A 55,397-nucleotide genomic window follows, 5' to 3' on the forward strand; every position below is an offset into this window, starting at 1 on the left:
GGACGACGTCCGCCACCGCCGGGGCGGCCGCCCGGGCGCGCCGCAGGTAGGGCTCGGTGCCGCGCCCGGCCGCCGCCACGACGAGGACGTCGTCCTCGCGGGCCACCGCCACCGGCCCGCTCATCCAGACCGGCGTGCGCAGCCCGGTGCCGCCACCACCCGTGACGCCCGTGCCGCCCGTGTCGTCACCCGTTCCGCCGAGGCCGGTCACGGCCACCCGGCCGTCGGCGGCCCGGAAGCTCACCCGCACCTCGGCCGTGGTCGGGACCTCGTCGAAGCCGCCGTAGGTCCAGGTGGCGTCGACCGCCGCCGACCAGGTGCCGTCGGCGGTGACCCCGTCCTCCTCGTCGACGTAGCGCAGCGTGACGTCGTCGAGCCGGATCGCACGGGCCGCGTCGACCAGGTCACCGAGCCGGGCCGCCGCCGCGGCGTCGTCCGGCAGGGCCAGGGCGGTCGCGGCCGACCGGTCGCCGTCCTCGAGGGCGCGCGCCAGGTTCTGCAGGGCTTGCGCGGCCCCGGCCGGCTCCACGACGGCCGGTGCGGCCGTCGGTGCGGAGGCCCGGTACGGGGCGTCCTCGTCGGTGTCGCCGTCGACCAGGCCCCAGAGGACCAGACCGCCGGCGAGGAGCACGGACAGCGAAAGACCGGCCACCCACCATCGGGGGCGGCCGGTCCTCGCGGCGTGCTCGGTCAGCGGATCAGCCGGGCCGGACCGCGCCGACGTAGGGCATCTCGTTGAGCGGGGAGATCTTGACGCCCGCGCCGGGGTTGGCGGCGTGGACGATCATGCCGTTGCCGATGTACATGCCGACGTGGCTGATCGGGCTGTAGTAGAAGACCAGGTCGCCCGCCTGCAGGTCGGACACCGCGACCTTCGCGCCGGAGGAGTACTGAGCGCTCGAGGAGTGCGGCAGGCCGACGCCGGCCTGGGCCCAGGCCATCATGGTCAGGCCGGAGCAGTCGAAGGCGCTGGGGCCCGCGGCGCCGTAGACGTAGGAGTCGCCGACCTGGGCCATCGCGTAGTTCACGGCGGCGGTGGCGCGGCCGGAGACCGGGACGTCGGAGGGGACGCGGTCGCTGCCGCGGGAGAGGATCGCCTCGCGCTCCTCCTCCTTGAGGCGGTCGAGGAGCGCCTCGGCGTCGGCGAGCTTGTCGTCGACGACCTCCTTGTCGGCGGCCAGGTCGGCCTCGATCTCGGCGACCTGGTCGACGCGCTTCTGCACGGCGTCGCGGCGGATGTCGAGCGCCTCGAGGCCGGTGGCGTAGTCGTCGAACACGCCGTCCTGGAGGTCCTGGTAGGACGACATCGTCGAGAGCCGGTCGAGGAAGGCGCCGGCGTCGCCGGCGGTCACGACCTCGGTCACGGCACCGAGGTCGTCGCCGCCCCCGGTGTACTGGCGCAGGATGCTCTCGCGGGCGTCGGTGCGGACGCCGTCGAGCGACGTCTGCGCGGCGCGCTGGTCGGCCTTGAGCGAGTCGAGGTCGTCCTGGAGCTCGTCGAGCTCGATCTTGGCGTCGTGGTACCTCTCCTGGGCCTGCTCGGCCTCGTGGAAGAGGGTGTCGACGCGCGACTGCACGTCGTCGATGTCGGGCTCGGCCTGGGCGGGCGAGCTGGTGACGAGGCCGGCGGTCGCGACGAGCGCGAGTCCGGAGACCATGGCGCTGAGGCGCACCCGGCGGGGGTTGGTCACTACGCGGCGTTTCCTTTGCAGTCGTACGCCTACCGGGTGAGCTGACGGATTCGGGCACGACCTGCCCTACCCCTGCTCCTCGGTCGGTCCCGTGGGACCGGCCGCCTCGCAGAGGATTCACCCCAGAAGAGTTGGTTCCCCGGCTCCCCTGGCACACGACGGGCGTGTGCGGCGGGGACTCAGCGTGGCATCCGCGCGGGACCTGGTGGACCCACTTCCACGAACGCCTGAGCGAACACCGTAGACCGGCGCTCGCGGGCCCGCCAAACTTCCGCCCACATGGTGGCGTGGCGTGTCACACAGGTCACACCAGTCACAGGATCGGCGGGTTCGGAGCCGTTCAGGCGGACTCGACCTCGGGCCCGCTCACCGGCCGGACCAGGCGCAGCGGGGGCACCAGACCACCGCCGGCCAGGATGTCGAGCGCGCGTCGCTCGTCGTCGTCGATGGTCAGCTCGGCGAGCTCGGGCGGGGGCCCGAGCAGCACCGTGACCACGCAGTCGTGGCACGCCAGCCCGCGGACCACGCAGGAGTCACAGTCGATTCGTGTCGTCATGGGGAGGACGGTGGCAGGACGTGGGGACAGTTCTGCCCGGGCGGTCGCCGACCCGTGTGTCGACCGGGGATTGTCGGTGGCCCCACCTAGCGTGCGGAGGCATGAGCACGACCATGCCGACCCCGACGGGTCGAGCCGACCCGCGGTGGGAGGCGCAGCGCAGCTTCGACGAGCTGGGCCGCTCCCTGGCCGGGATCACGTTCTGCGTGGTCGACCTCGAGACGACCGGCGGGTCGGCGCAGGCCGGGTCGCGGATCACCGAGGTCGGCGCGGTCAAGGTCCGCGGCGGCGAGGTGCTCGGCGAGTTCCAGACCCTGGTCAACCCGCACACCGAGATCCCGGCGTTCATCGCCGTGCTCACCGGCATCAGCAACTCGATGGTCTCCGACGCCCCGCCGATCGAGTCCGTGCTGCCGGCGTTCCTGGAGTTCGCCGCCGGGTGCGTGCTGGTGGCCCACAACGCGCCGTTCGACGTCGGCTTCCTCAAGCACTTCGCCGCGGAGCAGGGTCGGCCGTGGCCGGCCTTCGAGGTGGTCGACACCGCCGTGCTGGCCCGCCGGGTGATCACCCGCGAGGACGCACCCAACTGCAAGCTCTCCTCGCTGGCCAAGGCGTTCCGCTCCACCACGACCCCCAACCACCGCGCGCTGTCCGACGCCCGCGCGACCGTCGACGTCCTGCACGGGCTGATGGAGCGGGTCGGCGCCCTCGGGGTGCAGACCCTCGAGGAGCTGCAGACGTTCTCCTCGCGCGTGACCTCCTCCCAGCGCAGGAAGCGACACCTGGCCGACGGGCTGCCGCACTCCCCCGGCGTCTACCTGTTCAAGGACGACGCCGACCGGATCCTCTACGTCGGCACCTCCCGCGACGTCCGCACCCGTGTCCGGTCCTACTTCACCGCCTCCGAGACCCGGTCGCGGATGGGCGAGATGGTGCGGCTGGCCTCCCACGTGACCGCGATCGAGTGCGCGACCCCGCTCGAGGCCGAGGTCCGCGAGCTGCGGCTGATCGCCCAGCACAAGCCGTCCTACAACCGGCGCTCGCGCCATCCCGAGAAGGTCACCTTCGTCAAGCTCACCCGGGAGCCGTGGCCGCGCCTGTCGCTGGTCACCAGGGTGCTCGACGACGAGGCCGACTACCTGGGGCCGTTCGGCTCCCGGGGGGCGGCCGAGCGCTGCCTGGCGGCGCTGCACGACACCTTCCCGGTCCGGCAGTGCTCCGGCCGGCTGGCCCGCCGTCCCTCGCGCACGGCGTGCGTGCTGGCCGAGATGGGCCGGTGCCTGTCGCCCTGCGACGGCAGCGTCGACGAGCACACCTACGCAGCCGTCGTCCGCCGGCTGCGCGAGACGCTGCTGCAGCGCCCCGACGACGTCGTCGAGGCGGTCAACGCCAAGATGGCCGCGCTGGCCGCCGAGGAGCGCTTCGAGGAGGCCGGCGTCCACCGCGACCGGTTGGCCGCCTTCGTGCGGGCCGCGGCGCGCACCCAGCGGCTCACCTCGCTGACCCACTGCCCGCAGGTGGTCGCCACCCGCCGCGAGGACGACGGCCGGTGGGCCGTGCACGTCGTCCGCTACGGCCGGCTCGCCGCCGCCGGCGTCATCCCCGCCGGCGCCGACGCCCACTCCTACGTCGCCCAGCTCTGCGCGGGCGCCGAGACCGTGCTCGCGCCGTCCGGCACCCCGGGGCCGACGCCGGCCGCGACGGCCGCCGAGACCGAGCGGGTGCTGAGGTGGCTCGAGGCGCCCGGGCTGCGCCTGGTCGACGTCGACGGCGAGTGGACCTGCCCGGTCTCCGGTGCCACCCGGCACCTGGCCCGCCACGTCGTCGAGCCGGCGCCGTTCGAGCGGGGCTGAGGTGGCCGCGCACTAGGGTGGGCCCGTGATCACCGCCATCGTGTTCGTGAAGGCCGAGGTCGACCGGATCCCGGAGGTCGCCGAGGCGATCGCCTCCCTCGAGGGGGTCACCGAGGTGTACTCGGTGACGGGTCAGATCGACCTCATCGTGATGGTGCGGGTGCGCCACCACGACGACGTCGCCGCGGTCGTCGCCGACCGGGTCAACAAGGTCTCCGGCGTCCGGGAGACCGAGACCCACATCGCGTTCCGCGCCTACTCCCGCCACGACCTCGAGTCGGCGTTCTCCCTCGGGCTGGACTGACCGAGCACGAGGTCGGGCGGGCCACCGGTGATCGAGCGAGTGCGCCCGGCCGAGGGACGAGGTCGGGACCGCGCGTGTCGGGACGCTGGACCAGCCACTAGCCTGCCGCGATGAGCTGGCTGGACATCCTGGGCTGGGGCGGCAGCGCCCTGCTCGTCTTCTCGTTGCTGCAGGCGCGGGTGCTGCGCTTCCGCGCGCTCAACCTCGTCGCCTGCGTGATCCTGGTGGCCTTCAACGCGCTGCTCGAGGTCTGGCCGATGGTCGGCATGAACGCGGTGCTGTCCCTCATCAACATCTGGTTCCTGGTCAAGCTCCAGCGCGAGCGGCACGACGACGCGGCGTTCCAGGTCGTCGAGGTCGGCCGCGACGACGCCTACCTGCGCCACCTGCTCACCCTGCACCGCGACGACATCACCCGGTTCCAGCCCGACTTCGTCCCCGCGACGGCGGCCGAGCGCGACCACGCCTTCGTCGTCCTGCGGGGCGACGAGGCGGTCGGCGTCGTCCTGCTCGACGCCGACGGCGACGTGGCCCGGGTCCGGCTCGACTACGTGACGCCCCGCTACCGCGACTTCACCCCGGGCGAGTTCGTCTGGCGCGACAGCGGGGTCCTGGCGACGCTCGGCTTCCGCCACGTGACGTCCCCGCCGGGCATGGTCGGCGCCTACTACGACCGGGTCGGCTTCCGTCGCGACGGCCAGGAGTACGTGCTCGACCTCTGAGGGGCCTGGTCCGACGGCGCGACGGAACCCGGCGGTAGCGCCCGGGCCGTCCGCGGTCAGGACGCCGCGGCCACCCAGCGCTCGAGGGTCGCCCGGGCGGCGCCGGTGTCGATCGCGGCGGCGGCGCGCACCATGCCGGCGGCCAGCGCGTCGTCGACCGCGGCACCCGACGCCTCGTGCACGGCCAGCGCGGCGCCGGCGTTGAGGACGACGGCGTCGCGCACCGGGCCGGGGTCGCCGGCCAGGAGGCGGCGCACGACCTCCGCGTTGTGGGCGGCGTCGCCGCCGCGCAGGTCGGCGGTCGTGGCCGGGGCGAGACCGTGGGCGGCCGGGTCGACGGTCGCGGTGGTGACCTCACCTCCGGTGACCACCCAGACCTGGGACGTCGTGGTGGTGGTGAGCTCGTCGAGGCCGTCGTCGCCGCGCACCACCCACGCGTCGGCGCCACGGCGCGCGAAGACGCCGGCCATCACCGGCGCCATCCGCAGGTCGGCGCAGCCGATCGCCGAGGCGGCCGGGCGGGCCGGGTTGGCCAGCGGGCCGAGGTAGTTGAACGTCGTGGCGATGCCGAGCTCGCGGCGCGGCGCGGCGGTGTGCCGCATCGCCGGGTTGAACGCGGCCGCGAAGCAGAACGTGATGCCGGCCTCCGCGGCGACCGCGGCCACGCGGTCGGGGGGCAGGTCGAGCCGGATGCCGAGCGCCTCCAGCACGTCGGCGCTGCCCGACAGCGAGGACGCCGACCGGTTGCCGTGCTTGACGACCGTCGCGCCGGCGCCCGCGGCGACGATCGCGGCCATCGTGGAGATGTTGACCGACATCGAGCGGTCACCGCCGGTGCCGACGACGTCGAGCAGGCGGCCCTCGACCGAGATCGGGACCCGGCGCGCGTACATGGCGTCGGCCAGCCCGGCGAGCTCCTCGCTCGTCTCGCCCTTGGCGCGCAGCGCGACGGCGAAGCCGGCCACCTGGGCCGGCGTCGCCTCACCGGCGAGGATCTCCCCCATCGCCCACCCGGTCTGCTCGGCCGACAGGTCGCGGCCGGCGACGAGGTCGGTGAGCAGGTCGGGCCAGGTCACGGCGTCGCAGGGACGCGGGAGCGCAGCAGGCCGATCACGGACACGGCGAGCTGGATCGGGTCGATCGGGTGCGGGACGGCGGCGTCGGCGCGCGACCACGTGGCCAGCCACGCGTCCTGCGGGCGGCCGGTGAGCACCAGCAGCGGCGGGCACCGGAAGATCTCGTCCTTGAGCTGCTTGGCGATGCCCATCCCGCCCGCGGGAGCGGCCTCGCCGTCGAGGATCGCGAGGCCGACGTGGCCGGCGTCCATGTTCTGGATGACGACCGGCTCCGTGGCCACCTCGATGTACTCGAGCTCGGGGAGGTCCGGGTGCGGACGCCGTCCGAGCGCGAGGATCACCTGCTGGCGGGTGTTCGCGTCGTCGCTGTAGACGAGCACCTTCAGACGGGGTGCGGGGCGCGTGTCGTCGGTCACGCACCCATCGTAGTGCCGGACCCGGCGGGCGCTCGGGCGGGACTCAGTCGGGGTGCTCCCCGGCCGCCGAGCGCGCGGCGGAGGCTCGCTCGCGGGCCTCGACCAGGTCGAGCCTGCGGTCCTCGCGCTTGGCCTCCTGCATCGAGGAGCGCACCCACTGCACGAACAGCACGCCGAAGAAGGACAGCCCGATGAGGTCGCCCGAGCCCCACAGGATCCCGCCGGCGAGCTCCTGGTCGGCGTACGGGTCGGGCAGCCAGGACCCCATCGGGCCGGAGGCCAGGCGCGGGTACCAGTCGCCGCCGATCAGGGAGGACTGCCCCATGATCGTCACCCCGAGGAACGCGTGGAACGGCAGCGTCAGCACCGTCAGCAGCACCCGGAACGGGTAGCCGACCCGGCCCGGGACCGGGTCGAGGCCCATCAGCGGCCAGAAGAACAGCGCCCCCACGAGCACCAGGTGGACGTGCATCATCTCGTGCACCCACACCGACTCCAGTGACGCCCGGTACCACCCGGAGAAGTACAGCGCCCACGGGGAGACGACGTAGAGGGTGAAGGTCAGCGGCGGGAACGACAGCACCTTGGCGACCCGCGAGTGCAGCACGACGAGCAGCCAGCGCCGTGGGGCGGCCGGGAGCGTGCGCAGCGCGAGTGTCACCGGGGCCCCGAGGGCCAGCGCCAGCGGCACCACCATCGACAGCACCATGTGCTGGACCATGTGCACGCTGAGCAGGGTGGTGTCGTAGGCCCCCAGCCCGGACGAGGTCGCGACGTAGAACGCACCGAGCCCGATGCCCACGAACGCGATCGTGCGCCCCACCGGCCAGCGGTCGCCCCGCCGGCGCAGCGTGGTCACCCCGAGCAGGTACAGACCACCGGCCCAGACGGTGACGACGAGCGGCAGCGGCGCCAGCGACCACTCGGTGAAGAGCGTGCCCAGGGTGAACCGGGGCAGCACCTCGGAGGCGTTCAGCACGGCGCTGAGTCCGGCCACGGACGACGTTTCCCACACGCCTCACAGGGTAGGTGGAGCGCCCACCCGAGGGGGGTGGTGGCCCCGAGCGAGCGGGGAGCCATAATGCTCTTGTGGCGACCACAGCAACCATCCCCGCATCCCGGCTGCACGGGCATCACGACCGCCCGTCCATGGTCGCGGTCGGCACGATCATCTGGCTCTCGAGCGAGCTGATGTTCTTCGCGGCCCTGTTCGCGTCGTACTTCACGATCCGCTCGGTGAGCGGCCCGTTGTGGGCCGAGAACACCGAGGCGCTCAACGTGCCGTTCGCCTCGGCGAACACCACGATCCTGGTGCTCTCCTCGCTCACCTGCCAGCTCGGCGTCTTCGCCGCCGAGCGCGGCCAGGTCGGGCGCTCCGGCTCGCTGCTCAAGATCAGCGGCTGGGGCCTGCGCGAGTGGTTCGTGCTCACCTACGTGATGGGCGCGATCTTCATCGGCGGACAGGCACTGGAGTACGCCGAGCTGATCCACGAGGGCATCACCATCCCGGACTCCGCGTACGGGACGATGTTCTACCTCACCACCGGGTTCCACGGGATCCACGTGACCGGCGGGTTGATTGCCTTCCTGCTGGTGCTGGGCCGCACCTACCTGGCCCGCAAGTTCACCCATGAGCAAGCCGTCAGCGCCATCGTGGTGTCGTACTACTGGCACTTCGTCGACGTGGTCTGGATCGGGCTCTTCGCCACGATCTACCTCATCAAGTAGCCGCAACCCGACCCACATCGACGACCTAGGAAAGAGAATCGTGCGCTTCCTGAACCGCTCCGCCGGTCGCCTCTCCCGGCACCGCAGGGGGCCGCTCGCCGGCCTGGCGGTGCTGCTGCTCGGCCTCCTGCTCACCGGAGGGCTGTACTCCACCCTCTCCCCCGGCGCCCAGGCCGACGAGACCAGCACCAGCGCCGAGGACGTCCAGGCCGGTCGCGAGCTCTTCCTCGTCGGCTGCGCCTTCTGCCACGGCCAGAACGGCGAGGGCGTGCTGACCCAGAGCGGCACCCAGTACGGACCGCCGCTCACCGACGTCGGCGCCGCCTCGGTCGACTTCCAGGTCGGCACCGGCCGGATGCCGATGGCCCAGCCCGGTCAGCAGGCCGTCCGCAAGCCGCCGGTCTACAACGAGGACGAGATCCGCCAGCTCGCCGCCTACGTCGACTCGCTCGGCACCGGCCCGGCCATCCCGGACGCCTCGGCCTACTCGCTGCCCGACGACCTGACCGAGGAGGAGCGCCAGGAGGCGATCTCCCGCGGCGGCCAGATCTTCCTGACCAACTGCACCGCCTGCCACAACTTCGACGGCTCCGGCGGCGCGATGCCCCGCGGCGGGTTCGCGCCCACCCTGCGCGGCGTCGAGGCCAAGCACATCTACGAGGCCCTGCTCACCGGCCCGCAGTCGATGCCGTCGTTCTCCGACGGCAACCTGACGCCCGACGAGAAGCGCGACGTCATCGCCTACCTCAAGACGACCGAGGAGAAGCCCGGTTACGCCGGGTTCTCCCTCGGCAGCCTCGGCCCGGTGAGCGAGGGCGTGGCGGCCTGGCTGATCGGCATCGGCGGCCTCGTCGGCGCCGCGATCTGGATCGCCGCGCACACCACGCGCACCGACCGCAAGAAGCCCACCGACCACACCCGCGTCAACCTGCCCTCGGGCGCGCCGGGCCCCGACCAGACGGGAGCAGCCTCGTGACCGACCTGAACAAGCACGACGGGTCCGACGAGCCCGAGGAGAACGGCACCGAGGGCGTCGACCGCACGCCCGCCGTCCCGGAGGAGCCGATCCCCAACCCGGGTCTGCACCCGCACACCTGGCGTCCCACCGACGTCGACGAGAAGGCCTCGATGCGGGCCGAGCGGCAGGTGGCGACCATGTTCGTCCTGTCGGCCGCCTGCACCGTCGCCTTCGTCGTCTCCTACTTCACCCTCGACGTCGGCACCAACTGGACGACGTTCGGCGGGCTCGGCGCGTCGACGCTGTTCCTCGGCGTCTTCCTCGGACTGGCGCTGATGCTCATCGGCGTCGGCATCATCCAGTGGGCCCGCAAGCTGATGGCCGACCAGGAGATCGTCGAGATGCGCCACCCGGCGCGCTCCTCCGACGCCGACCGCGAGGCCACCGTCGCCGCCCTCACCATGGGCATCGAGGAGTCGGGCATCGGCAAGCACAAGCTCGTGCGCCGCTCCCTGCTGCTCTCCGTCGGCTTCCTGGGCGTGCCGGCCGTCGTCATGCTGCGCGACCTCGGCCCGCTGCCCAAGGACGTCGCCAACGCCGCCGAGGGCACCGGCCTGCAGCACACGCTGTGGGGCGTCAAGCCCGGTGTCCGCGTCGTCCGCGACGTCGTCGGCACCCCGATCCGGGCCTCCGACCTCCAGATCGGTGACCTGGTCAACGCCGTCCCCGACGGACTCTTCGACCTCCACGGAACCGAGCTCCAGGCCGCCAAGGCCAAGGGCGCGGTCATCGTGGTCAAGCTCGCCCCCGACGAGATCAAGTCCCAGCAGGGTGACCAGTGGGACGTCGGCGGCGTCCTGTGCTACTCGAAGATCTGCAGCCACGTCGGCTGCCCGATCTCCCTCTATGAGCGCACCACGCACCACGTGTTGTGCCCCTGCCACCAGTCGACGTTCGATCTCGCCGACTCGGCCAAGGTGGTCTTCGGACCCGCAGGACGACCCCTGCCTCAGCTCGCACTGGACGTCGACGACGAGGGCTTCCTCGTCGCTCAGCACGACTTCCTCGAGCCGGTGGGACCGAGCTACTGGGAGCGTGAGCGATGAGCATCGACACCAGCAAGGTCGCCGACAGCAACACCACGACGCCGGCCTCGGCCAAGGCGCCCTCGCGAGCCGGTGCGGTCGCGACCTGGGCCGACGACCGTCTCGGTCTCGGCACCTCGATGAAGAAGCAGCTGCGCAAGGTCTTCCCGGACCACTGGTCGTTCATGCTGGGCGAGATCGCCCTGTGGAGCTTCGTGGTCCTGCTGCTGTCGGGAGTCTTCCTGACGCTGTGGTTCGACCCGAGCATGGCCGAGGCCGAGTACCAGGGCTCCTACGACCCGCTCCGCGGCGTGGAGATGTCGAAGGCCATGATCTCGACCGTCGAGCTCTCCTTCGACGTCCGCGGCGGTCTGCTGATGCGGCAGATGCACCACTGGGCCGCGCACCTGTTCATCGCCTCGATGCTGATCCACATGATGCGGGTCTACTTCACCGGCGCCTACCGCAAGCCGCGTGAGCTCAACTGGGTCATCGGCTGCCTGCTGATCCTGCTCGGCAGCCTCGAGGGCTTCACCGGCTACTCGCTGCCCGACGACCTGCTCTCCGGCACCGGCGTCCGCGCCGCCGACGGGTTCCTCAAGGCCACCCCGGTGGTCGGCAGCTACATGTCGTTCTTCCTCTTCGGCGGGGAGTTCCCCGGCGACGCGATCATCCCGCGCCTCTACATCATCCACGTGCTGCTGATCCCCGGCCTGCTCCTGGGCCTGATCGCCGCCCACATGCTGCTGCTCGTCTACCACAAGCACACCCAGTGGCCCGGTCCCGGCCGCACGGAGGAGAACGTCGTCGGTTTCCCGATGCTCCCCGTGTACGCCGCCAAGGCCGGCGGGTTCTTCTTCATCGTCTTCGGCACCGTCGCCCTGCTCGGCGGCCTGCTGTCGATCAACCCGGTGTGGAAGTTCGGTCCCTACGACCCGACCAAGGTCACGGCCGGCTCGCAGCCCGACTGGTACATGGGCTGGCCCGACGGCCTGCTGCGCATCATCCCCGGCTGGGAGTCGGTCATCGGTGGCTACACGATCTCGTGGAACGTCATGCTGCCGATCCTGATCGTGCCGCCGCTGATGCTCGTGATCCTGATCGCGCTGCCCTTCATCGAGTCGTGGATCACCAAGGACGAGCGCGAGCACCACCTGCTGGAGCGTCCCCGCAACCGTCCGACGCAGACCGCCGTCATGGTGTCGCTGATGACCTTCTACGGCCTCGCCTGGGCCGCGGGTGGCAACGACATCATCGCGATCAAGCTGCACCTGTCGATCAACCAGATCACCTACTTCATGCGGGTGATGATCTTCCTCGGACCGCTGATCGCGTTCATCATCACGCGGCGCTGGTGCATCTCGCTGCAGCGCCACGACGAGCAGACGCTGCTGCACGGCTACGAGACCGGCATCATCATGCGCTCGCCCGAGGGCGGGTACTCCGAGCGGCACCTGCCGATCAGCAACGACGCCGCCTACCGCCTCACCGCGCGTGACCGCGACGAGGTCTACACGGTCGGCAGCAAGGTAGACGAGAACGGCGTCGCAGCTCCCGGCGGCAAGCTCGACGGGCTGCGCGGCAAGCTGTCCACGCTGATGTACGCCGACAACGTGCAGAAGCCGACGGCGGCCGAGCTCGCGGAGGCTCACCACCACGCCGAGCACCAGCACGAGCTCACCGCGGCGCTCGACGGCCGGGCGGCCGACGGGCACCAGTTCGACGGCCACCACACCGTCGACGGCGAGAGCCTGCGTGGCGACCACTGACCCAGCGGTCCCGAACCACCTCGAGGCCGAGGGCGACCCCACCAGGGTGGCCCTCGGCCTCGGCCGTTTTCCCCCTCCCCCACCCCCACGCTGACCCGTCGCTGATCAGCGACGGGTCGATCCGGTTTTCGCGCTGACCCGTCAGTGATCAGCGACGGGTCGATCTGGTTCGCGCGCTGACCCGTCAGTGATCAGCGACGGGTCAGCGTCATCGGGTGACGTAGGACGGTCGCGTGGACAGGAGCCGCTCCCACGCGAGCCGCAGGCGACGGTCGAAGTCGCGGCGCCGACCGACCACGTGGTGCTCGCGGGCGACGACGAGGGTCCAGCGCTCGGCCTGACGTGCCCACCTCAGCCGCGCGGCGTCGGCGTCGGCCCGGCCGGGGCCGTGGAACTCCTCGCCGAAGTACTCCGCCCCGAAGCGCTCGTCCGGCAGACCCATGTCGACGTGGTACCAGGCGCCGTCCGGCGCGCGGACCGGGACCTGGCACTCGGGGACGGGCAGCCCGGCGTCGAAGAGCCACTGCGCGCGCGCCACCGACTCGAACTGCGAGTCCGACCGTGGGTCGGCCAGGGGCACCACCACCCGCGCCTGCACGATGCCGCGGAAGCCCTTGAACCGCTCGAGCTCGACGTTGACGACGTCGACGGGGCACAGCCGTGTCAGGGCGTCCACGGCCGCCAGGGCCTGGTACCGGTGCAGCAACCGCGCGAGGTCACAGGCCGTTCGCAGCGGCGTGGTGACCCGGACGCCGTCGACCTCGCGGACGTCGCGCTCGACCAGCGCGCGTTCCCCGCTCGACACGAGCTGGTTGCGCAGCCTTCGCCCCGGCGGCGCGAACACGCTGACCCGCGGCACGGCCAGGTGGTCACCCGGGGCGAGCGCGCGGTCACCGACCCACACCCAGGCCGCCGTCCGGTCGGTGACGACGCAGTCGGTAGGGACGACGAGCCGGAGGATCGACAGCCGCAGCTCGAGCGAGTCGTCCAGGTGCGCGCAGCGGTAGACGCCGGGGGCCGGCCGCACCAGGAAACCGTCGGCCACCAACGCGCGACACCGGTTGTTGGAGACACCCAGCCCGGCCGCCTCGGCGACGGTGAAGGGGCGGTCCGGCGGCAGGCTCGCTCGGATCGCCTGCTGCTGGGAGGCGCTCAGGGGCCGGGTCATGGCGACCATGGTGCGCCGCGGCGTCCGTAACGCGCCCCGCTCCTCCACAACCCCACCGACCCGTCAGTGATCAGCGACGGGTCAGCGGTAAAACCCCGTCGACCCGTCAGTGATCAGCGACGGGTCAGCGTCAGGCGAGGGCGGAGCCGGCTTGGTAGTCCTTGAAGGACTTGTTCCAGTCGCCGTAGCCGTTGTCGAAGGTCATCTCGCGGTCGGTGCCGGTGTACTCGACGACGTCGCCGCGGCGGCTCATCGCGTACAGCCAGCCGGCGTCGGAGGTGCTCATGCCGGTGCAGCCGTGGGAGACGTTGGCCTGGCCCTGGGAGCCGACCGACCACGGGGCGGCGTGGATGAACTCGCCGGAGTTGGTGACCCGCATCGCCCACTGCACGTTGTCGATGTCGTAGGCCTCGGAGCTGCCCTGCGGGATCCCGACGGTCTCGGAGTTCATCCGCTTCGACTCGAACTTCTCCATGATCACCTTGGTGCCGGAGCGGGTGGTGAAGCCCGGCTTGCCGGTGGTGATCGGAAGGGTGCGGAGCAGCTTGCCGTTGGAGAAGACCTTCATCTGGTGGGTCTTCGCGTCGACCTGGTAGATGTGCGCGTCGCCGACCTCGAAGGCGACCTCGCGGTTCTCCTGGCCGTAGATGCCGTTGCCGGCGTCGACGCCGTTCACGTCGACGTCGACGGTCACCTCGGTGCCCGGCGACCAGTAGGACTTGGGGCGCCAGTGCGCCTCGGTGTCGCTGAGCCAGTACCAGGAGCCGACCTGCGCGGGCTTGGAGTCGACGACCATGTGCTCCTCGAAGGCCGCCTTGTCGGTGACCGGCAGGTCGAAGCTGACGATGACCGGCATGCCGACGCCGACGGTCTCGCCCTGCAGCGGGGCGACCGAGGGGAAGGTCTGCTCGTCGAGGGAGAGGTCGACGGTGGTGAAGCCGAGGCGGGTGCGCTCGGTGGCGTCGCCCTCCCCGGCGCGGGTGTTCACGGTGTAGGCGGTGCCCGGCTCGAGCCGGTCGGACGCCGTCCAGGAGGCGCCGTCGTCGGCGAGCGTGCCGGCAACCTCACCGGCGTCGGAGGTGACCGTGACCTCGTCGAGGCGCCCGCCCTCGGCGGTCACCTCGACCAGGGTGGAGACGGGGACGTCGGTCGCACCGCGCTCGACGTTGATCGAGACGGTGGGGACGCCGGCGCTCTCGCTCGGGTCGCCAGTGGCGGCAGCGCCCTGGGCGGGGTCACCGGCGGGGTCGCCCGCGGCGGCACCGCCGGCGCCCGCGGCGGGGCCGGGCTCGCCGGAGCCGCCGTCGTCGGAGCTGCAGGCGGCCAGGGACAGCGCCAGGACCGCAGCGAGGGCGGAGGCGGACACGCGGGCCGAGAGACGCACGGACATCAGGGGTACTCCCAGGGGTTGAGCGAGCGCTACCAGGGTTCGGCAGCGTCGTTCACGCTGCCGTACCAGGGTAACCGGGGCCCGGGCACGTCCCCGATTCCCCGGCGCGTCGACCCGGGTGACTCGTGTGACCCGTGGGTCAGTGGGCGTGGACGCCGCGGTAGTACTCGAACACCAGGCCGCACAGGGCCACGGAGCCGAGCACGCCGCCGATGATGAAGAGCCACCAGGCGCCGGCGGCGACGCCGAACACCATGACGCCGAGCGTCAGGCCGCACCACAGCGGCCACCACGAGTACGGCGGGAAGAAGCCGAGCTCGCCCGCGCCGTCGGCGATCTCGCCGTCCTTGCGGTCCTCGGGCCGGGGCTCCATCTTCTTGGCGTGGAAGCCGAGGTAGAGCGTGACCATGGCCGCGAGCAGGGTGGTCATGACCAGGGCCGAGGTGCCGGTCCAGTCGCCGCCGTGCTCGCTGCCGTCGGTGACGAACCAGTAGGCGGGCGTCACGAGCACCAGGAAGATGGTCGTGATGCCGAAGATCCAGGCTTCCGCCTTCATCGGGTGGTCTCCTCGCCCGGGGTGTCGGTGCCGTCACCGTGGTGGTCGCCGGTGGCGCGGTCGGTGCGGTGGTCGTCCTTGCCGAGCCGGCCGTTGACGAGGTCCTCGCGGCCCTCCATGTCGGGGGCGTCGGCGAACTTGCCGTCACGCGCCGAGGCGTTCTCGTCGAGCTCGATGGCGGCGACCTCGGGGTGGTGCAGGTCGAAGGCCGGCGACTCCGAGCGGATGCGCGGGATGGAGTGGAAGTTGTGGCGCGGCGGCGGGCAGCTGGTGGCCCACTCGAGCGAGCGGCCCCAGCCCCACGGGTCGTCGACCTCGACCATCGGCGCCTTGCGGGAGACGTAGACGTTGTAGAGGAACGGCAGCGTGGAGGCGCCGAGCAGGAAGGCACCGACCGTGGAGATCTGGTTGAGGGTCTCCCAGCCGTCGCTCTCGAGGTAGTCGGCGTAGCGGCGCGGCATGCCCTCGACACCCAGCCAGTGCTGGACGAGGAAGGTGGTGTGGAAGCCCACGAAGAGCAGCCAGAAGTGGACCTTGCCGAGCCGCTCGTCGAGCATCCGGCCGGTCATCTTCGGCCACCAGAAGTAGAAGCCGGCGAACATCGCGAACACCACGGTGCCGAAGACGACGTAGTGGAAGTGCGCGACCACGAAGTAGGAGTCGGAGACGTGGAAGTCGAGCGGCGGGCTGGCCAGGATGATGCCGGTGAGGCCACCGAACAGGAACGTGGTGAGGAAGCCGATCGACCACAGCATCGGGGTGTCGAAGGATATGGATCCGCCCCACATCGTGCCGATCCAGTTGAAGAACTTCACTCCTGTCGGCACCGCGATCAGGAACGTCATGCCCGAGAAGAAGGGCAGGTTCACCGCACCGGTGACGAACATGTGGTGGGCCCACACCGCGACCGACAGGATCGCGATGCCGAGCGTCGCCCCGACCAGGCCGACGTAGCCGAAGAGCGGCTTGCGACTGAAGACCGGGAGGATCTCGGTCACGATGCCGAAGAACGGCAGCGCGATGATGTAGACCTCGGGGTGGCCGAAGAACCAGAACAGGTGCTGCCACAGGATCGCGCCGCCGTGGGCGGTGTCGAAGACGTGGGCGCCGAGCTGCCGGTCGGCCTCGAGCGAGAGCAGCGCGCCGGCGAGCACCGGGAACGCGATGAGCACGAGCAGGCTGGTCACCAGCGTGTTCCAGACGAACAGCGGCATCCGGAACATCGTCATGCCGGGTGCGCGCATGCAGATGATCGTGGTGATGAAGTTGACCGCGCCGAGGATGGTGCCGAGGCCGGCCATCCACAGGCCCATGATCCAGAGGTCGCCGCCGACGCCCGGCGAGCGGACGGCGTCCGAGAGGGGCGTGTAGGCGAACCAGCCGAAGTCGGCCGCGCCGGCGGGGGTCAGGAACCCGGAGGCGGCGATGAGGCCGCCGAAGAGGAACAGCCAGTAGCTGAACATGTTCATGCGCGGGAACGCCACGTCGGGCGAGCCGATCTGCAGCGGCATGATCACGTTGGCGAAGCCGAAGAACAGCGGGGTCGCGAAGAGCAGCAGCATGATCGTGCCGTGCATCGTGAAGAGCTGGTTGTACAGCTCGTCGTTGACGACCTGGCTGCCCGGGAACGCGAGCTCGGACCGGATGAGCATCGCCATCAGGCCGCCCACGAGGAACCAGGCGAACGAGGTGACGAGGTACATCTTGCCGATCAGCTTGTGATCGGTCGTGGTCATCATCTTGACCAGCTGCTCGCCCAGGCGCTTGCGCTCCGGGGTCACGGTGCCCGTGGTGGGGGCGGCGGTCGTGGTCACTGGCAGTACCTCTCGTCCTGCAGCTCGTCGCCGGAGACTTCCTCGTCGGGCTCGATGCCCACCTGCGTGTCGGCGTTCTCACCGCCACAGATCGGCTCGGCCGAGGTGAACCCGGCGTCGTACTGGCCGCGGAGGTACTCCTGGTACTCCTCGTCCGAGACGACGTCGACGGTGAAGAGCATGCGCGAGTGGTAGACGCCGCACAGCTCGTAGCACTTGCCGGCGTAGGTGCCGGTCTTCTTGGGGGTGACCTGGAAGTGGTTGTCCTGGCCCGGCATGACGTCCATCTTGATGAGGAAGCCGGGGACACCGAAGTCGTGGATCACGTCGGGGCTGCGCAGCTCGAACCGCGTGGTCTTGTCGACCGGGATGACGAGCTTGGGGATGTCGTTGCCGGTGCCGGACTCGTAGACGTTGACGGCCTCGCCGCCCTCGCCGTCGACGGCGTCGGGGTAGTTGAACGTCCACGACCACTGCTGGCCGACGACGACCACGGTGTTCTGGACCGGGACGTCCTCGTCGTTCAGCACGATGTTCTGGGTCTTGATCGTGTGGTCGAAGAAGACGATGACCATGATGATCGGGAAGATCGTGTAGAAGATCTCGAGCGGCAGGTTGTAGCGCGTCTGGACCGGGACCTCGTCGGCGTGACGCCGGCGGTAGCGCCAGATGACGTAGAAGATCAGGCCCCAGACGAACCCGCCGGTCAGGAGCGCGGCGATCCAGGCGCCCTGCCACAGCGCGAGGGTGGACTCACCCTCGACGGTGACCGGGTCGGGCATGGCCAGGCGCTCGAGCTCGGAGTCGGTGCCGCAGCCGGCGAGGACGACGAGCGCGAGGCCGAGCAGGACGGCGAGACCGACACGGCGGCCACGTCGGGGAGCCGGCGCAGTGCGCTCGGCGAGTTGCAGACCCACGAACGAGCCTTCCTCTCAGCCATCAATCGGACGTTCACGAACAGGTCTGCACAGTATCGCGCGGAGTCCGTCCTCGACGCCCCCGGGTGGGTGGTTGGATCGTGCTCGTGGCGGAACGTGAGGCAGCACCCCGGTCGCAGCCCGGGTCGGACGGCGTCGCCGCGGGCGGCGCCCACCTCGACGCGGCGTCCAGCGAGCCGCTCCACCCGGCGGCGCGGACGACGCTCCTGGCCGCGCTCGACGCCGGGTACGCCGACCCGCGCCGGCTGCACCACCCCGGCCGCAACGCGCGGCTGCTGCTCGACAACGCCCGCGCGGTGGTGGCCGAGTGCCTGGGGGTGCGGGCCGACGAGGTGACCTTCACCGGGTCGGGCACCGAGGCGGTGCACCGCGGCCTGCTCGGGCTGGCCGCCGCGGACGCCGGTCGCGGGCGCCGGGTGGTGCTCCCGGAGGTCGAGCACGCCGCCGTCCGGCACGCCGCCCAGTGGTGGGGCGAGCCGGTCCTGGTCGGCGTCGACCACGAGGCCCGGGTCGACCGCGACGCCCTCGCCGCGGCCCTCGCCGAGGGCCCGGCCGCCGCCGTCGCCCTGCAGAGCGCGAACCACGAGGTCGGCACGCTGCAGCCGGTCGACGAGGTCGAGCTGCCGCCGGGCACCCAGCTGTTCGTCGACGCGTGCTCCTCGATGGGTCGCGTGCCGCTCCCCCGCACCTGGCAGGCCCTGGCCGGCTCGGCGCACAAGTGGGGCGGTCCGGCCGGGGTCGGCGTCCTGCTCGTGCGCCACGGCGCCCGGTGGACCTCGCCCTTCCCGCCCGACGACCGCTCCGACCACCGCGCCAGCGGTTTCGAGAACGTGCCGGCCGCCCTGGCCGCCGCCGCGGCGCTCCAGGCCGTCGTGGCCGTGCGTGACGACCTCGGGGCCCGCCAGCACGCGTGGGTCGCCCGCATCCGGGCCGCGGCGGCCGCGATCGACGACGTCGACGTCGTGGGCGACCCCGAGGTGCGGCTCCCCCACCTGACGACGTTCTCGGTGCTCTACGTCAACGGCGAGCAGCTGGTGACCGAGCTCGACCGCCGCGGCTTCGGCGTCGCGAGCGGGTCGGCGTGCACCGCCTCGACCCTCGAGCCCTCGCACGTGCTGGCGGCCATGGGTGCCCTCACCCACGGCAACGTCCGGGTGTCCCTGACGCGGGGCACCACCGACGCCGAGGTCGAGGCGTTCTGCGCCGCCCTCCCCGAGGTCGTGGCGGGGCTCCGAGATGGCTCCTGACCCCGTGCCCGAGCCCGCGCCCGAGCCCGCGCCCGAGCCCGCGCCCGAGCCCGCAGCACTGCCCGCGCCCGACCTGGAGATCGACTGCCGCGGCCTGATGTGCCCGCAGCCGATCATCGACCTGGCCCGCCGGGTCGGCGACGTCCCGGTCGGCGGGGTGGTGGCAGTCGTGGCGACCGACGCGGCGGCGCGCCACGACGTCCCGGCGTGGTGCCGGATGCGCGGTCAGGAGTACCTCGGCCAGGACACCGCCGAGGACGGCGTCCCGCGCTACGTGGTCCGGCGCACGACCTAGCGCCCCGGCGGACTCAGCCGAGGTGCGCGGCGACCTCGGCGGCGGCCTGGGCGCCGTAGGACAGCTCGAGACGGGCCACGAACTCGGCCGGCGTGAAGGAGTACTCCTGCGTGCCGATCGTCTCGACGACGTAGGCGGCCAGGACGCAGCCGACCTGGGCGGCGCGCTCGAGGCCGAGCTCCCACTCGAGCGCGGCCAGGAAGCCGGCGCGGAAGGCGTCGCCGACGCCGGTCGGCTCGACCGCGACCACGCCGGAGGCGGCGGGGACCACGATCGGCTCCTCGCCGGTGCGGACGACGCGCACGCCGTCCTTGCCGAGCGTGGTGACCTGGGTGCCGACCCGGTCGAGCACCTCCGCGGCGCTCCAGCCGGTCTTCTGCTCGATCATGTGCGACTCGTACTCGTTGGAGAACAGCAGCGTCGCGCCGTCGATGAGCTGGCGGATCATCGCGCCGTCGCCGAAGGCCAGCTGCTGGCTCGGGTCCGCGATGAACGGGTAGCCGCGCTGGCGGCACTCGTCGGTGTGCCGCAGCATGCCGGCCGGGTCGTCGGCACCGACCAGGACGTAGTCGGGGGCCCCGACGCGGGCCACGATCGGGGCCAGCTCGATGAGGCGGGCCTCGCTCATCGCACCGGGGTAGAACGACGCGATCTGGGCGCCGGTCGGGTCGGTGGTGCACACGAAGCGCGCGGTGTGCCTGCTGTCGGAGATCCGGACGGCGGAGCAGTCGACGCCGTGGCGCTCGAGCCAGGAGCGGTAGTCGGCGAAGTCGTCGCCGGCCGCGCCGACGAGCACCGGACGCAGCCCGAGGCTGCCGAGACCGAAGGTCATGTTGGCCGCCACACCCCCGCGCCGGATCTCGAGGTCGTCGACCAGGAAGGACAGCGAGATCTTGTCGAGCTGCTCGACCACGAGCGAGTCGGCGAACTTGCCACCGAAGGACATCAGGTGGTCGGTGGCGATGGAGCCGGCGATGAGGAGAGGCACGTGGGGTAACACTACCCAGCGGTACGCGTTTCGGTACCAATCAGTAGGCCCTAGCGTCGAGCCATGGCCTCGACCTCGCACTCCCACGACGACCTCGGGACCCCCGCCGAGATGCACGCCGACTGCCGGGCGACCGGCGACCGGCTGGGCCTCCGGCGTGCCGCCGAGCTGGCCTCGCGACCGGCGCCGAGCCTGCACTTCGACGAGCAGCCCGGCGAGCGGCCGAAGCCCCGCATCGAGATCTCGGAGGCGGCGGCCCGGCTCGCCGCCGCGCTGTACGGCCGCTGAATCCCAGCCGTACCGGCCGCCGCTCCACGGACGACGAGAGCCCCCCGACAAGGTCGGGGGGCTCTCGTGCGGGCGGGCCCGGGGTGGGCCCTGCTGTCAGTGGAAGGAGTCCCCGCAGGCGCAGGAACCCGTCGCGTTCGGGTTGTCGATGGTGAAGCCCTGCTTCTCGATCGAGTCGACGAAGTCGATCTCGGCGCCGTTGAGGTAGGGAACGCTCATCCGGTCGACGACCACGGAGACGCCGTCGAAGTCGGTGACGACGTCACCGTCGAGGGTGCGCTCGTCGAAGAAGAGCTGGTACCGCAGGCCGCTGCAGCCACCGGGCTGCACGCTGATCCGGAGGGCGAGGTCGTCGCGACCCTCCTGGGCGAGGAGGCTCTGCACCTTGGCAGCGGCCACCGGGCTCAGGTTGATCTGGTCGGTGCGGCGCTCGGTCGTGGTGGTCTCGAGCTGCTCGGTCATGTCGATGACTCCCGTGAGGTTGGCCTGGAAAGGTGGGGCGGTGGTGCCTGGGTCGATCTCCTGGTCAATGGTCGCACACCGAGGGTTATTCCTGGGCCGGCCCTACACCGGGCGCGACCAGGTCCGGGCCACCCGGGCGGCGACGTCCGCGAGGGCTCCGGCGGGGTCGGCGAAGGCGCGCTCCTCCCCCACCAGCTCCACCAACGAGTAGGCCGACTCGACCCCGAGCGCGCGCATCTCGCGGGAGCCGACCAGCACCTGCCCGGCGATGGCGACGCACGGGCGCAGCGCCTCCGCGGCGACCTCGGCGACGCCGTAGGGCACCTTGCCCGACCGGCTGGAGAAGTCGAAGGCCCCCTCGCCGGTGATCACCAGGTCGGCCTGACGGGCCCGCTCGGCCAGCCGGACGGCGTCCGCCACCAGCCGGATCCCCGGCTCGCGCCGCGCGCCCAGGCAGAGCAGCGCGAAGCCGAGCCCGCCGGCCGCCCCGGCCCCCTTGTCGAGCGAGGTGCGCCGGTTCGTGGCGGCCGCGAAGCCCTCGAGCCAGCCGTCGACCTCCGCGATCCGGTCCTCGCCGAGCCCCTTCTGCGGGCCGAAGGTCTTGGTGGCGCCGAAGAGGCCGGTGAGCGGGATGTCGACGTCGGAGGCGAGCACGAGCGAGGCCCCCGGGCTCGGCAGCCTGACCTCGGTGACCCCGGCCAGGCCCGCGACGCCCGCGTCGAGGGGCCGGTCGGCCTGCGCGCCCAGCGCGGCGAGGAGGCCGGCGCCGCCGTCGTTGGTGCCGGACCCGCCGAGCCCGACCACGACCGTGGTCGCCCCGGACCCGATCGCGGCGCGCACCAGCTCGCCGACACCGAAGGTCGAGGCCTCCTCGGCGCGCTCGCCGCCGGTCAGGTGCAGGCCGCAGGCCTGGGCGCTCTCGACGTAGGCGGTGTCGCCGACGCGCAGCACGGTCGCGGGCACCGGCTCGCCGAGCGGGCCGCGCACCGTGGCGACGTCGAGCCGGCCGCCGAGCGCGGCGTGCAGGACGTCGACGAACCCGGGCCCGCCGTCGGCCATCGGAGCGAGGTCGAGCTCGTCGTCGGGCGCCCGGCGGCGCCAGCCCGCGGCGATCGCCTCGGCCGCCTCCACGGCGGTCAGGGTGCCGGCGAACTTGTCGGGTGCCACGAGGACGCGCATGCGGCCATAGTGCCCACCCCCCGCGCCGGTCCCTACGGTGGTGCCGTGAGTGGTGTGCTGATCCGGCCGATGCGGGCCGACGACGTCCCGACCGCCGAGCGGCTCTCGGACGAGGCGTTCCTCGAGCTCGACCGCCGCGTGTTCCGGCGTGACCAGCCCGACCCGGAGCCGCGCCGTCCCGACCACAGCGCCGGGTGGGTCGAGCGGACCCGGCACCTGCTCGGGACCGACGCCGCCGGGTGTTGGGTCGCCGAGGAGGACGGCGCGATGCTCGGCTTCGCCACCAGCCTCCGGCGCGAGGGCACCTGGGTCCTGGCGACCTACGCCGTGCGCCCCGGCCAGCAGGGCCGCGGGCTGGGCAAGCAGGTCCTGGACGCGGCGCTCACCCACAGCCAGGGGTGCCTGCGCGGGATGCTCTCGGCCTCCGACGACCCCCGGGCCGTGCGCCGCTACCTGCTGGCCGGCTTCACGATGCACCCGCAGATGAGCCTGTCCGGCGCCGTCGACCGCACCGCGATCCCACCGGACGCCGGCGCGAAGGTGCGCGAGGCGACCGCCGCCGACACCGACCTGATGGACTCCGTCGACCGGCACTGCCGCGGCGCGGCCCACGGACCGGACCACCCGCTGATGCAGCGGATCTTCCGCGCGGTCGTGAGCGACTCCACGACCGGGTCGGGCTACGCCTACCTCAACCCGCGCGGTGCGGTGGCGCTGCTCGCGGCCACGAACCGCCGCACCGCGCAGCGGCTGCTGTGGTCGGCGATCGCCGAGGGGCCGGGCGAGCAGACCATCGGCCACGTCACCGCCGCGAACGCCTGGGCGGTCGAGATCGGCACCGCCGTCCGGCTCGGGCTGCGGACCTCGGGCTACCTCGCGCTGCGCGGGATGCGGCCGCCGACGACGTACCTGCACAACGGCGCGTTGCTCTAGATCCTAGGATTGAGCCATGACGACCGTCGACCTGCCGCTCCTGCCCCTCGGCCGGGGCGTCGACCGCGCCTCCGAGCGCGGGGTGGAGTGCCCCGGCGACCTGCCGCAGGCCTCCGACCCCGACCTGGTGGCGCGCGCCCTGGCGGCCAAGGAGGCGCTCGGCGAGCGGGTCTTCGTCCTGGGTCACCACTACCAGCGCGACGAGGTCATCCAGTTCGCCGACGTCACCGGCGACTCCTTCAAGCTCGCCCGCGACGCCGCGGCCCGCCCGGAGGCGGAGTTCATCGTCTTCTGCGGCGTGCACTTCATGGCCGAGTCGGCCGACATCCTCACCGGCCCCGGGCAGCAGGTCGTGCTCCCCGACCTGGCGGCCGGCTGCTCGATGGCCGACATGGCCCGGCTCCCCCAGGTCGAGGCGGCCTGGCAGGCGATGGCCGACGCCGGGCTCCAGGACGTCGTGGTCCCGGTGACCTACATGAACTCCAGCGCCGACATCAAGGCGTTCTGCGGCCGCAACGGCGGCGTCGTGTGCACCTCGTCGAACGCCGAGGTCGCCCTCGAGTGGGCCTTCGAGCAGCGCGGCCCGGACACCAAGGTGCTCTTCCTGCCCGACCAGCACCTCGGCCGCAACACCGCGGTGCTGAAGATGGGCTACACCCTCGACGACTGCGTCGTCTGGAACCCGCACCTGCCCGGCGGCGGGGTCAGCGTCGAGGCGCTGCGCGAGGCGAAGGTCATCTTGTGGAAGGGCCACTGCTCGGTGCACGGCCGCTTCTCGACCAAGGTCGTCGACGAGCTGCGCGCCACCCTGCCCGACGTGCAGATCCTGGTGCACCCGGAGTGCCCGCACGACGTCGTCCTGTCGGCCGACCTGGTCGGCTCCACGGAGTTCATCATCAAGACGATCGAGGCGGCGCCACCCGGCTCGGTGTGGGCGATCGGCACCGAGCTCAACCTGGTGCAGCGCCTGGCGCGGGCCCACCCCGACAAGACGATCGTCTTCCTCGACAAGAACGTCTGCTACTGCTCGACGATGAACCGGATCGACCTGCCCCACTTCGTGTGGGCGATGGAGTCGCTGGTCGCGGGCGTCGTCGTCAACCGGATCGAGGTCGACCCCGCCACCGAGCGTGACGCCCTCGTGGCCCTGCAGCGGATGCTCGACCTCCCGGGCAAGAGCCACAAGGACTGACCGGTCACCCACGCCCGGCCCCTCGAGGTGCGCGGCAGCGCCCGAGCCCGTCGTCGGGCCGCCGCTGCGACGAGCACCACGAGCGGCGACAGCACCGTGCGACCGTGTTGCCCGGCAGCGACCGGACGGAGCACGACCGGGCCGCTGGGGCTTGTCGCCCCGGCGGCCCGGCCGTCGTCTCGTTCCTAGATCGCCACGTCGGTCAGAAGTTGGTGTGCTCCAGGTAGAGCTTGCCGACGGCTGCCGAGGTGAGCGGCGACACGTCGGGGGTGTCGTTCTCGACGATGTACTCCTCCGCGTCGTGCTTGCGGAAGATCGCCGGGAAGTCGATGACGCCCGTGCCCAGGTCGCACATGTCTCCACCCGCGGCGGCCGAGCGGTCCTTGACGTGGAACTGCCGAACCGTCTGCGGCGCCTTGCGGATGACGTCGTTGACGAACTTGATCGGGTTGGCCTCGCCGCGGTTCACACCGCCGGTGTAGACCCAGTACAGGTCGGCCTCGAGGTGGACCAGGCGCGGGTCGAGCTCCTGGGTGAGCACGTCCCACGGCGTCTTGCCGCCGCCGAGGTCGATGGTGAACTCGTGGGCGTGGTTGTGGTAGCCGTACTTGAGGCCACGACGCTTGGCGGCGTAGGCCTCGATGTTCATCTGCTCGGCCCAGGCCTGCCAGTCGCTCAGCTTGTCGGAGTTGAGGTAGGGCACCACGATGTAGCGCTGACCCAGCGTGTTGGCGTCGTCGAACTTCTTGTTGCGCGCCGCCGTGCTGTCGCTGATGCCGTCGTGGCTGGAGCTGGCCCAGATGCCCAGCTGGTCGAGGCGCTGCTTCATCTGCGCCGCGGTGTAGTGGTAGAGACCGGCGCGCTCGACGCGCGGGTAGGCGTACTGCGAGAGGCGGGTCAGCGCCAGCTCGACGCTCGCGGGGTCGGTCATCGCCGCCCGCAGGGTGTACAGCTGGATGCTGATCCGACCCTCGGGCACCTGCTTCTTGCGACTCCGGCCGTTGGCCTTGTCCTGGCCGGCCGCCTCGGCCGCCGTGGCGCCGAGCGCGCCGACCGACGCCAGCCCGGCCGCACCGAGTGCCGCCCCACGGAGCAGTCCTCGACGACTCGCGCCCTGCCGCTCCAGCGACTGCCGCAGGGCGGCCTCGCCGTCATATCCGTAACACATGGTGGATTCCTCTCGATCGTGGTTCTGGCTGGGTGTAGGGGGTATGGGTGACGCCGGACCGGCGGCCCGCCCGGAGCGAGCGGACCGCCGGTGCTGTGGCCGTCAGTCAGGCGCCGCTCGGCTCGAGCCGCACCTCGGCGCTGCCGGTCAGCCCGCCGTCGTTGTACTGGGCGACGAAGACCGCGCTGAGGTCGTCCTCGCCCGGGTCGTGACCGCCCGGCACGGTGGTGGTCAGGGTGCCCGTGCAGCCGTTGGCGGTGCTCTGCGGGTGACCGTGGCTGTCGTGACCCAGGATGTAGGTCACCGTCACCTGGTTGCAGTCGACCTCCGTGTCGTCGGTCACCGTCACCTCGTAGGTCACGGTGTCGCCGAACTGGAAGGTGTCGTCGGGCGTGGGCGTCACGAACTCGATCACCGGAGCCTGGTTGCCGACGGTGATGTCGACGTCGGCCGACGCGTGCCGGCCGCGGTGCTTGCCCCCGACGTCGGTCACCGTGAGCGTGGCCCGGTAGGTGCCGTCCTCGGTGTAGCGGTGGGTCGGGTTCTTCTTGGTGCTGTCGAAGCGTCCGTCACCGTCGAAGTCCCACTGGTACTTGAGCTGGTCGCCGTCGGCGTCGGCCGTGCCGGCGCTGGAGAACTTCACCCGCAGCGGCGCCTTGCCCGCGGACGGGTCGGCCGTGACCACCGGCACCGGGCTGTGGTTGCCCTTGGCCCCGATGTAGTCGATGCGCGAGAGCTGGGCGTCGGGGTTCTCGGCGAAGTAGCCGTCGCCGTACTCGAGCACGTACAGCGCGCCGTTGGGGCCGAACTCCATGTCCATCGGGTTGTCGGTCACGATGCCGGGGACGACGTCCTCGATCGCGACGTCGTCGCCGGTGACGTGCAGGCCCTTGATCCAGTCGCGGCTCCACTCGTAGAGCAGCGGCGTGTTGTCGTACTGCTCGGGCCACGCGACGGGGGTCTTGCCGCGGGTGTCGCGCACGTCGTACTGGTAGGCCGGGCCGGCCATCGGGGAGATGCCGCCGGTGCCGAGCTCGGGGAACTGCTCCGAGACGGGGTAGGAGTAGAAGATCTCCGGCTTCTCGACCGGCGGCAGCTTGACGCGGCCGGTGTTGTGGACCGAGGTGTTGCGCGGGTTGGCGCAGTCGAAGGCTTCACCGGAGGTCTCGGTCTCGAAGTCGTAGTCGACGTAGGGGAGCTCGTCGGTCGCACAGAAGGGCCAGCCGTAGTTGGCGGGCTGGTCGATGACGACCCACTTGCCCTGGCCGGACGGCCCGCGCTCGGGGTCGGCGGTGTTGGCGTCCGGCGAGTAGTCGGCGACCCACAGCTTGTCGGTGCGGGGGTGGATCTCGATGCGGAACGGGTTGCGCAGCCCCATCGCGTAGATCTCGGGCCGGGTCTTGGGCGTGCCGGGCCGGAACAGGTTGCCCGTCGGGATCGTGTAGCCGCCGCGCTTGCCCGGCTTGACCCGCAGGATCTTGCCGCGCAGGTCGTTGGTGTTGCCCGAGGTCCGCTGGGCGTCGAAGGCCGGGTTGCGGTTGGGGCGCTCGTCGAGCGGCACGAAGCCGTCGGACTCGAAGGGGTTCGAGTCGTCGCCGGTGGCGAGGATCAGGTTGCCCTTGGAGTCGAAGACGATGTCGCCGCCGACGTGGCAGCAGATGCCGCGGTCGACCGGGACGTCGAGGATCCGGCGCTCGGTGTTGTTCTTGACCTCGCCGTTGACGAAGCGGAACTTCGACACCCGGATCACGCCCTTGTACGGCGCGAAGTCGGCGGCGGTGCCCTCGAGCGGTGCGTCACCCTCGTTGATCGAGGCGGTGGCCGGGTCGTCGGCCGGGGTGTCGAGGGGCGGTGAGTAGTAGAGGTAGACCCAGTTGTTCTTCTCCCCGTCGAACCCCGGGTCGAGGGCGATGCTCTGCAGCCCCTCCTCGTCGTGCTGGTAGACGTCGATCTGCCCGGCGATCGAGTTCACGCCGGTCTCGTAGTCGTTGTGCCAGATGACGCCGGCCCGCGTGGTGTGCAGGACGTCGCCGTCGGGCAGCACCGCGAGGTCCATCGGCTCGCCCGGGCGGTCGTTGAGCGTGACCTTCTGGAACTCGCTGTCCGGGGGCGGGGCCGGCGGGTCGTCGTGGCCGGGGTGGGCGCCGGCCGGCGCGGTGATGCCGCCGACGGCGGCAAGTGGAATGGCGATAGCGCCGGCGGCCATGGCGGCCAACACTCCCGAGAATCGATGTTGCACGTATCTGCTCCTTGTGTTGACGAGCGGGACGGCCGTCTCCCCATGGCCTGCGCGTGCTCAGCCGAGTGACGACGGCCACATCGAACGTAGGGCGGTGCGCGCCGCGTCGTCAACCGGGTGGACGACTTTCGCAAGTCATTTGCGTATCTCGGTCGGATGTGGACGTCGGCCGGGCGGGTCAGGTCGCCACGGCCGGGGCGAAGACCTCGGCACTGACCAGCCTCGAGGCGCCGATGACGCCGCCGGCGTCGACCAGCTCGCTCAGCACGATGGGCAGGTTGCCCGTGGCCAGGGGCAGCGAGCGCTGGTAGGCCGTCCCGCGGATCTCGGCCAGCAGCGCGTGCCCCAGGCCGCTGACCCGCCCGCCGATGACGATCAGGCCGGGGTTGAAGAACGACACCAGGCCCGCCACGACCTCCCCGACCCGCTGCCCGCTCTCACGCAGGAGGGTCGCGGCGGCGAGGTCACCGCGGGCCACCGCGGTACCGACGTCGCAGGCCCGGAGCAGGCCGTGCTCGGCCAGCAGGTCGGCCAGCACCGCGGACCGGCCGCGCTCGGCGGCCTCGGTCGCGTCGCGGGCCAGCGCGGCTCCCCCGGCGTAGGCCTCGAGGCAGTCGGTGTTGCCGCACACGCAGCGCCGCCCGTCGCCGCGCACCTGGATGTGGCCGATGTCGCCGGCGCAACCATTGACGCCCCGGTAGAGCTCGCCGTCGACGACGACCCCGCAGCCGATGCCGGTGCCGATCTTGACGAAGAGGAAGTCGCGGGCGTGGCGGGCGACGCCGGCGTGCAGCTCGCCGACCGCCATCACGTTCACGTCGTTGTCGAGCACGGCCGGGCAGCCCAGCTCGCGCGAGACGGTGTCGCGCACGGGGTAGCCGTCCCAGCCGGGCATCAGCGGTGGGGCGACCGAGACACCGCGGCCGAAGTCGACCGGACCGGGCACCCCCACCCCGACGCCCATCGGCCGCTCGACACCGAGCTCGTCGAGCAGGCGCCGCACGTGGTCCAGCGCGGCCCGCAGCACCAGGTCGGGACCCATGTCGATGCGGCAGTCGACCTTCTCGGTGCGCAGGACGTCGAGGCGCCCGTCGGTGACGCCGACCGTGGTTCCGGTGGCGCCGATGGCGATGCCGACGAAACGGATGTCGTCGGCCAGGGCGACCATCGTCGACCGGCGCCCGCCGCGCGACTGGGCCGGACCGGTCTCCTGGGTCAGCCCGATCTCCGAGAGCCGGCCGACCTCCGCCGCGATCGTCGTCCGCGACACCTGCAGCCGGTCGGCCAGCGCGGTCCTGGGCAGCGGCCCCTGGTCGCGCAGCACGGTCAGCAGCCGGGCCTGCATCGCGCTCTCGGCGCGGCCCGACAAGGAGTGCAGCATCAGGTCATCGTGCCATCCGGGCCAGCCGGCGTCCGAGCTCCGCGGCCACGTCGCGCAGCGCGTCGGGTTCGAGCACCTCCACCGGCCACGGCAGCAGCGCCAGGTGCACCGCCAGCCAGTCGAGCTGGTCGCCCCCCGCGGTGAGCACGGCCGCGTCGCCGTCGGGCTCGACGGCGCCCACCTGGGGCGGCAGCAGCTCGCGCACCTGCGCGGCCGTCGCCGAGACCCGGGCGCGCACGACGTGCCGGTACGGCGCGGCGGTCACCGCCCGCTGCACGAAGGCGGCCGGGTCCGGGTGCTCGCGCGGAGGGACGCGCCAGGTCGTGGCGACGACGTCGGCCATCCGGTCGAGACGGAAGGTGCGCCAGTCGTCGCGGTCGACGTCGAAGGCCATCAGGTACCACCGGCGTCCGGTCGCGACCATCCGCACCGGCTCCACCGTCCGCTCCTGCCGCCCGCCGCCGCGCGAGGTGTAGCCGAACCGCACCCGGACGGCGTCGCGGCAGGCCCGCGCCAGCGTGGTCAGCACCTCGCCGTCGGCCTGCGCGACGCCGCCCGGCAGCGTCTCGGTGGCGCCGTGCAGCGTGCGGACCTCGGAGCGCAGCCGCGGCGGCATGACCTGGTCGAGCTTGGCGAGGGTGCGCAGCGCCGCCTCGCCGGTGCCGGCCACCGTCCCGCCGGCCGCCAGCCGCAGCGAGACTGCGATCGCGATGGCCTCGTCGTCGTCGAGCAGCAGGGGCGGTAGCGCCTTGCCGGCGCCGAGCTGGTAGCCGCCGCCGACGCCCTGGCTGGCGTGCACGGGGTAGCCGAGGTCGCGCAGCCGGCCGACGTCGCGCCGCACGCACCGGTCGGTGACGCCGAGCTCCCCGGCGAGCTCGGTGCCGGTCCAGGTCCGGCGCTGCTGGAGCAGGGTGAGCAGGCGCAGCACGCGCTGGGTGGTCCCGTCGGCCATGCCGGCAGCCTGCCAGAGACAGCGGACCGGAACAGTCCGGTATCGCTGGCACGGTGGGGTCATGACGACCTGGAACGCACTCCTGCGCGAGCAGCTCACCGCCCACTGGGACACCCAGCTCCGCCCCCGGCTCGACGGGCTGGGTGACGACGAGTACTTCTGGGAGCCGGTCCCCGGCGCCTGGAACGTCCGGCCCCGCGGCACCGGCACGGCGCCGGTCCAGGCCGGGAGCGGGGAGATGACCATCGACTTCGCCTTCCCCGAACCCGACCCGCCCCCGGTGACCACCATCGCCTGGCGGCTCGGTCACGTCATCGTCGGTGTCCTCGCCGTCCGCAACGCCGCGCACTTCGGCGGCGCCCCCGCCGACTACGAGTCCTTCGCCTACGCCGCCACGGCCACCGAGGCCCTGGCCCAGCTCGACGCCGAGCACGCCACCTGGACCGCCGGGGTGGAGGGCCTGGGCGAGGAGGGGCTGCTCCGCCCGGTCGGCGCGGCCGAGGGCGCCCACGCCGCCGCGCCCCACGCCGCGCTGGTGTTGCACATCCAGCGCGAGGTCATCCACCACCTCGCGGAGGTCGCGCTGCTCCGCGACCTCCACGCACACGGCGCGGGGACGGCGCGATGAGCGACCCGACGACCCGCGAGGTGCAGGTCAGCTTCGACGCCGCCGACCCGGCCGCGCTCTGCGCGTTCTGGTGCGCGGCCCTCGGCTACGAGGTCGACGCTCCCCCGCCCGGCTTCGACACCTGGGACGCCGCCCTCGACGCCTTCGGGGTGCCGCCCGAGCGGCGCAACGACGCCTCGGCGGCGCACCACCCCGGGGGCGCCGGGCCGCGGCTGTTCTTCCAGCGCGTGCCGGAGACGAAGACGGCGAAGAACCGCGTCCACCTCGACGTCCGCGCGGCACCCGGGTTGCGGGGCGAGGAGCGGATGGTGGCCCTGGAGGCCGAGTGCGACCGCCTCGTCGCCCTCGGCGCCACGCGGGTGCAGCGGCACGAGCCCGCTCCCCCGTTGTCGCACGGGTTCATCGTGCTGGCCGACCCCGAGGGCAACGAGCTCTGCCTGGACTGACCCGGCGCGCCGGCGTCCACCCCGGGTCAGAGCGCGGGCGCGCCCCAGATCGCCAGCCAGCGGGAGGGGTCCTGCTCGATCGGCAGCTCGGGGACGAGCAGGTCGCGGACCTGGATCTCGAGCAGGGTGTCGCGCTCGCGACCCCCGGCCCCCTGGCCGGGCTTGGGCGCGAACGGGTAGAAGGTGCCCTGCTTGTAGAGGTAGACCAGGCCGAGCCGGCGGCCGGAGGAGTCGGCGAAGGGCACCAGCGAGCAGAGCAGCGCGGGACCGAAGCCCGCGGCCTCCAGGCCGGTGTTCACGGCGTGCAGGTCGGTGCACAGCTCGCCGAGGTCGGAGGTCGCCGGGTCGTGGGGCGGGTGGTCGACCTCGAGCCAGGTGAAGCCGAACTCGTCGGTGGTGACGTCGATGGTCGGCGCCCCCGACGTGGCCCGCAGCAGCTCGACGACGTCGGTCTGGGTGTCGGCGAACGCCGGACCGGCGGCCGCGCGGTAGCAGACGGCGCCGTCGCCGGTGGGCACCAGGCCGAGCGTCGTCTGCAGCGTGATCGCGGCGCTCGGCACGTTGAACAGCGCGTCGAGGTCGGCCTGCTTCGGCCGGGAGCGGCCGAGGATGGAGTCGAGGAAGCCCATCAGGTGCTCACGCGGTGGGCCGGTCGAGCTCGCCCTGGATGCGGGCCAGCTGCTCGAGCCGCTTCTCCAGCGGCGGGTGGGTGGAGGCCAGCCCCTTGAGGCTGATCGGGGAGATGCACAGCGCGCTGCCGGCGCTGACCTGGCGCAGGTCGCGCTCGGGCACCCGCTGCATGCCACCGCTGATCTTCTGCAGCGCCGAGGCCAGCGCCGCGGGCTTGAGCGTCAGGTAGGCCCCGGCCCGGTCGGCGGACAGCTCGCGGTAGCGCGACAGCAGCCGCAGCAGCACGAAGCTGACGGCGTACACGACGAGGCTGACCAGCAGCACCACGAGCCAGACCGGGAGGCCGTTGTTGTTGTCGCGGCGCCCGCCCCCGAAGAAGCCGAGGCCGCCGTACTGCGCGCCCTGGGTGAGCATCCCGGCCGCGATGCCGGACGACGAGGCGACGGTCATCACCAGCACGTCGCGGTGCGCGACGTGGGAGAGCTCGTGGGCCAGGACGCCCTCGAGCTCCTGGGTCGTGAGCAGCCCGAGGATCCCGGTGGTCACGCAGACCACGGCCCGGTCGGGCGAGCGGCCGGTCGCGAAGGCGTTGGGCACCGAGGTGTCGGCGATGCCGACGCGCGGCTTCGGCATGTCGGCGAGGGTGCAGAGCCGGTCGATCATGCCGTGCAGCTCCGGCGCCTCCTGCGGCGTGACCTCGCGGGCCCGCATCGCCCGCATCGCGATCTTGTCGGAGCTGGACCACTGGTAGACGGCGAACCCGATGCCGGCCACCGCGACCAGGATGCCGATGCCCTGGCCGGCGGCGGCGGCGAGCACGACGACGAGGGCCACGAACAGTCCCCCGAGGAGGAACATCACGAGCGTCATCCGGGCGGTCAGGCCGGCGTCACCGACGAAACGAGTGCGAGCCATGGGTCCAGTCTCCCGTGCGCTCCAAGGGGGGTGGTCCCCACCTCCGGGCGACGCGCGGGCTCAGCCGGGGATGAGGCCGTCGTCGGAGAGCATCTGACGCACCTCGGCGATGGAGGCGTCGTCGGGCGGCAGGATCAGGTCGGACTCGTCGAGGGAGTCGTCGGCGTGCCGGACCCCGACGGTGCGGACGCCCTCGAGCAGCGCGACCAGCGCCGGGCGGAACGTCGTCTCGTCGTCGGCCTCGATGGCGGCCTCGACGGCCGAGTCGAGCTCGTTGAGGCGGTCGAGCGCCTCCTCGGCGATGTCGAACTGCCCCTCGCCGAGGATGCGGATGATCATGGCGGTCATCGGGGCGTCTCGCCCTCGGCCTGGGTCTCCTTCGACAGCGGGTCGGCCGCGCCGGCGCCGGCGGCACCGAGCTGGCCGGGCGCCTGCGGTGCGGAGAGCCCCTTGAGGCGGGCGAGCTCGAGCTCGACGTCGGACTGCGAGCCCAGCGAGTCGAGCTCGCGGGAGATGTCGTCGCTCGGGCCCGACGACGTGACGTCGTCGAGGGCGCCGGAGGCGATGAGCTCGTCGATCGCGCCGGCCCGGGCCTGCATGTTGGCCGTCTTGTCCTCGGCGCGCTGGATCGCCATGCCGACGTCGCCCATCTCCTCGCCGATGCCGGAGACGGCCTCGTTGATGCGGGTCTGGGCCTCGGCCGCGGTGTAGGTGGCCTTGATGGTCTCCTTGCGGGTGCGGAAGGCCTCGACCTTGGCCTGCAGCCGCTGCTGGGCCAGGACGAGCTTCTCCTCCTCACCCTGCAGCTGGGCGTGCTGCGCGCGGAGGTCGGAGATCTGGGTGTTGAGCCCGGACTTGCGGGTCAGCGCCTCGCGGGCGAGGTCCTCGCGGTCCATCTGCAGCGCCTTCTCGGCCTGCGACTGCAGCTTGGCGGCCTGCTGCTCGAGCTGACCGATCTGCAGCTCGATGCGCTTGCGACTGGTCGCCACGTCGGCGACCCCGCGGCGCACCTTCGTGAGCAGCTCGAGCTGGCGCTGGTAGCTGTAGTCGAGGGTCTCGCGCGGGTCCTCGGCTGCGTCGAGCGCCTTGTTGGCCTTGGCCCGGAAGATCAGGCTCATCCTCTTCATCAAGCTCATGCGCTCACCCTATGCCCGAGCCGCAAGTGGGTCGACGGGTGCGGCCGCACCGTCGGCGGTGCAGCGGCGACCGGACCGGCGGTACCCACGGGTACCCTGGGCCCATCGTCCACCGGCCAGAAGGCAGCTCGTTGTTCCGTCGTCGCAAGTCCGAGACCAGCACGTCCGACGTCCCCGGCGTCGACCTCGCCAAGAGCGGGGGCAAGGGGCGACCCACGCCGACCCGCAAGGAGGCCGAGGCCGCCGCCCGCGCGCGGGCCCGCGTGCCGCGCACCCGCAGGGAGCAGATGCAGGCCCAGCGGGCCTCGCGCTCCGAGTCGAGCCAGCGCGTCCGGCAGGGCATGAAGGACGGCGACGAGCGCTACCTGCTGACCCGCGACAAGGGCCCGGTGCGCCGGTTCATCCGTGACTTCGTCGACGTCCGGTTCTCGTTCGCCGAGATCGTGATCCCGTTGATGATCGTCTCGCTCTTCGTGCAGGCGCTGATCATCCCGCTCTTCCTCGTGCTCGTCGTCGACCTCGTCGTGCTCCGCCTGCGGCTGCGCAAGCAGCTGCGGGCGCGCTTCCCCGAGGAGTCGCTCAAGGGCACCTCGTACTACGCGATCACCCGCGCGATGCAGATGAAGTTCATGCGGATGCCCAAGCCGAAGATGAAGATCGGCCAGGCGCTCCCCGAGCACTACCGCTGACGGGGGCCGGGCTCGCCCGGCCGTTCCTCCTGCGGGGGTGCTCACCGGTGGTCGGCGCGGGTGAGGAGCGGCTGCGACGCGCGGAAACCCCGCAACCGACCTCGGGAGGGTTCGCGAGGTCGGTCGCGGGGTTTCGTCGGCGCTCGCTGGCGCTCGCTTGCCCAACCTGCGACGGCTGGGTCAGCCGAACATCTCCGAGCGTCGCGGCGACTGGGTCTTGGCGGGGTCGCGCACGACCACGTCGCCGAGGACGTCGTCGATCGCGGTGAGGGCGTCGGCGTCGAGGGTGATCCCGGCGGCCTTGACGTTCTCGGTGACCTGCTCGGGGCGGGAGGCGCCGATGATGGCCGAGGAGACGTTGGGGTTCTGCAGCACCCAGGCCACGGCGAGCTGGGCCAGCGAGAGCCCGGCCTCGTCGGCGATCGGCTGGAGGCGCTGGACGCGCTCGAGGACGTCGTCGTCCATCCAGCGCTTGATCATGTCGGCGCCACCCTTCTCGTCGGTGGCGCGCGACCCGGCCGGCAGCTCGGCGCCGGGCTTGTACTTGCCGGTCAGCGCGCCCTGCGCGATCGGCGACCAGACCACCTGGCCGAGCCCCAGCTCCTCGCTGGTCGGCACGACCTCGGCCTCGATGACGCGCCACAGCATGTTGTACTGCGGCTGGTTCGAGACCAGCGGGACGTGGAGCTCGCGGGCCAGCGCGGCCGCGGCGCGGATCTCCTCCGCCCGCCACTCCGAGACGCCGATGTAGAGCGCCTTGCCGGCGCGGACGACGTCGGCGAAGGCCAGCATCGTCTCCTCCAGCGGCGTCTCGTGGTCGAAGCGGTGCGCCTGGTAGAGGTCGACGTAGTCGGTGCCGAGGCGCTGCAGCGAGCCGTCGATCGACTCCAGGATGTGCTTGCGCGACAGCCCGTGGTCGTTCTGCTTGCCGGGCCCGGTCGGCCAGAAGACCTTGGTGAAGATCTCCAGGCCCTGCCGCCGCTCGCCGGCCAGGGCCTTGCCGAGCACGGTCTCGGCGGCGGTGTTGGCGTAGACGTCGGCGGTGTCGAAGGTGGTGATCCCCTCGTCGAGGGCCTGGCGCACGCACGCGAGCGCGGCGTCCTCCTCGACCTGGGAACCATGGGTGAGCCAGTTGCCGTACGAGATGGCCGAGACCTTCAGACCACTCGCACCGAGGTTGCGGAATTCCATGTCCTCCAACCTAGCCACCCCGGTGTTGCCGCCCCGCGACGCCACCGCCGCGGCGGCCACTGCGATGATCGGTCCATGAGCTCCCCGACCGCCGACGTCTCCGTCCGCGTCGCCTGGTCCGACGACGCCGACGCGATCGCGGCGGTGCAGGTGCGCGCCTGGGGCGAGCAGTACGCCGGCGTCCTGCCCCCCGAGGCGATCCCGACCGACCCGGCGCCGGTCGCCGAGGCGTGGCGGACCTCGATGGGCCGGCCCGCCGACGCCCGCAACCGGGTCCTGGTCGCGCTGGAGCGCAACCGGGTCGTCGGCTACGCGGTCACCACGCCGGCCGTCGACCCCGACTGCGATCCGATCGCCGACGGCGAGCTGGCCGAGCTGGCCGTCGTCCCCGACGAGCGCGGCAAGGGCCACGGCTCCCGGCTGCTGCAGGCGGCCGCCGAGACCCTCGAGGCCGACCGCTTCACCCGGGCCGTCACCTGGACGATCGCCACCGACGACCGGCGCCGCGCGTTCCTCGAGAGCGCCGGCTGGGCTCCCGACTCAGCGCACCGCGAGCTCGACCTCGACGGGAGCGGCACCACCACGCTCAAGCAGGTCCGCCTGCACACCGCCCTGGCGTGAGCGACGCCGCACCGGCCGACCCCGTCCCCGCCGGCCGACGCGAGATCATCTGCGGCAGCCTGGGCGTCGGGGTCGCGACCGGCACCTACGGCGTCTCCTTCGGCGCGGTGGCGGTCGCGTCCGGCCTCGACGTGGTGCAGGCCTGCGCGCTGTCGCTGCTGATGTTCACCGGCGCCTCGCAGTTCGCGCTGGTCGGCGTCCTGGCCTCGGGTGGGACGCCGTTCGCGGGCGCCGCGACGGCCCTGCTGCTCGGCACCCGCAACACCCTGTACGGGCTCCGGCTCGCCCCGCTGCTCGGCTACCGCGGCTGGCGGCGGGTCGGCGCCGCGCACCTGCTCATCGACGAGTCGACGGCGATGTCGGTGACGCGGCCGACCCGGGAGGCCGCGCGCACCGGCTTCCTCTGGACCGGCGGTGCGATCTTCGTGCTCTGGAACCTCGCCACCCTGGCCGGCGCGATCGCCGGCGAGGCGATCGGCGACCCGCGCGACTACGGCCTGGACGCCGCCGTCGGGGCGGCGTTCCTCGCCCTGCTGTGGCCGCGGCTCGACCGCCCGCTGCACCGCGTGGTCGCCGTCCTCGCGGCAGCGGTGGCGCTCGGCGTCGTCCCGTTCACCGCGGCCGGCGTCCCGGTGCTGGTCGCGGCCGGCGTGGCCCTGCTGGCCGGCCTCCTGACGCCCCGCTCCCCCGCTCCCGGCGCCCCGGCGGACGGGGCGACGCCGTGACGTGGGCCGCGATCGTCCTCGGCGCCCTCGGGTGCTACCTGCTCAAGCTCAGCGGCCTGGCCGTGCCGCCCCGGGTGCTCGACCACCCCGTGGTCTCCCGCGTCGCCGACCTGATCCCGGTCGCGCTGCTGGCCGCGCTGGTCGCCGTCCAGGTCGTCGCCACCGACGACGGGAGCCTCGCGCTCGACGCGCGGGTTCTCGCGCTCGGCGCCGCGGTCGTGCTGCTGCTCCTGCGGACCCCGTTCCTGCTGGTCGTCTTCGGCGCCGCGCTCGTCGCCGCCCTCGCCCGCTTCCTCTGAGGCTGCGGCACCCGCTGGTCCAGCCGGCGAGCGCCAGCGAACCGGGTCGAGACCACCCCAGCCGTCGGCCCCGCTGGTCGAGCCGGCGAGCGCCAGCGAGCCGAGTCGAGACCACCCCAGCCCGGTCACCAGGTCTCGACTCGCGGTGACTCCGTCCCCACGGCTCGACCACCGGCACCCGCTGGTCGAGCCGGCGAGCGCCAGCGAGCCGAGTCGAGACCACCCCAGCCCTGTCACCAGGTCTCGACTCGCGGTGACTCCGTCCCCACGGCTCGACCACCGGAAGCCCGCTGGTCGAGCCAGCGAGCCGAGTCGAGACCACCCCAACCCCGTCACCAGGTCTCGACTCGCGGTGACTCCGTCCCCACGGCTCGACCACCGGGGGCGGCTCGACCACCGGGGGCGGCTCGACCACCGGAGGCGGCTCGACCATCGGGACACACATGGGTCAGACGTCGGGGCAGCGCACGACCCGGCGGGTCTCAGAGGTCGATGAGCCGCTCGAGGCCGACGGTGAGGCCGGGCCGCGCCGGGATCGCGCGGACGGCGGCCAGCACACCCGGCGTGAACGACGTCCGGTGCAGCGAGTCGTGGCGGATCGTCAGGGTCTCCCCCGGTCCGCCGAGCACGACCTCCTGGTGGGCGACCAGGCCCCGGACCCGGAGCGCGTGCACGGGGACGCCGTCGACGTCGGCGCCGCGGGCGCCGGGCAGCGACGTCGAGGTCGCGTCGGGCGCGGTGGCCACGCCGGCGTCGCGACGCGCGGCCGCGATCAGCTCGGCGGTGCGACGCGCCGTGCCCGAGGGGGCGTCGGCCTTGTCGGGGTGGTGCAGCTCGACCACCTCGACGGACTCGAAGTGCGGGGCGGCCGCCGCCGCGAACCGCATCATCAAGATCGCGCCGATCGAGAAGTTCGGGGCGACGAGCACGCCGCTGCCGGGGTTCCCGCCGCTTCCCGCTGTGGCCAGCCAGGCCTCCAGCCGGGCCAACCGCTCGTCGTCGAAGCCGGTCGTGCCCACGACGGCGTGGATGCCGTGCTCGATGCACAGCGCGAGGTTGTCCATGACCACGTCGGGGTGGGTGAAGTCGACGACGACCTCGGCCGTGGCGGCGAGCAGGTCGCGCGGGTCGTCGCCCTGGTCGACGGACGCGACCAGCTCGAGGTCCTCCGCGGCGTCCACCGCCCGGCACACCTCGGCGCCGACCTTGCCCCGCGCACCCAGCACGCCCACACGAATCACGTGTTCACCCTAGTGTTGGTGAGTGAATGCCTCCGCCGGGTCTGGCAGGGTGGACGCATGGTGGCACAGCAGATCCCGGCGCGCATCCGATGGGCGGTGGAGTTCATGGACCCCCAACCGGCCGACCACGTGCTCGAGATCGGCTGCGGGCCGGGCGCTGCGGCCGAGCTCATCACCGGGCGGCTCGAGACCGGCAAGCTCTTCGCGATCGACCGCTCGGAGTCCGGCGTCGACCGCACCAAGCGCCGCAACGCCGAGGCCGTCAAGGCCGGGCGGCTGACCGTGCGCCAGATCGACCTGGCCACGCTGCGGGTGCCGGTGAAGCGGCTGCACAAGGTCTTCGCGTTCAACGTCAACCTGTTCTGGGTGCGCGAGTGCCAGGACGAGGTCGCCCTGCTGCACGAGCGGGTCGTCCCCGGCGGCGCGGTCTTCCTCTTCTTCGAGGCCAAGGTCCCCGAGCAGGTCCCGAAGATCATCAAGGGCGCCTCGGCGGCCCTGTCCGAGGGCGGGTTCCGCGTCTCGGTCATCGACAACAAGCAGCCCCCCGTCGTGGGGGTCATCGGCCGGCGCTGAGCCGCCCGCAGGCTAGGCGGGCCCGACGATCGCCAGGATCTCGGGTCGCGCGAAGACGTCGGCGGCGATGGTGCGGACCTCCTCGAGCGTGACGGCGTCGATCTTGGCCATCACCTCGTCGATCTCGAGCAGCTCGTCGTGGACGAGCTCGGCCTTGCCGAGCCGGATCATCCGCGACGCGGAGTCCTCGAGCCCGAGCACGAGGCCACCGCGGAGCTGACCCTTGCCGCGCACGAGCTCGTCGTCGGTGATGCCGTCGGCGGCGACGCGGGCCAGCTCGAGACGCACCGTCGCGAGCACCTCGTCGAGCTTCGACGGCAGGCAGCCCACCGAGACACCGACCACGCCGGCGTCGGCGTGGTGGGAGGTGAAGGAGTAGACCGAGTAGGCCAGGCCCCGACGCTCGCGGATCTCCTGGAACAGCCGCGACGACGTCCCCCCGCCGAGCGCGGTGTTGAGGACGCCGAGCGCGAAGCGCCGGTCGTCGTCACGGGGGTAGCTCTCCATCCCGAGCACGACGTTGACCTGCTCGAAGGGCCGGGTCGCCTCGACCTGGCCCGGGTGGACCCGCACCCGCCGAGAGGTCCGGCGCGGGCCGACGGGGGTCTGCTCGCCGCTGAGGAAGTCGCGCCGGCCGAAGGCCTTGCGCACCTGCCGGACGACGGTCGCGTGGTCGAGGCTGCCGGCGACGGAGACGACCATGTGCTCGGGGCGGTAGTGCTTGCGGTAGAACCGCAGGATCCGGGCCCGGTCGAGACCGGTGATCGACTCCTCGGTGCCGGCGATCGAGCGACCCAGAGGCGACGTCGCACCCCACGCCTGCTCGGCGAAGAGGTTGTGGACGACGTCGTCGGGGTCGTCGTCGTGCATCGCGATCTCGTCGAGGATGACCTCGCGCTCGGCCTCGACGTCCTCGGCGGTGATCAGCGAGGAGGTGACCATGTCGCCGAGCACGTCGACGGCCAGCGGCAGGTCCTCGTCGAGGACCCGGGCGTGGAAGCAGGTGTACTCCTTGGCGGTGAAGGCGTTGAACTCCCCGCCGACCGCGTCGAGGGCCACCGAGATGTCGAGGGCCGACCGCTCGTGGGTGCCCTTGAACAGCAGGTGCTCGAGGAAGTGCGAGGCCCCGTGGAGCGACGGCGTCTCGTCGCGCGAGCCGACGTCGACCCACACCCCGATCGTCGCGGAGCGGGCGCCGGCCATCTGCTCGGTCACGACGCGGAGACCGCCCGGCAGGACGGTGCGCCGCACCTGCGAGGTGACGACCCCACCGGTGTCGCGCACCGTCGAGACCGTGCGCGTCGTGCCGACCTTCTGCATGCGTTCCATCATCCACTTCCTCGAAAACGACACTGACCCGCCAGCCGGGGCTGGCGGGTCAGGGTGCGGGTCAGGCCTCGGCGTCGACCTCGACGTCGGCCGCGTCGGACTGGCCGGCCTCGGCGTCGTCCTCGACCACGGGGATCAGCGAGAGCTTGCCGCGGTCGTCGACCTCGGCGATCTCGACCTGGATCTTCTGGCCGACCGAGACGACGTCGTCGACGTTCTCGACGCGCTTGCCGCCGACCAGGCTGCGCAGCTTGGTGATGTGCAGCAGGCCGTCCTTGCCCGGCATGAGCGAGACGAACGCACCGAAGTTCGTCGTCTTCACGATCGTGCCGAGGTAGCGCTCGCCGACCTCGGGCATCGTCGGGTTGGCGATCTGGTTGATCGCGTTGCGGGCGGCCTCCGCGGACTCGCCGTTGGTGGCACCGATGTAGATGGTGCCGTCGTCCTCGATGGAGATCGAGGCGCCGGTGTCGTCCTGGATCTGGTTGATGATCTTGCCCTTCGGGCCGATGACCTCACCGATCTTGTCGACGGGGACGCGCACGGTGATGATGCGCGGCGCGTGCAGCGACATCTCCTCGGGAGCGTCGATCGCCTCGCCCATCACGTCGAGGATCGCCAGGCGGGCGTCCTTGGCCTGGGTCAGGGCCGCGGCCAGGACCTCGGCCGGGATGCCGTCGAGCTTGGTGTCGAGCTGCAGGGCCGTGACGAACTCACGGGTGCCGGCGACCTTGAAGTCCATGTCGCCCATGGCGTCCTCGGCACCGAGGATGTCGGTCAGCGCGACGTAGGTCGTCTCGCCGTCGACCTCGCCGGAGATGAGGCCCATCGCGATGCCCGCGACGGGCGCCTTGAGCGGCACGCCGGCCTGGAGCAGCGACAGGGTCGAGGCACAGACCGAGCCCATCGAGGTGGAGCCGTTGGAGCCCATCGCCTCGGAGAGCTGGCGGATCGCGTAGGGGAACTCCTCGCGGCTGGGCAGCACGGGCAGGAGCGCGCGGCGCGCGAGCGCACCGTGGCCGACCTCGCGGCGCTTGGGCGAGCCCACGCGACCGGTCTCGCCGGTGGAGAACGGCGGGAACACGTACTTGTGCATGTAGCGGCGGTGCTTCTCCGGGCTCAGCGTGTCGAGCTGCTGCTCGAGCTTGAGCATGTTGAGCGTGGTGACGCCCAGGATCTGGGTCTCGCCGCGCTCGAACAGCGCCGAGCCGTGCACGCGCGGGATGACGCCGACCTCGGCGTGCAGCGGGCGGATGTCGGCGAGGCCGCGGCCGTCCATGCGGATCTTGTCGCGCAGCACGCGGGAGCGCATGAGGGCCTTGGTGACCGACTTGAACGCGGCCCCGACCTCCTTCTCGCGCCCCTCGAACTGGGAGCCGATCTTGTCGAGCAGCAGCGCCTTGACGTCGTCGAGCTTCTCGTCGCGCTCCTGCTTGGCGACCGTGGCGAGGGCCTCGGTGGTCTCGGCGGAGACGGCGGCCTCGACGGCGGCGTAGACGTCGTCCTCGTAGTCGAGGAAGACCGGGAAGTCCTGCACGGGCTTGGCGGCCTGCTTGGCCAGCTCGGCCTGCGCGTCGCAGAGCTGCTTGATGAAGGGCTTGGCGGCGTCGAGGCCACCGGCCACGATCTCCTCGGACGGGGCGGAGGCGCCACCGGCGACGAGCTCGTAGGTGCCCTCGGGCGCCTCGGCCTCGACCATCATGATGGCGACGTCGCCGGTGTCGGTGACGCGGCCGGCGACGACCATGTCGAAGACGGCGCTCTCGAGCTGGCTGTGGCTCGGGAAGGCGACCCACTGGCCCTCGATGAGGGCGACGCGGACGCCGCCGACGGGGCCGGAGAACGGCAGGCCGGAGATCTGGGTCGACAGCGAGGCGGCGTTGATCGCCAGCACGTCGTAGGGCTGGTCGGGGTCGAGCGCCATCACGGTGATGACGACCTGGACCTCGTTGCGCAGACCCTTCTTGAAGGTCGGGCGCAGCGGCCGGTCGATGAGGCGGCAGGTGAGGATGGCGTCCTCGCCGGGACGACCCTCGCTGCGGAAGAACGAGCCGGGGATCTGGCCCACGGCGTACATCCGCTCCTCGACGTCGATCGTCAGGGGGAAGAAGTCGAAGTGGTCCTTGGGGTGCTTGCCGGCCGTCGTGGCCGACAGCAGCATGGTGTCGTCGTCGAGGTAGGCGGTCACCGATCCGGCGGCCTGGCGGGCGAGGAGCCCGGTCTCGAACTTGACGGTGCGGGTGCCGAACTTGCCGTTGTCGAGAACGGTCTCGACGGCGGAGATGACGGGTTCTGTCACGTTGATCTTCCTGTTCGCGGTGCGATCCGCGACTGCCCGCGCACATGCCGGGCCCGGACAGCTGCCGGGCGGGGCGTGGCCGATCTTCGATCGAGACCCGCAGGCCGGCCACCACGTCAGTGGCTCGAGCTCCTGAAGATCACTACCGAGGACCGGGCCGGACGGTGGCGCGGATCGCTCCAGTGGTTGGGTTTTCAGTTGTCGCACCGGCGTACGAGCGCCAGATGCAGTAGTCGGGACCCACCCGATGGGTGGATCCCGACGACGGTCAGCGGCGCAGGCCGAGGCGCTCGATGATCGAGCGGTAGCGGTCGATCTCGGTCTTGCGCAGGTAGTTCAGCAGCCGGCGGCGCTGGCCGACCAGCAGCAGCAGTCCACGACGGCTGTGGTGGTCGTGCTTGTGCGTCTTGAGGTGCTCGGTGAGGTGGGCGATGCGGTGGCTGAGCAGCGCGATCTGCACCTCGGGCGAGCCGGTGTCGCCCTCGGTCGTGGCGTACTCGGCGATGATCTTCTTCTTCGTCGCTGCGTCGGTCCCGATGGACATGGCGGCTCCTCTTCGTCTCTTCGCTGCGCGGCGCGCCGGGGCCTGTTCTCCCGGGCACTCTGGATCCGCGGCCGTTGCACGGCGGTCAGTCGAGTGTCGTCGTCCTGTGAGGGACGGACATGACAGGTTAACGCGCGTCCGCGGCCGCACCCAAACCCGCGTCGTCGCGGCCCCGCGGTGTCGACGGGTCCGAGGGCCCGTCCGGGTACGACGCCGCCCGCACCGCCATCACGTCGGGCAGGTTCGCCACGACCTCGCGCCACGTCGTGCCGGCGTCGGCCGAGGCCCACACCGCGCCGTTGCGGGCACCGACGTAGAGCCCGGTGGGGTGGTGGTCGTCGGCGACCATCGCGTCGCGCATCACCCCGACCCAGCAGGGGTCCGGCAGGCCATCGTCGAGCGCCGACCAGGTCGCGCCGGCGTCCTGCGAGCGCCACACGGCGGCGTGCGCCCCGGCCGGGTAGCGCCCGCCGCTGCCCTCGAGCGGGAAGACGTAGACGGTGTCGGGGTCGTGGGGGTCGACGACGACCGGGAACCCGAACTCCGCCGGCAGGCCCTCGGCGATCGACTGCCAGGTGGCGGCGTGGTCGTCGGAGCGGTAGACGCCGCCGTGGTTCTGCAGGAAGAGCCGCTCGGGCCGGTCCGGGTGGCGCGCGATCTTGTGGACGCACTGGCCGAACTCCGGGTACTGCTGGCCCTCGGGCAGGAACTCCGCGCGCAGCCCCTGGTTGCGCGGCGTCCACGAGGCGCCGCCGTCGGCGCTCTGGTAGACGCCGCCCGAGGAGATCGCGACCGTGATCGATTCGTGGTCGGTCGGGTGCGGGAGGATCGTGTGGAAGGCCTGGCCGCCGTAGCCGGCGCCCCACTCGGTGCGGTGCGGGTGCTCCCACAGCCCGCGGACGAGCGCGAAGGTGCGGCCGCGGTCCTCCGAGCGCCACACCGCGCCGGGCTCGGTGCCGGCCCACACGACGTCCGGGTCGGTGCCGGGGGTCAGCTGCCAGACCCGCTCCACGGTCGCGCCGTCGCCGGGCTCGAACCGGATACCGCCGCCGGGGGTCTCCTGCCAGGTCGCGCCGAGGTCGTCGGACCAGCGCACCTGCGGGCCCAGCCACGGCGAGGAAGCGCCGGCGAACAGCCGCGGCGTCCCACCGCCGCGGGTGTCGACCAGGCAGGAGTAGACCTCCTCCATGTCGTGGTGCGGCCCCGTGACGTCCCAGTCGTGCCGGGCGTCGTCGGAGGTCGCGATCCACAGCCCCTTGCGGGTCCCCACCATCAGCACCGTCGCCATCGTGTTCCTCCCGGGTTCGGTCACGCCCGCAGGCCGCGGACGCACGTCGTCCCCCTGCAGACCGGCCGGCGACCGCGAACTCATCGCCCACCGCGAGTCTCGCCCCGGCTCGCCGACGCTCCCGGAACCCCCGCTGGTCGAGCCGCGGGGACGAAGTCACCGCGAGTCGAGACCCACCACCAGGTCTCGACCCGGCCCGCCGACGCTCACCGGAGCCCCCGCTGGTCGAGCCGCGGGGACGGAGTCACCGCAAGTCGAGACCCCGGCACACTACGAGGCGGACGGCGGGAGACCGAGTCTGCCGCGGCGCTCGGTGTCGGCGATCTCGCGCTCTCGGCGACGGCGTGTCGAGTGACGCTCCGCGAGCGCAGGGAGATCGGCGTAGCGGAGGTCGATGAGGGCCTGACGCTTCACCCGGCTCCAGTTCTGGACCTGCTTCTCGCGAGCGAAGGCGTCGGCGATGCGCTCGAACTCCTCGACCCAGACGAGCTCGACCGGACGACGTCGCTTCGTGTACTCGGCTCCCTCACCGATCTCGTGCTCGTAGAGACGATGCTCGAGATTCCAGGTGCTCCCGACGTAGAAGGAGCCGTCCGCGCATCTCAACATGTAGGTGAAGGGCATCCCCCCAGGATCGGCACACCGTCGTCCGCTCGCCAGGACACCTGACTCACCTGTGGATGACCGCCTGCGCAACCGGTTCGGTCGACGTGTCCGTGGTCTCGACTCGGCTCGCTGACACTCACCGGCTCGACCACCGGAGAGACCCCGCTCGCTGACGCTCACCGGCTCGACCACCGGAACCCCCGCTGGTCGAGCCGCGGGGACGAAGTCACCGCGAGTCGAGACCCTTCACCAGGTCTCGACTCGGCTCGCTGACGCTCGCCGGCTCGACCACCGGAGAGACCCGGCTCGCTGACGCTCACCGGCTCGACCACCGGAACCCGCTGGTCGAGCCGCGGGGACGGAGTCACCGCGAGTCGAGACCCACCTCCAGGTCTCGACTCGGCTCGCTGACGCTCACCGGCTCGACCACCGGAGAGACTCGGCTCGCCGACGCTCACCGGCTCGACCACCGGAACCCCCGCTGATCGAGCCGCGGGGACGAAGTCACCGCGAGTCGAGACCCACCACCAGGTCTCGACTCGGCTCGCTGACGCTCACCGGCTCGACCACCGGAGAGACTCGGCTCGCTGACGCTCACCGGCTCGACCACCGGGGCCCACCGCTGGTCGAGCCGCGGGGACGAAGTCACCGCGAGTCGAGACCACCCGACGACGGGGCTCGGGTCGCCTCGAGCACCGGGAGGCCGGCGTGCTGGGCCAGCCAGAGGGCGATCTCCTCACCGGCCAGGACTCCGGTGGCGGTGGTGACTGCCCCGTCCCAGTCGTGGCTCTCGAGGTAGGCGCCCCTCGGGACCAGCGCGTGCCGGGCGAGACGGAGCATCCCCTCGTCGAGGATCGAGTCGCCGGCCGCGGCGACCAGCTCGTCGTCCCCGTCGGCGCCGAGCTCGAGCAGCCGGGTCAGCCCGGCCTCCTTGGTCAGGACGTCGGGCATCGCGTAGACCTTGGTCTGCTCGTGGGTCAGCCGCCAGCCGTCCTCGCCCGCCACGGCCTCCAGCTCCTCGACCCAGGCGTCGGGCACCGGGTCGCCGGTGAGCAGGAAGTAGCCGAAATGACCGTCGGCGTCGCGCAGGCCTCGCACGTGCGGCGCCTCGGCGAGGTGCCGCACCCGGTCGGCGAACTCCGCCATCGGGCGTCGCTGGGCCACCAGCGCCGTGGTCGCCCGGGCGTGCTCGGGGTCGGGGACGCCGTCGACGAGCAGCGCGCCGCCGTTGAGGCAGAGCACCCGGCGGTAGCGCGGCAGCCGCAGCCGCAGCACCTGGTCGGGGGTGCGGGTCGTGCAGAGCACCAGCTCGCGGCCCCCCTCCCCCGCGGTCATCGCGTCGAGGGCGCCGAGGGCGCGCCGGGTCACGAAGGCCCAGTCGCGCTCCTGGAGCACCTCGAGGCAGACCAGGTCCGCCGCCGGCACGTCGCCGAGGCGTTTGTGGGACCAGAGCAGGGTGCGGTCGATGTCGGAGGCGAGCATCAGGTCCTCTCAGGACTCGGACTGGGCGAAGCGCGGGTGGATGAGGCCCATGCAGGAGAAGGCCAGGTCCTCGACGACCTCGACGGGGACGCCGCGCTGCTCGGCGAGCAGCTCGACGTGGCCGAGCTCGTCGCGCCGGTCGGGTCGCACGAGGACCCGCCACGGCACTCGACGCAGCAGCACCCGGGTGGTCTCGCCGACACCGGGCTTGACCAGGTTCACGTCGCCGATGCCGTAGGCGGCGCTGACCTCCTCCACGGCCCGCCAGCCCGACCAGGACGGCGTCCGGTCGGTGCCGAGCAGGCGGGTGGCCTCGGCGCGGGCCTCGTCGGCGACGTCGTCGAAGTGCGCCTCGACCTCGTCGACGTAGCGGCGCGAGACGTCACCGGGGGCCAGGTCGGCGTAGAACTTGGCGCCGTGGAAGTCGTCGGGGCCGATCAGCCGGTCGTTGAGCACGGTGCGCGACACGAGTCCCGAGACGGTCGAGTTCAGGCACGCCGAGGGGATGAGGAAGTCGTCGCGGGTGCCGTAGACGTCGGTGCTGTTGGCCGGGTCGGCGAGCACGGCCAGCGACGGGTCGAACCGCTGGCCGGTGCGCTGCGCGAGGTCGGCGCACGCGGCGGTGAGCTCGCGCGAGATGGCGCCCTTGCCGGTCCAGCCGTCGACGAAGACGACGTCGCCGGGGGCGTGCCGCTCGGCGAGGTGGCGCAGCGCGACCTGGTCGAGGCCGCGGCCGCGCACGATCGACATCGTGTAGTGCGGCAGGTCGAGCCCGAGCCGGCGCGCGTAGCGGCGCAGCAGGATCCCGATCGGGGTGCCGGCGCGGGCGAGGGAGACCAGCGCGGCGTCGCTGCCGCGCAGGTCGACGACCAGGTGCACCAGGACCCCCGCGGCCAGCGCGACCCGGCGGGCCTGCTCGGCGAGCGCCTTCTCGAACAGCCCGGTGTACTCCGGGCTGGGCTGGTACTCGACCGGCAGCGACTCGGCGTAGTGCGCGGTGCCGGCCTGGATGGCGGCCTCGCGCTCCTCGACCGGTGCCTCGAGCTCGGCGTGGCTGAGGTCCTTGAGCAGCCAGGTGACGTCGTCGGCTGCGTAGGAGCCGAAGGCGGGCCCGTGCAGCGGGGTCGGCGTCACGGGCCCACCCGCACGACGACGAGGCGGTCGCACAGCGCACGCAGCGCGGAGCGCAGCCCGGCCGCCCCACCCTCCTCGGGCGGGGGCGTGGCGTCGTCGACGACGAGCACGATCGCGTCGAAGCGACCGGGCTCGAGGTTGTAGGCGAAGCGCGGCTTGCCGTCGTCGGCGCCGTCGTGGGCCGCGAAGGTGATCCCGTGGCGGATCGCGTAGGTCTCCTCGTCGCGGACGACGACCGGCGAGCGGGTCGTGGAGGAGAACGTCACCGCGGTCGCGGGGCGGGTCGCCTCGAGGTGCTCGGCGACGCGGTGCGGGAGGTACATCAGCTCCTCGGTGCCGAGCACGTGCACCGTGCTCGCGCCGGCGACGAGCCGACCGACCTCCTCGCCGAGCCCGGCGACGGCGGCCTCGAAGCCCTCGGCGTCGCCCGGGCCGAGCCCGTGCCGCCCGCCCGTCGGGACGCCGTCGGGCCACCCGTAGCCGGCGGTGACCTCCGCGGCGCGCTCGGGGCCGGGGTGCGGGAGCGGCTCGGTGGCCGCGACGGCGGCGACCACGAGCTCGTCGGGCTCGTGGAGGGTGCGGACCTCGCCCGCCAGCAGCGAGACGAACGCGATCGACGTGCCGAGCTCGGCGGCGACCTCGTCGGCCAGCGCCCGGGCGGCGTCGGGGCGCAGGTCGACCAGCGCCGCCACGACGTAGGCCGGACGCGCCGAGATCGCGTGCAGCTCGCGCACGGTGTTGAGGATCGTGCGGCCCGTGGTGAGCTCGTCGTCGACGAGCACCAGCGGGCCGGCGCCCTGGAGGAGGGCCAGGTCGCGCGGCTGGAGGCGGTGCGTGGTCGCGTGGCTGTGCTCCTCCTCGAAGCTCAGCGCCGACCAGCCCGGACGCCGCGTCGAGTGCAGCGCGGTGCTGCCCAGGGCGTCGGCGACCAGGTGCCCGAGGCCGGTCGCGGTCTCGGCGTAGCCGAGCACGAGGTCGGGGCGGACGCCGTCGAGGGCCTGCTCGACCAGGGCCCCGAGCTCGGCGCCGTGCCGGCGGGCGAGCGACGGGGCGACCGGGACGTGCTTGGCCAGCACGTTCGACACGACCAGGTGGGCGCGCTTGGGGTTGCGGCGCACGGCCAGGCCGACGAGCTCCTCGACCGAGCCGCTGCCCGGGGCGTCGTCCGCTCCCCCGGCCGGGCGGCTGACCAGCTCGACGCCGGCGTGCTCGCAGACCCAGGCGCCGGTCCAGGTGGTCGTGCCGGAGCCGGCGACGGTGCTCACGCGCGGTCCTCGTCGGTGGCCGCGGCGAGCAGGTCCACGAAGGTCGCCTCCGGCGCGGCCACGCCGAAGACGTCGGCGCGCAGCATCAGCTGACGGGCCCAGGCCAGGTGCGGGTTGGCCTCGTTCATCTTGTTGCGGTACGACGACCGCGCGACGCCGCCGCCGCCCTCCTTGGCCGACAGCACACCGAGGGCGTCGTCGTGCTCCTCGTGGGTCACGACGGCGAGCGCGTGCACGACCGGGACGTGGCTGGGGTGGATGACGGTCTTGCCGATCAGCCCGTTGGCGCGGTCGAGCAGCACCTCGCGGATCAGCCCGTCGAGGTTGTGGGCCAGCAGCCGGGCCCGCAGGTCGCGGTCGTCCTTGCGCGCGAACGGCGACTCACGCAGCTGTGGCTTGAAGATGCGGTCGGGCGCGGTGAAGTACTCCCACACCGGCCCGGTGACGGCGTGCCCGCCGGGACGGCCGAGCACGTTGACGACGTCGGTGACCGCGCTCGCGATCAGCCGGACGTCGTAGATCGTCAGGTCGCGCGGACGGCGCAGTGCGAACACCGAGGCCATGTCGGTGGCCCCGATCCGGACCGCGAGCACCCGGTCGGCGTGGGCGGCGAGGAGGTCGCGGATGCCGAGCAGCTCGTCGATGCGCGACTCGTGGTACATCACCTCGGGCGTCTCGATGACCGGCATCATCATCAGCCGGCGCCCCAGGGTGCGCTCGCAGTCGGTGACGGCGTCGAGGTACTCATGGCCCCCGGCGGCGGAGAACTTCGGCAGCACGAAGCCGTCGATGACGGCGGCGGCCTCGCCCATCAGCCCCAGCAGCCGGGCCGGCTGGTCGGAGGAGCGGACCCGCACGAAGATCAGCGGGAGGTCGGCGCGGCCCTCGGGCGTGTACAGCGTGGCGAGCTGCTGGGCGAGGTGGTTGACGGCGTACTCGACGGCGCCGTCGGGGATCGCGTCCTCGAGGCAGAGCACGCAGCTGGTGGCGCCGCGCGCGGCCATCCGCAGGACGTCGGCGGCCAGCTCGTCGCGCGTCGCGGGGATGTAGAGCGTGGCCCCCAGGCCGTGGGCGAGCAGGTCGAGCGAGTCGTCGCGGTGCAGCTCGACGGGCTCCTTGTGGAACAGCTGCGCGCGGTCGGTCGCGTCGAGGAAGTGGAACTGGCGCATCGCGGTCCCGCTCTCATCCGGTGGTGCGTGGGGGGACGAGAGGCGGGCCGTCGTCCGAGGTCCGGGAAAGGATAGGTCGGCGGGGTTTCGCGCTCACCATCGCCGAGTAACCTCCGCAGCAACCGCCGGCGAACAGCCGGCGACGTCCGTCCGCGCACTTCCAAGGAGAGAACATGCCCGTTTCGCTGTCCAAGGGTGGCAACGTCAGCCTGACCAAGATGGCCCCGTCGCTGCAGTCGGTCCGGGTCGGCCTCGGCTGGGACGCCCGGACGACCGACGGGGCCGACTTCGACCTCGACGCCACCGCCCTGGTCTGCGGCGAGGGCGACAAGGTGCTCAGCGACCAGCACTTCATCTTCTACAACAACCTCGCCTCCCCCGAGGGCACCGTGCGCCACCAGGGCGACATCCGCGACGGCGCCGCCACCGGGGACGACGAGACCATCGAGGTCGACCTCTCCCAGCTGACCCCGCAGACCGACAAGGTCGTCTTCAACGTCACCATCCACGACGCCGACACCCGCGGCCAGAGCTTCGGCCAGGTCAAGAACGCCTACATCCGCGTCATCGACACCTCCAACGACGCCGAGCTCGCCCGCTACGACCTCTCCGAGGACGCCTCCACCGAGACCGCCATGGTCTTCGGCGAGCTCTACCGCAGCGGCGAGGAGTGGAAGTTCCGCGCCATCGGCCAGGGGTACGCCTCCGGCCTGCAGGGCATCATCAGCAACTACGGCGTGACGCTGTAGGACCGGGGGCCGGGGTTTCCCCGGTCGACCGGGGAAATCTGAACTTGGGGGCCGGGATCCCGGCCCCCAAGTTCAGGTTCGGGCCGCCCAGTCCGGGCTCGGGCGCCCTCAGCCGGTACTGCCGCCAGCCAGCCACCATCACCGCGAGCCACCACCAGCGACCGCCAGCCACCAGTCGAGGACGACGTCCGCTACAGCCCGCGGAACCGCTCGACCTGCTGCTTGACGGCGTCCTCGATCCTGCCGGCCTCGCCGAGCAGCGCCCAGTAGTCGGGATGCACGCCCTCCAGGGACGAGCGCAGGCCGTCGAGGCGCCGGGCGAGGACGTCGAGGTCGCGGGCGACCGCGTCGCCGCCGGCCTTGGGCTGGTGGGTCACGAGCAGCTGGGCGTCGCGCAGCCGGAACCGCACCCGCCTCAACAGCGCCTCGGGGTCGGCCTTGACCTCGCGCAGCGCCGTCAGGCGGGTCATCGGCGCGTCGACCAGGCCGCCCGCGGTGTCGAGCGCGACGCGCACCTCGTCGAGCAGCCGCAGCGGCAGCGCCCAGTCGGCGCCGGCGTCGACGAGCCGGTCGAAGTCGTGGAGCTTGGTGCGCGCCTCGGTCAGCGCGGCGTCGACCCGGTCGGCGGCGTCGTCGAGGTCGCGCCAGTTGCCGAGGCTGAACTCGCGCCGCAGGATCGCGAGGGTCTCGGGGATCCGGTCGCGCCGTGACTCGACGGCCTGCACCCGCGTGCTCAGCGACGAGCGGCGGGTGCGGGCCTTGGCGACACGCTGCGGGTACTCCTCGGCGAGCTTCTCGGTCTCGCGCGCCAGCACCTCGAGCTCGGCCGCGGCCTGCTCCAGCACGGGGAACCCAGACGCCGGCTGCCAGTCGTTGGCGGTGACGGCGGCCGCGCGGGTGCGCGCCAGCAGCCCGTTGAGCTCCGGCACCTCGAGCCCGCCCTCGCGCAGCCGCGTGGCCGCCGCCGCGACCCGGCCGGCGAGCGCGGCCGCGCCCTCGCGGAGCGCGCGCCCCCGCTGGACCTGCTGCCCGATCCGGGTCAGCTCGGCGTCGTAGTCGCTCACCACCTGGTCCATCGCGTCGGCGTGCTTGGCGATCCTCGGCCCGGTGGCGGCGTAGGCGCGGTGGGCCGCGCCGAGCTTGGCGACGTCGGACGTCGCGTCGAAGGGGTGCTGGTCGAGGACGTCGAGGTACTCCAGGATCAGCTTCTCCGCCTCGGCGTCGAGCACCCGGAACCGCGGCACCAGGCCGGACGCCGCCGCCCGCTGCGGCAGGTAGGCCTGGAAGCTCTCCACCATGCCGCGCAGCGTGCGCTGCGAGCTGTCGAGGTGCTGGAAGTCGAGCATCAGCTGGTCGAGCGCCTGCTGCGTCGCCTCGAGCTGCGACGGCGGACGACGGGACACGGTCGTATCGTACGAGCACCGTGCGCACCCTCCACCGCCCCTCCGCCCGCGTCGCGCTCGCGGCGTCCCTGGGCTCGCTCCTCCTCGGCTGCTCGGTGCCCGGCCTCCCGGTCACCGACGACGCCGACCGCGCCCCGCGACCGGCCCCGGCGGGTGGTCCCGCGCCGTCCCCGACGCCCGGGGCCGACCGGACGCGCGAGCTGCTCGGGCTGGTCCGGGTGGTCGCGCGACGCCCGGACGTGCCGGGCTACGACCGCGAGTGCGGCGCCGACGGCGGCTGCGTCTTCGGCACCGAGTGGAGCGACGACACCGACGCCCCCGACGGGCACAACGGCTGCGACACCCGCAACGACGTCCTGGGGGCGAGCCTGCGCGACGTCCGCTACTCGGAGCGCAGCCCCGACTGCGACGTCGTCGCGGGCACCCTCGACGACCCCTACACCGGCGCGCGGATCGACTACGCGACCGAGGGCTCGCAGATCCACGTCGACCACCTCTTCCCGCTGGCGGCGGCCTGGGACCTCGGCGCCGCCGGGTGGACGCCGGCGCAGCGGGCGCGGTTCGCCAACGACACCGCGCTCGAGCTCGTCGCCGTCGACGGCACTGCCAACCTGCAGAAGGGCGACAGCACGCCGGCGAGCTGGCTGCCGCCGGCGAAGGCCTACCGGTGCACCTACGTCACCTCCTACCTCGAGGTCGCCCACGCCTACGACCTCGCGATCACCGACGCCGACGTCCGCGTCATCGAGCCGGTGCTGCGAAAAAGCTGCTGACCCGCCCCGGGGTCCCGGGACGGGTCAGCAGGTGCTCTTCTGGTGAGCAGGGCTCCTAGACGTGGACGACGTGGTCCTCGCCGCGGTGCTTCTTGTTGTAGTTGATGCTCGACCAGAGGGCCAGCAGGATGAACGCGACGCCGACCAGCCCGGTGACCACCTCGGGGATGTGCGGGCCGATGCTGACGAAGAGCAGCAGCGCCAGTGCGCCGATCGCCCAGTGCGCCCCGTGCTCGAGGAACACGTACTCGCTCAGGGTGCCCTGGTGCACGAGGTAGATCGTGATCGAGCGGACGTAGAAGGCTCCCACGCCGAGCCCGAGGGCGATGATGATCGGGTCGGAGGTGATCGCGAAGGCCCCGATGACGCCGTCGAAGCTGAAGCTGGCGTCAAGCAGCTCGAGGTAGAGGAAGAGCGAGAACGCCGCCTTGCCCGTCGCCTTGACGACCTCGCCGGTCGAGGCCCGACGCTCCCCCTCGTCGTCGAGCTCGTCCTCGAGGCCGCCGTCGAAGAAGTCGCCGAGACCGTTGACCGCGAGGTAGAGGATGATGCCGAAGACCCCGGCCAGCAGCATGTCGGCGGACTCCTCGGAGAAGATCCGGGAGAACACGAACAGCCACACCAGCGCCACCAGCACCGAGACCCCGGGGAAGGCTGCCGCCTTCGACAGCGCCCGCTCCACCGGCCCGAGCCAGTGGTGCTCCTTGTCCTCGTCGAAGACGAAGTCGAGGAAGATCATCAGCAGGAACATCCCGCCGAACGCCGCGATCAGCGGGTGGGCGTCGTTGAGGATGTAGCCGTAGGTGCCCGGGGTGTCGGGGTTGCCCTTCTCGAGCGCCAGGTCCCACGCCTCGATCGGCGAGAGCCCCGCCGTCACGAAGACCACGACGAGCGGGAACAGCAACCGCATGCCGAAGACGGCGATGAGGATGCCGACGGTGAGGAAGATCTTGACCCAGAACTCCGACATGCGGTTCAGGACCTTCGCGTTCACCACCGCGTTGTCGAAGGAGAGCGAGACCTCCAGGACGATCAGGATCGCGGTGACGGTGACGCCGGTGACGCCGTCGTACAGGAAGGCGATCGCCAGACCGATGATGGTGAACAGGAAGGACCAGCGAAGGGTCTTGAACAGCACGGGATCAGCTCACGTTCGAGTCAGGGGATGACCGAGGAGGTCGGTCGGGGGCGCAGCGGGTCGAGCCGGTGGTGCGAGGGGTCGAGCGTCAGAGGTTGACGCCGTAGTCGCGGACGATGCCCGCGAGGCCGGAGGCGTAGCCCTGGCCGATGGCGCGGAACTTCCACTCCCCGCCGTTGCGGTACAGCTCGCCGAAGACCATGGCGGTCTCGCTGGAGGCGTCCTCGGAGAGGTCGTAGCGGGCGAGCTCGGTGCCGTTGTCGCTGTTGACGACGCGGATGAAGGCGCCGGTGACCTGGCCGAAGTTCTGGCCGCGGGCGTCGGCCTGGTCGATCGAGACCGCGAAGACGATCTTGTCGACGTCGGGGCCCATGCCGGCCAGGTCGACCTCGACGACCTCGTCGTCGCCCTCGCCCTCACCGGTGCGGTTGTCGCCCTGGTGCACGACCTTGCCGTCGGGCGACTGCAGGTTGTTGTAGAAGACGAAGTGCTGGTCGGTGACGACCTTGCCGGCCTCGTTGCACGAGAGCGCGGAGGCGTCGAGGTCGAAGTCCTGGCCCGTGGTGGTGCGGACGTCCCACCCGAGTCCGACGAGGACCTTGTTGAGGCCGGAGGGGCCGGCCTCCTTGGTCAGGGAGACGTTTCCACCCTTGGACAAGCTGACAACCATGACACGCTCCTTCGATGGTGTGTGTGAGTGCTGCGGCACAGACTACAAACGACCGGTGACGACGCCCGATCCGGCCCGGGACGGCCCGGGCCCCGGTCGGCGGTCA

Annotated in this window: 57 protein-coding genes and 1 riboswitch (1 of these 58 cut by a window edge); of the genes, 21 read left to right on the forward strand and 36 right to left on the reverse strand. The window is 72.3% G+C overall.

The features are described 5' to 3' along the window. The 3 genes from FE634_RS13545 to FE634_RS13555 all read right to left on the reverse strand — a co-directional run. On the reverse strand, nt 1-652 hold the 5' portion of the coding sequence (locus tag FE634_RS13545; protein WP_138876190.1) for a hypothetical protein. 635 nt of this gene lie to the left of the window's left edge; only the first 652 of its 1,287 coding nucleotides appear in the window; the start codon lies at nt 650-652; its stop codon lies beyond the left edge, outside the window. A 46-nt stretch (nt 653-698) separates the two neighbouring features. Further along, on the reverse strand, nt 699-1,691 hold the full coding sequence (locus FE634_RS13550; protein ID WP_262347421.1) for a C40 family peptidase: 993 nt from the start codon (nt 1,689-1,691) through the stop codon (nt 699-701). 11 nt (nt 1,692-1,702) lie between these two features. Further along, nucleotides 1,703-1,886, reverse strand: a riboswitch (cyclic di-AMP (ydaO/yuaA leader). A 145-nt stretch (nt 1,887-2,031) separates the two neighbouring features. Next, entirely contained in the window at nt 2,032-2,247 is a 216-nt protein-coding gene (locus tag FE634_RS13555) for a hypothetical protein (protein ID WP_137292785.1), read from the reverse strand. 101 nt (nt 2,248-2,348) lie between these two features. Between FE634_RS13555 and FE634_RS13560 the strand changes: the two genes are divergently transcribed. From FE634_RS13560 to FE634_RS13570, 3 genes are all read left to right on the forward strand, one after another. Beyond that, nucleotides 2,349-4,100 (forward strand): DEDD exonuclease domain-containing protein, encoded by a 1,752-nt coding sequence (locus FE634_RS13560; RefSeq protein ID WP_262347422.1) that lies wholly within the window; start codon nt 2,349-2,351, stop codon nt 4,098-4,100. Between the two features lie 25 nt (nt 4,101-4,125). Beyond that, entirely contained in the window at nt 4,126-4,404 is a 279-nt protein-coding gene (locus tag FE634_RS13565; protein ID WP_134767500.1) for an Lrp/AsnC family transcriptional regulator, read from the forward strand. Between the two features lie 110 nt (nt 4,405-4,514). Then, complete coding sequence (locus FE634_RS13570; RefSeq protein WP_137292786.1) at nt 4,515-5,126, forward strand: YgjV family protein; 612 nt, start codon at nt 4,515-4,517, stop codon at nt 5,124-5,126. A 56-nt stretch (nt 5,127-5,182) separates the two neighbouring features. On the opposite strand, the gene trpD is transcribed toward FE634_RS13570, so the two are convergent. The 3 genes from trpD to FE634_RS13580 are packed head-to-tail and all read right to left on the reverse strand — an operon-like array spanning nt 5,183 to nt 7,633. Further along, a complete protein-coding gene (gene trpD / locus FE634_RS13575; RefSeq protein WP_246060572.1) occupies nt 5,183-6,202 on the reverse strand; it encodes an anthranilate phosphoribosyltransferase in 1,020 nt (339 codons plus the stop codon). Next, nucleotides 6,199-6,618 (reverse strand): Rv3143 family two-component system response regulator, encoded by a 420-nt coding sequence (locus FE634_RS21655; protein ID WP_262347423.1) that lies wholly within the window; start codon nt 6,616-6,618, stop codon nt 6,199-6,201. The genes trpD and FE634_RS21655 overlap by 4 nt, the downstream gene beginning before the upstream one ends. 43 nt (nt 6,619-6,661) lie before the next feature. Beyond that, nucleotides 6,662-7,633, reverse strand: coding sequence for a cytochrome c oxidase assembly protein (locus tag FE634_RS13580; protein WP_138876191.1), 972 nt, complete (start codon nt 7,631-7,633; stop codon nt 6,662-6,664). A gap of 74 nt (nt 7,634-7,707) precedes the next feature. Between FE634_RS13580 and ctaE the strand changes: the two genes are divergently transcribed. Genes ctaE through qcrB form a run of 4 tightly spaced genes read left to right on the forward strand, consistent with a single transcriptional unit; the run spans nt 7,708 to nt 12,158 of the window. Beyond that, nucleotides 7,708-8,346: an aa3-type cytochrome oxidase subunit III gene (gene ctaE, locus FE634_RS13585; protein ID WP_137292790.1), complete on the forward strand. Its 639-nt coding sequence runs from the start codon at nt 7,708-7,710 to the stop codon at nt 8,344-8,346. 40 nt (nt 8,347-8,386) lie between these two features. After that, on the forward strand, nt 8,387-9,322 hold the full coding sequence (qcrC, locus tag FE634_RS13590; protein ID WP_170981473.1) for a cytochrome bc1 complex diheme cytochrome c subunit: 936 nt from the start codon (nt 8,387-8,389) through the stop codon (nt 9,320-9,322). Then, the gene (gene qcrA / locus FE634_RS13595; protein WP_396954588.1) at nt 9,319-10,410 is read left to right on the forward strand and encodes a cytochrome bc1 complex Rieske iron-sulfur subunit; all 1,092 of its coding nucleotides are present in this window, start codon (nt 9,319-9,321) and stop codon (nt 10,408-10,410) included. Before qcrC ends, qcrA begins: the two co-directional genes overlap by 4 nt. After that, on the forward strand, nt 10,407-12,158 hold the full coding sequence (gene qcrB, locus FE634_RS13600) for a cytochrome bc1 complex cytochrome b subunit (RefSeq protein WP_137292792.1): 1,752 nt from the start codon (nt 10,407-10,409) through the stop codon (nt 12,156-12,158). The genes qcrA and qcrB overlap by 4 nt, the downstream gene beginning before the upstream one ends. A gap of 208 nt (nt 12,159-12,366) precedes the next feature. On the opposite strand, the gene FE634_RS13605 is transcribed toward qcrB, so the two are convergent. The 5 genes from FE634_RS13605 to ctaC all read right to left on the reverse strand — a co-directional run bounded on the left by FE634_RS13605 (nt 12,367) and on the right by ctaC (nt 18,003). Then, nucleotides 12,367-13,326 (reverse strand): type IV toxin-antitoxin system AbiEi family antitoxin domain-containing protein, encoded by a 960-nt coding sequence (locus FE634_RS13605; protein ID WP_148240682.1) that lies wholly within the window; start codon nt 13,324-13,326, stop codon nt 12,367-12,369. A gap of 130 nt (nt 13,327-13,456) precedes the next feature. Continuing rightward, nucleotides 13,457-14,716, reverse strand: a complete 1,260-nt coding sequence (locus tag FE634_RS13610) for a L,D-transpeptidase (protein ID WP_148240683.1) — start codon at nt 14,714-14,716, stop codon at nt 13,457-13,459. A gap of 139 nt (nt 14,717-14,855) precedes the next feature. Continuing rightward, on the reverse strand, nt 14,856-15,272 hold the full coding sequence (locus FE634_RS13615; RefSeq protein WP_137292795.1) for a cytochrome c oxidase subunit 4: 417 nt from the start codon (nt 15,270-15,272) through the stop codon (nt 14,856-14,858). Further along, on the reverse strand, nt 15,269-17,086 hold the full coding sequence (ctaD, locus tag FE634_RS13620; RefSeq protein ID WP_148240684.1) for an aa3-type cytochrome oxidase subunit I: 1,818 nt from the start codon (nt 17,084-17,086) through the stop codon (nt 15,269-15,271). Before ctaD ends, FE634_RS13615 begins: the two co-directional genes overlap by 4 nt. Beyond that, entirely contained in the window at nt 17,083-18,003 is a 921-nt protein-coding gene (ctaC, locus tag FE634_RS13625) for an aa3-type cytochrome oxidase subunit II (protein ID WP_246060575.1), read from the reverse strand. Before ctaC ends, ctaD begins: the two co-directional genes overlap by 4 nt. A 107-nt stretch (nt 18,004-18,110) precedes the next feature. Between ctaC and FE634_RS13630 the strand changes: the two genes are divergently transcribed. Then, complete coding sequence (locus FE634_RS13630; protein ID WP_138876193.1) at nt 18,111-19,271, forward strand: cysteine desulfurase family protein; 1,161 nt, start codon at nt 18,111-18,113, stop codon at nt 19,269-19,271. Next, the gene (locus FE634_RS13635) at nt 19,261-19,566 is read left to right on the forward strand and encodes a sulfurtransferase TusA family protein (RefSeq protein WP_262347424.1); all 306 of its coding nucleotides are present in this window, start codon (nt 19,261-19,263) and stop codon (nt 19,564-19,566) included. Before FE634_RS13630 ends, FE634_RS13635 begins: the two co-directional genes overlap by 11 nt. 13 nt (nt 19,567-19,579) lie before the next feature. Here FE634_RS13635 and FE634_RS13640 read toward each other — a convergent pair whose 3' ends face one another. Then, nucleotides 19,580-20,554: a carbohydrate kinase family protein gene (locus FE634_RS13640; protein WP_138876194.1), complete on the reverse strand. Its 975-nt coding sequence runs from the start codon at nt 20,552-20,554 to the stop codon at nt 19,580-19,582. Nucleotides 20,555-20,617: 63 nt separating this feature from the next. On the opposite strand from FE634_RS13640, the gene FE634_RS13645 reads away from it, so the two are divergent. Then, the gene (locus FE634_RS13645) at nt 20,618-20,842 is read left to right on the forward strand and encodes a hypothetical protein (RefSeq protein ID WP_137292800.1); all 225 of its coding nucleotides are present in this window, start codon (nt 20,618-20,620) and stop codon (nt 20,840-20,842) included. Nucleotides 20,843-20,938: 96 nt separating this feature from the next. On the opposite strand, the gene erpA is transcribed toward FE634_RS13645, so the two are convergent. Both erpA and FE634_RS13655 read right to left on the reverse strand, forming a co-directional pair. Next, entirely contained in the window at nt 20,939-21,304 is a 366-nt protein-coding gene (gene erpA, locus FE634_RS13650) for an iron-sulfur cluster insertion protein ErpA (RefSeq protein ID WP_137292801.1), read from the reverse strand. A gap of 102 nt (nt 21,305-21,406) precedes the next feature. Next, complete coding sequence (locus tag FE634_RS13655; RefSeq protein WP_138876195.1) at nt 21,407-22,483, reverse strand: glycerate kinase family protein; 1,077 nt, start codon at nt 22,481-22,483, stop codon at nt 21,407-21,409. Between the two features lie 45 nt (nt 22,484-22,528). On the opposite strand from FE634_RS13655, the gene FE634_RS13660 reads away from it, so the two are divergent. Beyond that, the gene (locus FE634_RS13660) at nt 22,529-23,416 is read left to right on the forward strand and encodes a GNAT family N-acetyltransferase (RefSeq protein ID WP_138876196.1); all 888 of its coding nucleotides are present in this window, start codon (nt 22,529-22,531) and stop codon (nt 23,414-23,416) included. Nucleotides 23,417-23,432: 16 nt separating this feature from the next. After that, nucleotides 23,433-24,608, forward strand: a complete 1,176-nt coding sequence (gene nadA, locus FE634_RS13665) for a quinolinate synthase NadA (protein WP_148240685.1) — start codon at nt 23,433-23,435, stop codon at nt 24,606-24,608. Nucleotides 24,609-24,810: 202 nt separating this feature from the next. On the opposite strand, the gene FE634_RS13670 is transcribed toward nadA, so the two are convergent. The 4 genes from FE634_RS13670 to FE634_RS13685 all read right to left on the reverse strand — a co-directional run bounded on the left by FE634_RS13670 (nt 24,811) and on the right by FE634_RS13685 (nt 30,348). Beyond that, nucleotides 24,811-25,776, reverse strand: a complete 966-nt coding sequence (locus FE634_RS13670) for a sugar phosphate isomerase/epimerase family protein (protein WP_137292805.1) — start codon at nt 25,774-25,776, stop codon at nt 24,811-24,813. Nucleotides 25,777-25,882: 106 nt separating this feature from the next. Then, a complete protein-coding gene (locus FE634_RS13675) occupies nt 25,883-27,982 on the reverse strand; it encodes a PQQ-dependent sugar dehydrogenase (protein WP_137292806.1) in 2,100 nt (699 codons plus the stop codon). Between the two features lie 211 nt (nt 27,983-28,193). After that, entirely contained in the window at nt 28,194-29,396 is a 1,203-nt protein-coding gene (locus tag FE634_RS13680; protein ID WP_137292807.1) for an ROK family transcriptional regulator, read from the reverse strand. Between the two features lie 4 nt (nt 29,397-29,400). Beyond that, entirely contained in the window at nt 29,401-30,348 is a 948-nt protein-coding gene (locus tag FE634_RS13685) for a helix-turn-helix transcriptional regulator (protein WP_148240686.1), read from the reverse strand. A gap of 61 nt (nt 30,349-30,409) precedes the next feature. Between FE634_RS13685 and FE634_RS13690 the strand changes: the two genes are divergently transcribed. After that, complete coding sequence (locus FE634_RS13690) at nt 30,410-30,976, forward strand: DinB family protein (RefSeq protein WP_138876197.1); 567 nt, start codon at nt 30,410-30,412, stop codon at nt 30,974-30,976. Further along, nucleotides 30,973-31,422: a VOC family protein gene (locus FE634_RS13695; RefSeq protein ID WP_148240687.1), complete on the forward strand. Its 450-nt coding sequence runs from the start codon at nt 30,973-30,975 to the stop codon at nt 31,420-31,422. The genes FE634_RS13690 and FE634_RS13695 overlap by 4 nt, the downstream gene beginning before the upstream one ends. A gap of 26 nt (nt 31,423-31,448) precedes the next feature. Here the strand turns inward: FE634_RS13695 and pspAB are convergent, their stop codons facing one another. The 4 genes from pspAB to FE634_RS13715 are packed head-to-tail and all read right to left on the reverse strand — an operon-like array spanning nt 31,449 to nt 34,103. Beyond that, nucleotides 31,449-32,051 (reverse strand): PspA-associated protein PspAB, encoded by a 603-nt coding sequence (gene pspAB / locus FE634_RS13700; RefSeq protein WP_137292811.1) that lies wholly within the window; start codon nt 32,049-32,051, stop codon nt 31,449-31,451. A gap of 7 nt (nt 32,052-32,058) precedes the next feature. Further along, nucleotides 32,059-32,967: a zinc metalloprotease HtpX gene (htpX, locus tag FE634_RS13705; RefSeq protein ID WP_138876199.1), complete on the reverse strand. Its 909-nt coding sequence runs from the start codon at nt 32,965-32,967 to the stop codon at nt 32,059-32,061. A gap of 60 nt (nt 32,968-33,027) precedes the next feature. Beyond that, complete coding sequence (gene pspAA, locus FE634_RS13710; RefSeq protein WP_246060576.1) at nt 33,028-33,315, reverse strand: PspA-associated protein PspAA; 288 nt, start codon at nt 33,313-33,315, stop codon at nt 33,028-33,030. Then, nucleotides 33,312-34,103, reverse strand: a complete 792-nt coding sequence (locus FE634_RS13715) for a PspA/IM30 family protein (protein ID WP_148240688.1) — start codon at nt 34,101-34,103, stop codon at nt 33,312-33,314. Before FE634_RS13715 ends, pspAA begins: the two co-directional genes overlap by 4 nt. Nucleotides 34,104-34,234: 131 nt before the next feature. Between FE634_RS13715 and FE634_RS13720 the strand changes: the two genes are divergently transcribed. Beyond that, nucleotides 34,235-34,792: a DUF3043 domain-containing protein gene (locus FE634_RS13720; protein ID WP_138876200.1), complete on the forward strand. Its 558-nt coding sequence runs from the start codon at nt 34,235-34,237 to the stop codon at nt 34,790-34,792. Nucleotides 34,793-34,972: 180 nt separating this feature from the next. Here the strand turns inward: FE634_RS13720 and FE634_RS13725 are convergent, their stop codons facing one another. Then, entirely contained in the window at nt 34,973-35,983 is a 1,011-nt protein-coding gene (locus tag FE634_RS13725; RefSeq protein WP_137292815.1) for an aldo/keto reductase family protein, read from the reverse strand. A gap of 75 nt (nt 35,984-36,058) precedes the next feature. Between FE634_RS13725 and FE634_RS13730 the strand changes: the two genes are divergently transcribed. From FE634_RS13730 to FE634_RS13740, 3 genes are read left to right on the forward strand one after another with little or no spacing between them, the layout of a single operon-like run. Further along, a complete protein-coding gene (locus FE634_RS13730) occupies nt 36,059-36,604 on the forward strand; it encodes a GNAT family N-acetyltransferase (protein ID WP_138876201.1) in 546 nt (181 codons plus the stop codon). Next, on the forward strand, nt 36,601-37,329 hold the full coding sequence (locus FE634_RS13735; RefSeq protein ID WP_222847580.1) for an AzlC family ABC transporter permease: 729 nt from the start codon (nt 36,601-36,603) through the stop codon (nt 37,327-37,329). The genes FE634_RS13730 and FE634_RS13735 overlap by 4 nt, the downstream gene beginning before the upstream one ends. Continuing rightward, nucleotides 37,326-37,628, forward strand: a complete 303-nt coding sequence (locus tag FE634_RS13740) for an AzlD domain-containing protein (RefSeq protein WP_138876202.1) — start codon at nt 37,326-37,328, stop codon at nt 37,626-37,628. Before FE634_RS13735 ends, FE634_RS13740 begins: the two co-directional genes overlap by 4 nt. A 482-nt stretch (nt 37,629-38,110) precedes the next feature. On the opposite strand, the gene dapB is transcribed toward FE634_RS13740, so the two are convergent. After that, nucleotides 38,111-38,869: a 4-hydroxy-tetrahydrodipicolinate reductase gene (gene dapB / locus FE634_RS13745; RefSeq protein WP_138876203.1), complete on the reverse strand. Its 759-nt coding sequence runs from the start codon at nt 38,867-38,869 to the stop codon at nt 38,111-38,113. 57 nt (nt 38,870-38,926) lie between these two features. Between dapB and FE634_RS13750 the strand changes: the two genes are divergently transcribed. Next, on the forward strand, nt 38,927-39,442 hold the full coding sequence (locus FE634_RS13750) for a class I SAM-dependent methyltransferase (protein ID WP_137292819.1): 516 nt from the start codon (nt 38,927-38,929) through the stop codon (nt 39,440-39,442). 12 nt (nt 39,443-39,454) lie between these two features. On the opposite strand, the gene FE634_RS13755 is transcribed toward FE634_RS13750, so the two are convergent. The 9 genes from FE634_RS13755 to FE634_RS13790 all read right to left on the reverse strand — a co-directional run bounded on the left by FE634_RS13755 (nt 39,455) and on the right by FE634_RS13790 (nt 50,558). Beyond that, nucleotides 39,455-40,771, reverse strand: a complete 1,317-nt coding sequence (locus FE634_RS13755; RefSeq protein WP_246060577.1) for a M16 family metallopeptidase — start codon at nt 40,769-40,771, stop codon at nt 39,455-39,457. Nucleotides 40,772-40,832: 61 nt separating this feature from the next. Continuing rightward, nucleotides 40,833-43,070, reverse strand: a complete 2,238-nt coding sequence (locus FE634_RS13760) for a polyribonucleotide nucleotidyltransferase (protein ID WP_137292821.1) — start codon at nt 43,068-43,070, stop codon at nt 40,833-40,835. A gap of 268 nt (nt 43,071-43,338) precedes the next feature. Continuing rightward, nucleotides 43,339-43,614: a 30S ribosomal protein S15 gene (rpsO, locus tag FE634_RS13765; RefSeq protein ID WP_134767468.1), complete on the reverse strand. Its 276-nt coding sequence runs from the start codon at nt 43,612-43,614 to the stop codon at nt 43,339-43,341. 127 nt (nt 43,615-43,741) lie between these two features. Continuing rightward, nucleotides 43,742-44,902 carry a WD40/YVTN/BNR-like repeat-containing protein gene (locus FE634_RS13770; protein ID WP_262347425.1) on the reverse strand — a complete coding sequence of 387 codons (1,161 nt, stop codon included), beginning with the start codon at nt 44,900-44,902 and terminating at the stop codon, nt 43,742-43,744. Nucleotides 44,903-45,172: 270 nt separating this feature from the next. Continuing rightward, complete coding sequence (locus FE634_RS13775; RefSeq protein ID WP_148240689.1) at nt 45,173-45,526, reverse strand: GIY-YIG nuclease family protein; 354 nt, start codon at nt 45,524-45,526, stop codon at nt 45,173-45,175. A 627-nt stretch (nt 45,527-46,153) separates the two neighbouring features. Beyond that, nucleotides 46,154-46,990 (reverse strand): hypothetical protein, encoded by an 837-nt coding sequence (locus FE634_RS13780; protein ID WP_138876205.1) that lies wholly within the window; start codon nt 46,988-46,990, stop codon nt 46,154-46,156. A 9-nt stretch (nt 46,991-46,999) separates the two neighbouring features. Beyond that, nucleotides 47,000-48,124: a cysteine protease StiP family protein gene (locus tag FE634_RS21350; RefSeq protein ID WP_222847581.1), complete on the reverse strand. Its 1,125-nt coding sequence runs from the start codon at nt 48,122-48,124 to the stop codon at nt 47,000-47,002. After that, nucleotides 48,121-49,389: a phosphoribosyltransferase family protein gene (locus FE634_RS21355; RefSeq protein ID WP_222847582.1), complete on the reverse strand. Its 1,269-nt coding sequence runs from the start codon at nt 49,387-49,389 to the stop codon at nt 48,121-48,123. Before FE634_RS21355 ends, FE634_RS21350 begins: the two co-directional genes overlap by 4 nt. Further along, nucleotides 49,386-50,558 (reverse strand): HpcH/HpaI aldolase/citrate lyase family protein, encoded by a 1,173-nt coding sequence (locus tag FE634_RS13790; RefSeq protein WP_148240690.1) that lies wholly within the window; start codon nt 50,556-50,558, stop codon nt 49,386-49,388. The genes FE634_RS21355 and FE634_RS13790 overlap by 4 nt, the downstream gene beginning before the upstream one ends. Before the next feature lie 173 nt (nt 50,559-50,731). Between FE634_RS13790 and FE634_RS13795 the strand changes: the two genes are divergently transcribed. Next, nucleotides 50,732-51,307 carry a TerD family protein gene (locus FE634_RS13795; RefSeq protein ID WP_137292825.1) on the forward strand — a complete coding sequence of 192 codons (576 nt, stop codon included), beginning with the start codon at nt 50,732-50,734 and terminating at the stop codon, nt 51,305-51,307. A 191-nt stretch (nt 51,308-51,498) separates the two neighbouring features. Here the strand turns inward: FE634_RS13795 and FE634_RS13800 are convergent, their stop codons facing one another. Continuing rightward, nucleotides 51,499-52,710, reverse strand: coding sequence for a hypothetical protein (locus tag FE634_RS13800; RefSeq protein WP_148240691.1), 1,212 nt, complete (start codon nt 52,708-52,710; stop codon nt 51,499-51,501). Nucleotides 52,711-52,730: 20 nt separating this feature from the next. Here FE634_RS13800 and FE634_RS13805 point away from each other — a divergent pair, with 20 nt between their 5' ends. After that, a complete protein-coding gene (locus tag FE634_RS13805; protein WP_138876208.1) occupies nt 52,731-53,483 on the forward strand; it encodes an HNH endonuclease family protein in 753 nt (250 codons plus the stop codon). Between the two features lie 55 nt (nt 53,484-53,538). Here FE634_RS13805 and FE634_RS13810 read toward each other — a convergent pair whose 3' ends face one another. Both FE634_RS13810 and FE634_RS13815 read right to left on the reverse strand, forming a co-directional pair. Next, nucleotides 53,539-54,621: a DUF475 domain-containing protein gene (locus tag FE634_RS13810; RefSeq protein ID WP_138876209.1), complete on the reverse strand. Its 1,083-nt coding sequence runs from the start codon at nt 54,619-54,621 to the stop codon at nt 53,539-53,541. A gap of 88 nt (nt 54,622-54,709) precedes the next feature. Then, nucleotides 54,710-55,279, reverse strand: a complete 570-nt coding sequence (locus FE634_RS13815; RefSeq protein ID WP_281283789.1) for a TerD family protein — start codon at nt 55,277-55,279, stop codon at nt 54,710-54,712. Between the last annotated feature and the right edge of the window lie 118 nt (nt 55,280-55,397).

Origin of the sequence: Nocardioides sp. S-1144, from assembly GCF_005954645.2 — a bacterium.
GTDB classification, from domain to species: Bacteria; Actinomycetota; Actinomycetes; order Propionibacteriales; family Nocardioidaceae; genus Nocardioides; species Nocardioides dongxiaopingii.

Excerpts from the sequence above, each read along its gene's own strand:
- FE634_RS13555 (WP_137292785.1), bottom strand. The coding sequence starts at position 2,247 with ATGACGACACGAATCGACTGTGACTCCTGCGTGGTCCGCGGGCTGGCG.
- FE634_RS13560 (WP_262347422.1), top strand. The coding sequence starts at position 2,349 with ATGAGCACGACCATGCCGACCCCGACGGGTCGAGCCGACCCGCGGTGG.
- FE634_RS13570 (WP_137292786.1), top strand. The coding sequence starts at position 4,515 with ATGAGCTGGCTGGACATCCTGGGCTGGGGCGGCAGCGCCCTGCTCGTC.
- qcrB (WP_137292792.1), top strand. The coding sequence starts at position 10,407 with ATGAGCATCGACACCAGCAAGGTCGCCGACAGCAACACCACGACGCCG.
- FE634_RS13605 (WP_148240682.1), bottom strand. The coding sequence starts at position 13,326 with ATGACCCGGCCCCTGAGCGCCTCCCAGCAGCAGGCGATCCGAGCGAGC.
- FE634_RS13610 (WP_148240683.1), bottom strand. The coding sequence starts at position 14,716 with ATGTCCGTGCGTCTCTCGGCCCGCGTGTCCGCCTCCGCCCTCGCTGCG.
- FE634_RS13615 (WP_137292795.1), bottom strand. The coding sequence starts at position 15,272 with ATGAAGGCGGAAGCCTGGATCTTCGGCATCACGACCATCTTCCTGGTG.
- FE634_RS13635 (WP_262347424.1), top strand. The coding sequence starts at position 19,261 with ATGGCTCCTGACCCCGTGCCCGAGCCCGCGCCCGAGCCCGCGCCCGAG.
- FE634_RS13645 (WP_137292800.1), top strand. The coding sequence starts at position 20,618 with ATGGCCTCGACCTCGCACTCCCACGACGACCTCGGGACCCCCGCCGAG.
- erpA (WP_137292801.1), bottom strand. The coding sequence starts at position 21,304 with ATGACCGAGCAGCTCGAGACCACCACGACCGAGCGCCGCACCGACCAG.
- FE634_RS13655 (WP_138876195.1), bottom strand. The coding sequence starts at position 22,483 with ATGCGCGTCCTCGTGGCACCCGACAAGTTCGCCGGCACCCTGACCGCC.
- nadA (WP_148240685.1), top strand. The coding sequence starts at position 23,433 with ATGACGACCGTCGACCTGCCGCTCCTGCCCCTCGGCCGGGGCGTCGAC.
- FE634_RS13670 (WP_137292805.1), bottom strand. The coding sequence starts at position 25,776 with ATGTGTTACGGATATGACGGCGAGGCCGCCCTGCGGCAGTCGCTGGAG.
- FE634_RS13675 (WP_137292806.1), bottom strand. The coding sequence starts at position 27,982 with ATGGCCGCCGGCGCTATCGCCATTCCACTTGCCGCCGTCGGCGGCATC.
- FE634_RS13680 (WP_137292807.1), bottom strand. The coding sequence starts at position 29,396 with ATGCTGCACTCCTTGTCGGGCCGCGCCGAGAGCGCGATGCAGGCCCGG.
- FE634_RS13685 (WP_148240686.1), bottom strand. The coding sequence starts at position 30,348 with ATGGCCGACGGGACCACCCAGCGCGTGCTGCGCCTGCTCACCCTGCTC.
- FE634_RS13690 (WP_138876197.1), top strand. The coding sequence starts at position 30,410 with ATGACGACCTGGAACGCACTCCTGCGCGAGCAGCTCACCGCCCACTGG.
- FE634_RS13695 (WP_148240687.1), top strand. The coding sequence starts at position 30,973 with ATGAGCGACCCGACGACCCGCGAGGTGCAGGTCAGCTTCGACGCCGCC.
- pspAB (WP_137292811.1), bottom strand. The coding sequence starts at position 32,051 with ATGGGCTTCCTCGACTCCATCCTCGGCCGCTCCCGGCCGAAGCAGGCC.
- htpX (WP_138876199.1), bottom strand. The coding sequence starts at position 32,967 with ATGGCTCGCACTCGTTTCGTCGGTGACGCCGGCCTGACCGCCCGGATG.
- pspAA (WP_246060576.1), bottom strand. The coding sequence starts at position 33,315 with ATGACCGCCATGATCATCCGCATCCTCGGCGAGGGGCAGTTCGACATC.
- FE634_RS13715 (WP_148240688.1), bottom strand. The coding sequence starts at position 34,103 with ATGAGCTTGATGAAGAGGATGAGCCTGATCTTCCGGGCCAAGGCCAAC.
- FE634_RS13725 (WP_137292815.1), bottom strand. The coding sequence starts at position 35,983 with ATGGAATTCCGCAACCTCGGTGCGAGTGGTCTGAAGGTCTCGGCCATC.
- FE634_RS13730 (WP_138876201.1), top strand. The coding sequence starts at position 36,059 with ATGAGCTCCCCGACCGCCGACGTCTCCGTCCGCGTCGCCTGGTCCGAC.
- FE634_RS13750 (WP_137292819.1), top strand. The coding sequence starts at position 38,927 with ATGGTGGCACAGCAGATCCCGGCGCGCATCCGATGGGCGGTGGAGTTC.
- FE634_RS13755 (WP_246060577.1), bottom strand. The coding sequence starts at position 40,771 with ATGGAACGCATGCAGAAGGTCGGCACGACGCGCACGGTCTCGACGGTG.
- rpsO (WP_134767468.1), bottom strand. The coding sequence starts at position 43,614 with ATGTCCATCGGGACCGACGCAGCGACGAAGAAGAAGATCATCGCCGAG.
- FE634_RS13770 (WP_262347425.1), bottom strand. The coding sequence starts at position 44,902 with ATGGCGACGGTGCTGATGGTGGGGACCCGCAAGGGGCTGTGGATCGCG.
- FE634_RS13775 (WP_148240689.1), bottom strand. The coding sequence starts at position 45,526 with ATGCCCTTCACCTACATGTTGAGATGCGCGGACGGCTCCTTCTACGTC.
- FE634_RS13780 (WP_138876205.1), bottom strand. The coding sequence starts at position 46,990 with ATGCTCGCCTCCGACATCGACCGCACCCTGCTCTGGTCCCACAAACGC.
- FE634_RS13790 (WP_148240690.1), bottom strand. The coding sequence starts at position 50,558 with ATGCGCCAGTTCCACTTCCTCGACGCGACCGACCGCGCGCAGCTGTTC.
- FE634_RS13795 (WP_137292825.1), top strand. The coding sequence starts at position 50,732 with ATGCCCGTTTCGCTGTCCAAGGGTGGCAACGTCAGCCTGACCAAGATG.